We start from the raw sequence: 57,671 nt of genomic DNA on the forward strand, positions 1-57,671 counted from the left end.
AATGGCATTATCAAGAGAGAAATCTATTTTGATTAATAAATTTATAGTTTCTTCTCCCCAGTTTTCTACCTCGGATTTGTTAGTGGCATCTTTATTTGTGAATGAGTAAGCGAATAAATCAATGAGTTCTTCTCGCCAAATTAGAAGGGCTTGATCACTCTGTTGTGAACTGTGTGTATCTAATTTTACAATTTCTTTGGGTGGCATAGCACCTTTTAGTGCCAGTATTCTTTCTGAAATATTCAGGATATTGGAGTCGTTTGTTTTAATACTCATAAAAATACCCCCTTTTTACTTTCTTAAGTATTATAACATGTAAATTTCTACTTTTATATTCCATAAGGAACAGTCTTTTACAATATTTTCATAAAGCAAACAAGACAGTTGCAGATATTCCTTCAATTTCTCTAATCCCCCACTTAAAGGATGCTACAGTTATTGTCATCCGTTATTTCCCTTCATCTTATATATTAACTAAATAGAAGGAAATTCTTTGTGTCTAATTTGTGAATAATAAAAAAGCTCTTCTTATTGAGAGGGGCTTCTATAAGTCTTCCTCTGTAATTACATAAAATTTGGCTGATTTCTGCAAATTCTTAATGCTAGCTTACTTCTTTCACAAAAACCTAAAGTATACTTGCTAATTCCTATCGCCTCAGCTGCCGCCTTTTTCCTTAACATTTGTAAGTTAGTTCCAATGCTACCGATCATATTCATTATGGAATCGGTATCTAAATAAAAAAGCCCTATCCTAGGAAAGGGCCTATCTAGTCATAGCAACTTCAAAGTTGCAAATTTATTATAGGACATAAAAATTAAAACGGCAATCATCTTTAATTTTTGGCCGAATCTTTTATCATCTTCAGTAATATCATTTTCCTCATTCCAGGCGACTTTTTCTATAAAATATCCCTGAAGCTTGGCTCCCTGATTTGTTTCTTGATCCGCTCATAAGCCAAAACAGCCTCAGTAAAATTGGGATCATCATTAAAATCTGGGTGTGATGAGAGTAAAAAGTTATACGGCCAGTTGAATGAATCAGACTCTGAAAAGTTGTTTAAAATTCTAACAGGTAAACAGTTATGAGTTTATTATAAGGAAAGATTGAGAATAATTACACTTAAGCTAAACGGGTGCGTTGATCCAGGAGGTTGATGTCTTTTTTGTTGAATTCCTAATTAGACAAACGGGGTAGTTTAGTTGTACAAGGAAATTTTAAAGTAACATGTATTAGTTGTGGTAAAATATGTTATTAGTACAAGTTAGAAATTATTAGGAGGTTTTTTTATGAAAGGAAAATTAGTTTTAACCCTTGGTTTTACCGGAGTTTTAGTATTATCAATCGGTTTTGCGAAAGACTTTCAAAAGACAGAAGTATCAGCAGAAGTTTCCTCAAAACAAACAGATACATACAAACTAGTTACCAGAGAGGAACAAGACCTTAGAGAAGGTAAGTTAGCTGAAGGAGAAGATGTTACCACAGTTATAACAGTAGAAGACAAAATATGGTTGAGAATAGTTTAGCTCAACAAGGGTTTGTTCCACAAGAAAATGGGACAGGTTTCTATTTTACTAAAGAAAAATGAAAATAAATTTATCACTCACTACTTATCACTAACGGGTTCAAGAGTTCAAGATTCGACTGCCATTTCTGGCCGTCTTTTTCTTATCGTGCTGAATTGGCAGGTTATTTGAAAAAATAATGAAGCTTTTTATTGTGAATTTTAGACAAATATACAGATTACTATTTGGGGGAAGGTATAATGATTCAGCAATGGTTGGGTAAACAATAAAAACAACCTAAAGGACTGCTGTAAAAATGGATTGGAATATATATGCAAAGAGGTAACGATACGATTAATGGCTGGACTATTGATTTATTGAAAATAGAAGAGAATGATGTACTTTTAGAAGTCGGCATCAGTAATGGGTCTACTTTAAATCGTATTGTTAATAATACAAGGGTGGGAAAAATTTGGGGGTTAGATTTGTCTAATGAAATGATTAAGGAAGCAAAAAAAAAAAATAAGAAGTATATAGAAGATGGATTTGTTGAACTACATAAAGGAAACATCATTTCCCTGCCTTACACGGATTCTGTCTTTGATAAGGTTCTTTCAGTTCATACTCTTTACTTTTGGACTGACATTAATCAAGGATTTTCAGAGATTCACAGAGTTTTAAAACCAGGTGGAAAACTATTTTTATCTATTACGATAAATCACAAATGGAAAAAATGCGAAGGACAGAAAGCTTTAATTTACTACACGCAGACGAGATAGAAGAAATGTTAGTTAATCATATGTTTCATTCAATTAAACGACATCAAAAAGGAGTGTTTTGGTGTATAGAAGCAACAAATAATAATGGAGAGTGTAAATAAAATGGATTGGAGTATTAGAAAAGCCTCACTCAGCGATGTTGATACTATTACTGAATTAAGAATAGAGCTCCTAACACTGGCAGGTGATGTAAATGAAGGAAATAGATCAAAAGTATTTAGTGTAAACCAAAGTTACTTCAAGGAGAAATTGTTTAATGGCGGTTTTTCCGCTTGGGTTGCTGAAGTAAAAGGAACTGTTGCTGCTATAAGTGGTTTAGTTTTTTTTGAAAGACCTCCTCAAGATAAAAATGTAAGCGGATTAGAAGCATACATAATGAATATGTACACTAAACCAGAATATAGAGGATTTGGTATAGCTCGCTCACTTTTAGAGGAATGTATTACTTATTTTAAGAGTTTGGGTGTGGGGCGTATATGGCTGCATTCTTCCCAAGACGGCTATCAACTTTATAAAAAAATGGTCTCTACCAACGATAATGGTAGGGCTCGAGATGAACGTATTGCATCTGTCCTTAACGCTGCATTTGACGAATATGGTTTAATCAGCTCTCAAGTAGGTGGTACAGATTCAATAATGATTGAAATGGACGAAGCAAATAGTGAGCAGGAACTAATGGAATATACAGAGAAAAGTAAATCTAAAGCAGATTTAGACCCTACAATATAAAAATTTCGAAAAAAAACTTACAAGTAGTACAGAAAGAATATACTATTCTGTTGCTTTAAGGTATTGCGATGGATTACATAAAGGAAAAAAATTATAATGATGTTCAAGTTTATTATCCTATTGGTAAACCAGAACCAGTATTAAAATAATTATTAATGAGACAAGTAAAAAATCCATTGAAGATTTAAAAACTGAGTTAGAAAATTTTTTAGCTACTAAGGATACTGAACTGCCAATACCACTAAGAGATATCCCTTATGAAGTTCAGGTTATAAAATATGAGTGATATTCCACAGGAAAGCCGCTTTACTTATTCAACTATTAGGTGGGTTCTAATCAACTGCCATTTCAGGCGGTTTTTTATTATTTAACACACGGGGCAGGTTTGTTTAAGAAGATTTTACTATCATAGATATAAGGAGGAGAAAAAATGATTCCGACATTAGAGACAAAAAGATTGTTATTAAGAGAAATCTCAAAAGATGATGCTGACGGCATATTCTCTTGCTTTTCCAATGAAAATGTGACTCGATATTATGGCCAAGAAACATTGGATAATATTGAACAAGCTAAAGGATTTGTTGATTTTTTTGCAAATAGTTACAAGGAGAAAAGAGGAGTACGTTGGGGAATTGAATTAAAGGGAAATCAAGGGATTATTGGGACTATTGGCTTTAATGCTTGGTCTCCCAAACACAAACCGAGCAGAAATAGGATATGAAATACATCCTGAACACTGGAGAAAGGGCTATACCTTCGAAGCTGTATCTAAAGTTATCCAATATGGATTTGATGAACTTGGTCTTACTCGTATAGGGGCAGTTGTGTTTATGAATAATGAAGCATCTATTAAATTGCTAACTAAAGCTGGATTTGAAAAAGAGGGTATTCTGAGGAATTATATGTATCAAAATGGAGAGGCATACGATACATATGTATTTTCAATCCTTAATGATAATAGATAGCACTTGCAGGTTGAAATGAGATTACCCGGAAATAGAGGTAACTCGAAACACTATCCCGTTATCAACTAAAGAAACAGCAGGGTTAGGGAGACTCTAATTCCTGCCGTTATTACTGTCTCCAATTTGAACAATAAAACAATCTTTACAACTATCCTTAATACCAGTACAAGTTACTGAGTACTCACTATCTCCATCAGCACTACCTTTAAAACTTACTTCCTGATTAACAAAGCTATCAATCTGAGGGCGATAAGTGACAAATCTTTTTAAATAATAACCTTCCATTTAGCCCAACCTTTACTATTACCTATTGAAAGGGGGATAAACTTAATATATAGACCTTTTACCCTACTTTAAACTTTAAGAAGCATTTTTAACATAAAAGTCGTAAAAATTTTTATAGAAATTTTCTCAGTTCAATTTTGTATCCCTTCTGTCAAAGGCTGTACAGTAAATGAATAAGGTGATTATCCATTTAAGGAAAATTAATTGCATCAAAGAGGCCCTCAGCAAATCTAAGATCAGAATGTTTCTAAGTAACCCTATTAATAACCGTTTTCTACCATAAGAAGGGGGGCTCATAACCCCACAAAGGTTGCAAGAGTTAAAGATCGTGCTGCCAATCCAGGCAGCATTTTTGATATTGAACAAACGGGGCAGGTTAGCGGAAGAAGACTTGATGAACTGTTTATTCGAACTTTTTATTTATCTAACCCTCTCGCTCCTCTTAGAGGTTGATGAATCATTACTTCACTATTAGAAAGGGATTAACGTTTACCTTTTCTCATCTAGCAAGAAAAAAGCCCTGCTACTGGTTATTTATGACGATGGATACTGTTAAAGATTTATCTGATATGCTGTGAATACAACAGAAGTTATCTTCGGTGGAGTTCGAATTAAATAAAACTTTAAAAAATTTCTTATTGTTGAAATAAACCTATAACCTAATCGTCTATGGTAAGCAGGGGCTAAGGGGGATGATTATGAACAGAAAAAAGCTTATACAAGAGTGGTATTCACTGTATGCAGATGATATATATTACTTTCTAATAGTTCGGGAGACTATAAATACGAATTAGTTACCCAAGATATTTCTATTAATGTCAAACACTTATTAAAATCCTTTAAAAAGAGTGCGGTTAACCAATAAAGGCAATATCAATTTGTGAAAAATAAACAATTAGCATGCGTATTGGGTGTATTGTCCTTTTACGAGATAATTTAGAAATTAATTCTTATTCTTAAGGAATATGGCAACGTTTCTGTATTAAACAGGAACGCTTTTTTGCTACTACAAATACTAAAAATGATATTAATATCCTTAAAAGTACAAGGGAGGAATTAAAATGGACATTGATGGTTTGATTGAAAAGGTTATGGCCGGAAGAAGTTGTTGCACCTAGAAACATTAGTTGACATTGGCGGTCAATCAATACCTTTAATAAATGGAGCAATGAATTGGTATAAATTTAAGAAGATTAATAAAGAATTAACCAACTTAACAGAACAGATAAACACTATAATGGAGAAATTAGAAGTTAGTGAGAAAAAGATATTTATTAAGCAGGAGGTCTTTCCTATTATTTTTAGTAAGATACTAAACGATGAGCAGATAGAAAGGATAAGTGTTATGTTGAATGGCTTTGAGCATATCATCGATGAAGAAATAAGTACGAAGAAGTCTTTATAAAAGAATACGGGAATCCTAGGGAAGCAAGGCGAGAAATTCGCAACTACTTTTAATCTTGACATTTCCTTATTGCGGGTTGTGATAGCTTCGCTGGTACTGCCCCTAGACGCTTCTTGATCTTTTGAAGCAGGCACTTAACGCCAGGACTCAGGGTTCCGTCCTTTTTCGATAGATGGTTCAGTTTTCCCGTCACCATTCTGAATGTACTTTAAGAGGGAATCCATGTGGTTTGCATGCTGAGCATTGCCAAAGGTCTACTATACCCGCTGAAATGCAACCAATCTATTATCTAATAAGCTTTTGAAAAGCATTATCTAAAAAACTTGATTACAGAAGCTGTACAGGAACCGGTGATACCTTCTATCCCAATTTTTTGTGTTGCAATAGATGCTTTCAGGGATATGCTTTTTATCTATACAACCCTTTCAGCTATCTTAAAAGTAGAATTACCCATGTAACAAAAAACATGCCAAGGTACCAAGTTGATAAAGAAGACCGTTTGATTAAGAACATGAGGAGAGCAGGCAGGGCTAAAACCTTGGAAATGACAATTTTTGGATAAACGTCATTTTACGGTGTCTCACTCTTTCTTAAATTAGAGCCTGGTCCCAAAGCACAACATAAAAAATACCGCACTTTGGTGCGGCAGTCATTAATTATTAAAGTCATTCACAGTAGATGGTTCTATTTCAACTTCTTCATGAAAAGCTTCAGGAGAGGTAGATTCACTGCAATTCCAACAATAGCTTCTAATGCTTTCCCATTTGGTCAGCGGTTCACCACAATAAATGCATTCATTTGGATCAAATTGATTCATAAACCGTTCCTCCTTCTGCATTTTTCAAAAGGCAAGAGAAATAGTGAATGTTTGCTGTAGTTAAGATATTGGGAACCTTCCCTATTTGTTTTTTCCCCGTTTCATTAACTCTAAACTTCACTTTTTTTCCACACATTCAATAAAAATTCTGGTCATAATTGATGAGCAGACACAAAAATAAACTAACATATTTAGGAAAAGGTAAAGAGAGGCTAAATTTACATTTATTTTTTGTGGCTAGTTGTATAATCAAATGCAACAAGCTAAAAGAACGAAAAAGTTCATGTAAGATTAAACACAATCAATACGAAGGGTATGGCTCATTTGAATGGAAGTAAATTATTGAGTTTGATAAAGCTGCTCTCAATTATGAGGGCAGCTTTCCTTGTAATAGTTTAAAATAAATGGTAGGAATGTGAACCATTACACTATAAACTATAGGGTGCTTTTGTTGAATAAGCTTATACTAATAAAGACCACATAACATGGATTATGTGGTCTTTTAATTAAAACTTATTAATGATATCAGAGTCCTTCTAAGAGTGAGCAGCATTATTTTTACGTAGCATTTTTCTTTGTAAGTATATCTGGGTAGTCTTGATGTCAGAATGACCAAGACTCTCTTTTATGGTCAACAAATCCGCGCCCTGGTCAGCACTAATAAGAGCAAAACCATGTCTGAAGCTATGAGGCGTAATTGGGTTTTTTCGCATTTTAATAAAGTCCAAATCAGCTTTGTTGATTTTCGTGATTAAATAATTCGATAGATATTTATATCCATATGCCTTTCCCTTAGAAGTAGTAAACAAAGGGGAGATATCTGAAGGATCGAGTTTAAAATCTAGCCTTCTTCTTTTACGAAACCCCTCTATTGCCGCAATGATCTCTGTAAGTAAAGGCTTTTTTATACGGTGATAACCAGCGTATAATATTGGATTTTAATGCTGCTGAATCTGACATTACCTATGAGTACATAGAGGATTTTAATAAAAAAATAGTAAAGGATAGCTATACTAATCCTTAAAATTAAACGGCTTTATTTAGTTTGGTTCAGGATAATGAACATCTCCCAATGGGATTTAGAAGTGATGGCAATTGGTATGTCCAGTAGTCGTGATGAAACTGATAGTTTTACAATTTTTAAAGAAATCTATGATGTTGAAGACTTGATACTATTTACTTCATTTATTAAAGCTTAATGAATAGATAAATCCTTCTTAGTTCTTCAGATAAGATTTTTTATTAAAAATGTTATACTAGAATTATGGATAGGAAGTATTATGTTTACTGGTATCGTGCTGAACGAGAGGCAATGTACTCTATTGTGGAAAGAAAATTAAAATAAAGAAAAACCAAGTTTATTATGTCGGAAAAGGTACAAGCAGCAGATCCTTTTTAAAACACCGGAACGAGGAAACCAATTTATTGATCCGGCTTTTTGGATGTAAGGTTGAAATAGTAAAAGAAGGCCTAACCAACCAGGAAACCCTTACGTTGAATTAGGGTAATTGGCTATTTCGGAAGTGAAGGCATTCCATTAACCAACCGGAATTTTTATAAGAATTCAAAACTTATGGATTACTTTGATAGCTGGGATGAATATTTAGACTGGATTTTATTTAATTATGGAAATTATTTTGAATAAAGAAAGAATAGATATTGTGGGTTACCCCAATACGTGCTGGAGATTTTTCGATTGCTAATTTGAGTAAATATAATCCAAAATTTACATTTTACACCAAATACTTCATATTGTATAATTAGGATAACTAGAGTGAAATAGCCAGGAGTAGGTTTCTTTTTTTGATTTTTTATCAACTTACATTTTATGGTAATTTTAATAAAGACTCTGAAACTTGTGGAGGTAATCCATGACGAAAATTGAGGATAAGCTTTATTTGTATTTGTCGCAGCAAGCCTATTATATTGACCACAAACGGTTGCCTAAATACATTGAATACAACAACAATCAGCAAACCCACAAATGGGAAGTGGTGAATAAAAAGGATTACGTTACAACTGACTCCGATACTGGGTTTGATTCGTTGGTTGTAAAGAAGGATGACCAGATTGTGGTTTCATTCCGCGGTACCCAGGGTGATGACATGCTGGGAGCTGGAATGGCTGATCTTGAAACTGATGTTCAATACATTGTGATGAAAGATAACGTACATCAGAAGCAATCTAATCCAAGGGGAGACCGGCTTGATGTTTATAACAATCCCGAGAAAAAGGAATGGTATAAGAAGGACCAGTTCCAGCAAGCAGAAAAATTAATCAGTGATATTAAAAAGGACAATCCTTCTGCTCAAATATCCGTCACTGGCCATTCATTGGGAGGAGCACTTGCCCAATACACCGCCGCAAAATTTAACTTGGGGGCAGTGACTTACAGTGCGCCAAGCGTCATTGATTTACTTCATGAACAAACAAGGGAAAAGGCTGTCGCTGGAGATTTTGATTCTTCCATTGTCAATTATGTTCACCCAAAGGATTCCATTGGAGCCGGTGGGCTTGAACCATATAAAAGACATATTGGTTCCACCTACTACATTGGTTCACGATTTAAATATGAAAATATGGATAACGAAGGCAGACCGATTAAGAGGCTACTAGAATCAGTCGCTAGTTATCATGGCATAGAGAATTATACTTTTGATAAATATGGAAACATCAATAACGCAATACTATACAATGTTTTAGTTGGTGTTGAAGTTTACAGGTCTCCACGATATGTAAGTGCAGAAGCTGGACTGATACACGTAACTCCCTCTCATTTGCTTGAAGTTGCCTAAAGCGTAGAGAAAGTCAACGAAAGTATTATGGATGAGTTACCTAATGCAAAAAACGATATCAGAAGCAAGCTGATCGATGATGGAGAGCGGCAAGAAACGATTGAGACTGGCTATGAAGTGCTTAATGAATTAACCAGAATGGAAAACTGGCTCAATGAAGAAACGTCAAAGTTCAGTCATTATTTAAGATTTGCAGCAAAAGAATTTAAAGAGGCGGATAAGCTGGTATGATGGATAATAAAAAGATATCTCAATACCTAAATGATATTCAAAATCTCAGTGCTGCTGAAAAAGAGCTTGATACTTGCATAGGCAAACTTAGAGAAGCTCAGCTTAAATACAGGGATAGTATGTCTCAATTGTATAGCTGGAAGGCGGGAGAAGCGAAAGAACGGGCAAGTCAATGGTCGGCAGATTTCTTCCTGGAACTCTCTAAAAAGATTCATCGTTTGGAAGACAAACGGTATGATATAATCCAGACAAGAAAGAGGCTGGATTCGCTCATGCGGGCTGAAATTAGTTCCGGTCCGAAGTGGTAGGAGGGATGGAGATGCTAAGGAGAATCCTGTTATTGGTTTTGGCAGCATTAATTTTGCAGGGGTGCAATGATATGTCTAAAGAAGAAAAAGAAGAGATCGTAGAGAAGTCCACAGAATCTGCAGTTCAGTATTTTAAAGAGCAAAAAGGGTGGAACGTTGTAATCAACGAGCATGAGTTCACAGATCGTACAGATGGTACAGAAATATTTCTTTTTGGTTATGAGAAGGGAAATAAGGACAACAAGGTTCATGCAATGGTCAATTTTGCTGAAGGAAAATATGAAGTTTCATTAATTGGGTTTGACGAAGATAAGTAAGCTCTTTCAACTAAAATATATTTTAACTGAAAGAGGGAACGTATATTCTTATTTTGCCCAACAATGAGAGATACATAAAATGTAGTTTCTAAACAAGAATTAGGTTTTCATAGACAGACAATCAACAGGAGGACATATTTGTGACTTAAAACAATTTACCTTTAAATAAAGAAGAAGTTCAGAAATATCCTGAATTTACTAATCACGAGGATGCAGCTGCATACTTAAATGAAATATATGGTTTAAGATTTTGCAGAATACCGCGAACCCTTTACAAAAGGAAAACATCTTGTATATTCTAATATTAGATCAAGATAAATACAAAGAGCTTCAAGAATATTCTCGAAATCATGGTGGTACCGAAATAGTTATACATTCACCAGAAACAAAAGGATTAACTAGTTCCAATCAAACTGTCTACATATTTGAAGTTGGTGAAATTCTTCCGGTATCAGTATCAGCATATTAGAACCCGGTTTTATCCGGTGTTCTTTTTTTATGTGTATGTCTTTCAACTAAATTGGAATTCTGTTGAAAGTGTGAAAGAGATAGGCTTAGAATTACCTTTACTAAATGTAAGGATTAATCACCAATTTTTATTAAAAAATACAAAGAGGAGAGAGGATTAGTGCAAGTAGAACAATTCGTATAATACTTATTACCTGCACTTTAATAAAAAAGATCCGACCAAATTAGCGTGGTCGGACAATTAATATATAAAAGGGGGTCAAAATGAAAAAACTCATTAATCATTTAGACAAATTAATTATAACCAAAATTTGTTAAAGGAATGTTTCGTAGATAATACAAAAATATATCAACCAATATTCCTGGTCTAATCAAACCGCTTTGCAGCTAATTTGTTCCTACCTGTTAGTTTTTATAGAAATTTAATTATAGATATAACAGGTGTTTATAATAATTTAGTAAAGAGATTTTTTTCATTAGTAAAAAGAAGGGGAGCTTATTAATTTCTACCTTATATTATAACTATTTGTATAATAACCGTATTACGAAACATGATGTACATGTATATTCCCTTCAAAATTTAAAATTGTTGAACTACTTCCTGCCTTTTTTCTTGTCCTTTATTTCTTTATAAAGTTTCAAGATAGTCTCATAGTATGGAGGGTATTTAGGATAGTTCTTTTGGGGAACAACAGCGTTTGGTGGTGGGAGTTTCCTAGTACATAACTTAACATTAAAAAGGTTAAAAAGAGGGACTAAAACCAATCCTAACCCCTTCATATAATCCTCAGGCTGACCTTAGCCCATTTTTTATATAGAGATACCAGTGATTCATAGGTTATAATCTTAAAAAAGGGGGCTAAGGAATTGGTAAATAAGAGTCATGATTTATTAAATGGATGGACATTAATAGCACATAAAGCTTATAAACTTTTTTCTAATAATAATTCATACGTTTTAATAGATGGGGATAATGAGGTGATTATGCAGTTTACAGTAGTAGAACAAGAATTTGAAGTTATTCAGTCAAACTGGAATTTAAACTTTAAATTAATTCCGGGTTTCAAGACAATCAAGGTTTTAAACGTCCCTGATGAAGAATAAAACGTATTGCTACCCTTACTGGCTTGATAGTATGGGTAGCTTTTTTAAAAAGTGAACTTACCTAACCTAAATGCCCAAGTCACCGGAAGTTTAGTCAAATTGTTTCCAAGCCAATTAAATTGATATACAGTTATCACTGATTCAACCTTTATCACAGCTTCGTTTCCTGATACTAGATCCACATACCAACTAGCTTAACCAAGTTTCGATAAACAAACAGAGGCGAACTGATGGTCAGTTTAAGCTTCATTATTAAGTCAAAATTGGCTGCTTTTTGCATGGATTTTAAACATATGACGATTCCTTTCCGTACGGGAAATCGATTTTTTTATGAGATCAGGTCCTTAGCGTACGATTTTTTTAAAATGCTGACGGGACCCCTAGTATTATTTCAATTGTCATTATGATTTAATTTTAATTTAGGTTTGGCTATACTTAAATTAGCCTTTTCCTGAATTAGATTGTATTGGTCTAGATGATGTTATTTGCTAAACTCACTCTTCCATTAATATTAAAAGGTTATTTATAAACTCATCATAATTGTTGGATTTTAATAACAGGTAAACATTTTCTGGTTCTGATATTATTTTGATAAAACTATCATAGATATCCCGAAAAATGCTTCGTTCGTCCTTATTTAGGGCAATTAGTGCGATAATTTGTACAGAACTATTTCCCCAATTAACAGGTTTGTCATTTAATACAATCGAAATAGCTGACTTTAATGCGTTCATTTGCATCGAGTGTGGTACTGCTACATTATTATTAAATGATGTTGAGGACATTTTTTCCCTTTCGATGATGTCATCAATGCCCCCTTTTTCGATAAATCCTAACTGTACCAATTTATCACCAAGAAACCTGATTATTTCAAATTCACTATTTAAGTAAATGTTATGTTGAAACAAATGGGGATCGAATAGGCTGATTAAAAGTTTCGGTGGAATGAAAGAGTCAAGTTCACAGTCAAGAGAACAAGGTCAGGCTGCAAAAGAGTTTTTTACAACAATGAAAACTATTACAATTACGCCTATTCCGTAATGGAAAAGGAAGTCCTATAGAAATAAATTTATGCTTTTTAAATGATAAACTAGATTTTATTATCTGAAAGAGACAGATTTTCATAAATTGAAATAAAATATGGAATAGATGTGGTTTGGGTGAAAATATTTGGCACTCACACAGTGCTAAAAAAGTGGCGCTAAATCTCTTGGCAAAAGTGATTGTTCTTCTAATATTAATACTTGGTGTAATGGAAAAAACAATAAATTTAGGATATAGGTGGTTCTACGCCAGGAATGAAAAAGTATAATTGGCAAGATAGGGGGGAATAATATCCTTCCTATTTTTTGTGCAACTTACTTTTCAAATAATAACTCACTATTACAAATTATATCGATCTTTAGAATATACAATTTGTTAAATATATGAAGAAAAGGAAAAATAAAATTTGATATTAAACAAAAGAGAATTTTCATCCTCTGCCTATTATTTTATAACATTATGGATTTGTTAAATGTTCATAAAATCACTAGAGTGAATTCTTTTAATGGTGCCAATTTCAGAAAGGAATCGTCTATGGTTGGTCGTTAGTATGAGTCACATTCTTCCTGGATGGCAGTTATCCAAACATGGAAATCATCCTCACCCTCACCCTTTTCATAGCGGTGTAAAGGCTCAGAAACCTCTTAAGTTGAGGCAATTTGCTCAGCTGTTTTATTACTACATCCACTTAAATCCACCAAGACCTCTCCAATAGGTCTATGTTCGCGAAGAATGGTTTCTACACTGTATCTTCCCTCTACAGTATTAACTGGTAACTTAAAGTAATGTGAGAAAATGGGACCTGGAAACTCGTTTAAAATTCAACAATTTCTTCTTGGGTATATTTTCTTATCGTTTTCCTTCTCTTAGTTCACTTTTGTAATCACTAGAAATTTCAAATTTAATATTGATAATTTTCTGTAAATTAAATATAATTTTATTATATATGAACCGGTGGTTCTAATATAGAGACACAATTAATTTCTAAAAGAGAGGTGGATTTTTAATGAGGGTTGCGACAGATATCGGGGGAACTTTTACAGATCTTGTCTACTCTGACAATAACGGTAACTTCGGAGTTGCAAAAACACATACTACCCCTTCTAAATTCGAAGAGGGAGTAATGAATGTTCTTCAAAAAAGTATGATTAATCCCCAAAGCATTGATATGTTTATTCATGGATCTACTGTCATAATAAATGCTTTGACAGAGCGGAAAGGAGTAAAAGTTGGCCTAATTTCTACTCAAGGAACAAGAGATGTTCTTGAAATTGCCAGAGGAAATAGGCCAGATTTATATAACTTTCGGTACCAGAAGCCATCACCGTTTGTCGAAAGGTATCTCCGTATGGAAGTTGAGGAGAGATTAAATTATAGGGGAGAAATTATATCACCCTTAAATGAAACACAAGTTCCAGCAATTCTTGAGTTTTTCAAAAAGGAAAATGTGGGAGCTATTGCAGTTTGTTATTTGCACTCTTATATCAATCCCATACATGAAAAGAAGACGGTAGACCTAATTAAGCAATTGTGGCCTGAAGTGGCGGTTACGGCATCATACGAAATTACAAAAGAATGGCGCGAATACGAAAGAACAAACACAACTGTTTTGAACTCTTATGTTAAACCGATTGCAGCCTCATATATAGATCAACTTAACAAAAACATGATGAATTATGGCGTAAACAGCAGGCCATATATAATGCAATCAAATGGTGGGGTTACTACTTTTGAAAGAGCAAAGCAAACGCCAATAAATATGGTTGAATCCGGGCCTGTGGCTGGTATTTATGGTGCTGCGGTGCTAGGTGAAGTATTGGGAGAGGAAAACATTATAGCCTTTGATATTGGTGGTACTACAGCAAAATGCTCTTTAATTACCAAAGGGAATGTAAAAATCACGACTGATTATTATATAGAAAAAAACGAAAAAACCGCTGGATATCCTGTTAAGGTACCTGTGGTTGATATTGTTGAAATAGGTAATGGTGGCGGATCTATAGCTTGGATTGATTCTACTGGTTCATTAAAAGTAGGTCCACAATCTGCGGGTGCTTTTCCTGGACCCGTCGCGTATGGAAAAGGAGGAGAGAATCCCACAACCACAGATGCCAATTTAATTACCGGACGCCTCACAAGAGATAACTTTGATTATGAAGTAGACCTTGAAAAAGTAAAGAACGCAATAGAGAAAAAGATTTCCTCCCACTATGATCTTTCAATGGAAGAAGGAGCTATGGGAATTATTGATATTGCAAATTCGAATATGCTTAACGCATTAAAAAGAATTTCAATCCGAAAAGGGCATGATCCAAAGGACTTTACCATGATTGCTTTTGGTGGTGGTGGATCCATGCATGCTGCCGCTCTTGCAGAAGAGTTAGGAGTGAAGAAGATCATTGTTCCCATTGCCTCTCCTGTTTTTTCTGCTTGGGGAATGTTAATGACAGATTTACGTCATGATTATATCCAAACACATATCAAACAATTAGATGGAATCGATTTAGCAGACATCAATTTGGCATGGGATAAAGTCACCAATCAAGCTTATAACCAATTTATAGAAGAAGGAATGAAAGAAAACCAGATTGTCTTTAGCCGTTTTGTGGACATGCGATATTTAGGTCAAGAACATACAGTAAAAGTACCAGTAACCAATATGGAATGGACGGAAGAAAATATTGCTGAAATTATCGGCCGTTTTCATGACCTTCATGAACAAAATTATACATTTAAACTTCCTGGGACCCCTACTGAAATAGTTAATTTACATTTAACTGGATTTGGAAAAGTAAAGAAACCAATCCTACCAAAATTAAAGATAGAAGGTAAAACAATTAATTCCGCTTTAAAAGAAAAGAGGCCTGTGTACTTTAAAGAATCCGGTTGGGTATCTACAGCTGTATATAACCGTGACGATATGGAACCAGGAATGAGAATTGAAGGGCCAGCTATTATCGAGGAGCAGTCTGCATCAACGGTAATCTATTCTAATCAGTCCCTTGAAATGGACTCTTACGGTAATTTGATTATTAATACAGGGGTGAAATAAATGCTGTCTTCACAAAAAATGAAAGTGAATCCCTTTACAATTGAGGTTATAAAAGATTCACTAATGTCTATTGGGGATGAAATGTTTTTTGCTCTTGCAAGAACTTCCATGAGTCCCATTATTTATGAAGTACTTGATTATGCGTGTGGTCTTACTAATTCTAAAGGACAATTAATAAGCCAAGGGAACGGAGTCACCAGTTTCATAGGAATGTTGAGTCCTATGGTTCAACATGTAATTGATAAGTTTGAAAAAGGTAAGGACTTAAAAGAAGGGGATATCATTATTATCAATGATCCATACGTTGGCGGGGGATCACACTTATCAGATGTAGGTTTGGTTATGCCGATATTCTATCAGGGAGAAATAGTAGGGTTCGCGGCAAACAAGGGGCATTGGACAGAAGTTGGTGGAAAGGATGCCGGTTCATTTACGAGTGACTCAACTGAGATTTATCAAGAGGGTCTTCAACTACCTGGAATTAAGCTCTTTGATGAAGGTAAGGTAAATCAAGCAGTAGTCGATATCATTTCATCAAACGTTCGCCTTCCAGATTTATCTTTAGGTGATATGTGGGCCCAAGTGGCTGCCCTGAAGACTGGAGCAAAACGATTTATAGAACTATGTAATAAGCATAATAAAGAGCTGGTAACTTCAGCAATTGATCATTTATTAAAACAAGGGGAGCAGTTAGCTAAAAAAGAATTAGTAGCTCTTCCAAAAGGAAACTTTTATGCTGAAGACTTTATTGAAGGAGATAGCTCAAAAGGCGGACCGTATCCGATAAACGTCAAAATAACGATTACTGAAGATGAGTTTATTTGCGATTTCCGGGGAAGTCATCCCCAGGTAAATAATCCTGTAAATTGTTCATACTTTGGTTTGCTTGCAAGTGTCAGAGTAATGTATTTAGCAATAATCAGACCAGAACAAAATATTAATGAAGGTGTTTTTACCCCATTAAGAATTTTAACGGATAAAGGTTCTATAGTATCGGCAGAACGGCCTGCCCCTGTATCAATGAACTTTGAAGGTCGAATAGGAGGAGCAGACCTAATTTGGAAGGCACTTGCACCACACTTGCCAGACCGATTAACCGCCGGGCATTTATTATCCGTTTGCTCTGTAATATTATCCGGTAATCATCAAGATACAAAAGCTCCATTCCTTATTGTGGAACCATCTGTAGGAGGATGGGGTGCAGGAGAGGGCCAAGATGGTCAGCGAGGTCAATTTTGTATGGGAGATGGTGAAACATATAATATCCCCATTGAGGTTGCTGAAAACAGATATGGGGTTCTGGTCAATGAATATAGCCTCCGCTGTGATGGAGCTGGAGCTGGAGAATTTATTGGGGGCTCAGGAGTTGTCCGTTCCTATCAGGCATTAACGGATAATCAAAAGCTTTCTGTAAGCTTTGGTCGACACGAATTTGCTCCATGGGGAATGGATGGTGGAGAAGAGGGCTCTTCAAACTATGTTGAAGTTATTAAACAGGATGGTGAATCCAAAGGTCCTTTTGGAGTATCCGCGAGGTACCCAGTAAATAAAGGGGATATTGTAAAACTTGTGACTGCAACAGGTGGCGGTTACGGTAATCCTTTAAAGCGTCCAGCTGAACAAGTAGTAAGCGATGTAAAGAATGGATATATTTCTGTTGTCCAAGCAAAAGAGAAATTTGGTGTTGTAATAGATTCTAATACCTGTACTATCCAAAAATTTACACTGGATAGATTAAATGCTAACAGTAATGAATGCTCGGATCAGGAATAGTAACCGGATCCTTCGTCATAAACCAAGTTTAATTTTTGGAAAATTCCTTATTGTTAGAATCCCGATCCTTACGGTATAATAACTAGCTGAAAGGAACGTTGGTTCTAAAAAAGAGACAATAAGGAGAGAATTTTATGTCACTCAAAACTTTAGATAACTCATTGGAGCTTTTACAATACTTTACCAGAGAAAATCCTTCGTGGGGAGTAAGAGAACTTGCAAAAGAAATAGGCATTAGCCATTCCATTGTTTACCGAATTTTATCATCGTTTGAAAAATACGGGTTTTTGGTGCAAGACCATATTACAAAGAAATACGAATTAGGCTTTCGCTTCTTAGAATTTGGTCAAATTGTTAAAGAAAATATGTACCTCTCTGATTTTGTCTATCCTATAATGAAGAACCTCGCTGAGAAGGTAGAAGAGTCTGTTTTCCTTACTTGGTTAGACAAAGTAGATGGTGTAACAGTGGAAATTGCAGAAAGCTCTCACAAAATTAAATATGAAGTCTCATTGGGAACAAGAACACCACTTTATGTAGGTGCGTCTTGTAAAGTTATCATGGCTTATCTCCCTAGAGATAAGCAAAAAGAGATTATTAGTAATGGACTACGTCCTTTTACAGAAAACACTATTTTAGATGAAGAAAAATTATTAAAGGACTTGGATGAAATTAAAAATCAGGGATGGGGATATTCAGCTGGTGAATTTTCTGAATCAGTTTTTGGTTTAGGGGTACCCCTTTTCAATAGTGAAAATAAGATTATTGCTTCTTTGACCATTTCTGGTCCAGAATATCGTCTTCCCGAAAAGAACCTAGAAACAGTATTGGGAATTTTGCAAGAGGAAGCTAAAAAAATACAGCGGTACTTTAAGCAATATAACAATCATTACAGATAAACTCACCGAGAATAGACATCTTGCTATATTATATAAGGAGGATGTTTATGAATAAAAATAATACTGAATATAGGGAACATCCAACGATTTTTGAGCCTATTATTTTATCAATGATATTAGCAACAGCGGTAATGGGCGCAATTATCGGAGTTCAACTAATTACATCTCTAGGCATATCTGCTAATACTTCGATAATAGGTGCTATATTTGCAATGTTAATAGCAAGAATCCCTATTAATATGTTTTTAAAGTTTAAATCCATTCACCGGCAAAATTTAGTTCAAACTTCAATTTCAGCGGCCACTTTCGGAGCCGCTAGTAGTTTGATTTTGCCCATAGGGATTCCATATGTTTTAGGGATGACCGATTTAATTATTCCGTTATTTATTGGTGTTACTTTAGCAATGTTTGTAGATGCAATACTTTTGTATAAATTCTTTGATACAAAAGTTTTCCCGGCAAAGGAAGCATGGCCCCCAGGTATTGCCACAGCTGAGTCCATAAAGGCTGGAGACGAAGGAGGAAAGCGGGCAAAATTATTAAGCATTGGGATTGTAATTGGGATTATAGGTTCCATCATAAAAATTCCGATGTCAGCTTTTGGAGTAGCTTTCATAGGAAACATTTGGGCTTTAACGATGTTCGGTATTGGATTGTTGCTGAGCGGATATTCTACAGCTTTGTTTAGCATAGAGCTTAGTGATTATTATATTCCCCATGGTTTTATGATAGGTGCAGGGATAGTGGCACTCTTTCAGGTTGTTTTTCTTATTTTTCGAAAGAAAAATTCTGATTCGGCAGTTGGGAAAAGTAAGAAAGAGATAGCAGCAACTTTAGAAGAGGCTCCTTTTTCAAGAAATGAAAGAGATATAAAACAGGCATTCGGATACGGATTTATAGCTTACCTTGTAATTGCCCTGTGCTTAGCTTTAATGGGAGGCCTTTTAACTGATATGTCCCCCGGAATGCTAATTGGCTTTTTACTTTTTGCAACAATTTCAGCTTTTGCCCATGAACTTATTGTAGGGATTGCAGCTATGCATGCTGGCTGGTTCCCTGCATTTGCTGTAGCATTAATTACTTTGATTATTGGAATCATCATTGGCTTCCCAGCACCTGCACTTGCCCTTTTAGCAGGATTTAGTGCTTCCACAGGGGTTGCATTCGCCGATATGGGATACGATTTAAAAACTGGTTATATGCTCCGTGGAAATGGGAAAGATCTAGACTTTGAAAAAAAGGGGAGACGGCAACAGCTATATGCAGGCTTGCTTGCTTTTTCTGTTGCTTCAATCGTAGTGTTATTAACCTATGAAAATTATTTTTCTCAAGGTTTAATTCCTCCAGTTAACCACGTATATGCAGCCACAATTGAATCAGGTGTATCTAGTGATATAGCTACTCTGCTATTCCTTTGGGCTATTCCAGGAGCACTCTTACAAATAATAGGCGGTTCCAAAAGACAAATGGGTATTTTATTTTCCACTGGTTTGTTGTTAGTGAACCCTATTGCAGGATGGGCTGTATTAGTTGGAATTCTAATAAGATTCATAGTTTTAAAGAGAAAAGGCAAGGAAGCAGAACTGCCTATGACCATATTAGCTGCCGGTTTTATTGCCGGGGATGCTTTGTTCAGCTTTTTTAACTCTCTTTTTAAAGCAGGAAAATAAAATTCTTCTAAATATGCAGATCTATATAATCTAATAGGGGAACTGCCACTCATCGAATGCATTTTAGTAACTTTCAGAGATGTTTAAGGATTTTACTATGGCTATTGAACTCTTTACAGTTTAATAATAAAAGAGGATAGGAAAGTGTTCTCCTATCCTTTTTTGCTATATTTCAAACTCACTTACAATAATGTGCTCGATTCTTTTTATATCCTCTGCTAAGAGTCTACCCCATTTCTGCTTTACCTTGTTTTGGATTACCTCTAAATCTTCTTGTTCTTTTATAAAGTTTTTGGGTGAATTTATACGGGAAATTAGAAATAATGCTATCAGGTAAATTTGAAAAAAAGAAGTCTTTGGTAACTGGAAACCAGCCGTCTGAGAAGACAGCAATTTAAATTTTCCTATTTGAAAAGAAAAACTATTCGTTTCCATACGTCCCCCTAAAGTGTTGTTACTTTCAACGGAACAAGTTCAGGTACTATTGAGGAAATAAGTATTCGCTTTATGCAAATTCGTGAATGGTCGGGAAAACTCCTTACCATCCCACATGGAGAGATTAGAACTATACAAAATTTTAATAAAGGCTGGATGCGGGTTATTGAACGGATTACGGTAAGTTACCAGGAAGAGCCTACAAGAATAAAGGAATTGTTAGAAAAAGTAAGTGTAATTTGTAATGAAAAATTGGATCAAAGCCTATATAGGCTAGAGGACGAGGCTGTTGAACCATTTCAATATATTGGTATTACAGACTTAAATCCATACCTTAAAAATATTGGATATGAATTTTGTATTGAAGGCTTGGTTAAGCCTGAAGAGTATTTTGAAACTTCCAGGCAAGTAAGGTTTGAACTAATGTCTATATTCCATAAGAATCAAGTACAAATGGCAACAGCGAACATGTTCGTTCATTCTGAAAAATTGCAGGAGATTCTTGAAAGCCAGCCTTCACCAAGCACGTAAAGAAACGGTTCAAATTGTTTAGAATATGGGTTTGTAAACCGGGAGATTTCGATGAGCTCAAGGGTTTAAAAAATACCTCCTAAAAAAGTGACTTCCGCAATCGGGCGTTTTCCTGTAGGAAGGATTGCGCTTATATGTGTTTAGACCCAGATAGCTGAAGAAGGTATTTAGGTTAACGGTAAAGAAATAATTGAGTAAATTTTTATAATATTTTTTCAATAAAAATTAGGATAACTTACATATTTGTATAAATATTCACAATAGATAGAACATTTATTACTTTTCGGGTTTTTCCCTCTTATAATGGAATTAATCATTTAAAATTCAATAATAGAGGAGTTTCTCAATTGAAATCTTATATTAAAGTCAAGGATATTTTACAAAGGAAACATTTTGAAAATATTGAAGTTATCGCAGGAAATGAAGGGATTAGCCGTTTAGTTAAATGGGTTCATATTGTAGAAGCGCCGAATGTGCGCAATTTATTAAGTGGAGGTGAATTAATTTTATCGACGGGTGTTGCTTGGAAAGAAAAAGATCATTTTATTTCAATTTTAGAACAATTTATAGAAGCTCAAGCAGCAGGACTTTGTATTGAAATGGGAACATACACCTCTTCGATTCCGGAAGAGGTTATAAAGATTGCTAATCAATTCCAATTTCCTATCATTCTATTTCATAAAGAAGTGGCTTTTGTGGAAATTACACAAGATATTCATACATTCATCATTAATCACCAATATAATATGATTTCAAACTTAGAAAGCTATTCTCAAAGCTTAAATAAAAAACTATTAACAGTTGAGCATTATAGTGATATCCCTAAATTTATCCAGCATTTCTTGCAAGTACAGGTGATTATTGTCATTAGTAATAAAGAAATACAGTTTACCCCAAATGTAACGGAAAATGAGAGAATTAAGCTTCTAAAAATGATCGAAGGAAAGGGCTCCACCACTGGATCAACTTACTCGATTGCTAGAATACCGATTAATCTATTGGGTGATCAGTATGCAGAACTTATTATCACTTCTAAAGAAAGAGAACTAACTGACTTTGATCAATTGATATTGGACAGAACGGCAACTGCTCTCGCTCAATTTTTTTTACGAGAACTTTATGTTGAAGAGCAACGCAGATTAGAAGAAACTGAATGGATGACAAGTTGGTTAGACGGCGAACAAAGTGAAGATTCTATATCTGAGTTTCTATCTTATCAAGTACCTTCTAGTAAGCAGAAGGGAGGAACCGTTTGTCTCTGTAAAATAGATTCATTTGGGCAGTATTCCAATGTCGATTTGACATATTTTAAACTTAATTTTAGAACCATTTTTGAGCAGAGAGGTTTTACGACCTTATCAATAGAAAAGAGAAATATGATAATTTTTATTATGCTTAATGAAAGAAGTGTAGGTACGTGGAAAAAAAGAATGGAGGAAGGGATAGAAAGATTACTAGGGACAAAATTGAACGTTGGAAAGCTATTTATTGGGGTTGGCAAATATGTTGAAAAACTTACTTGTATTACCGTAAGTTACCAAACTTCTCTTGAAACGTTGCGTATTAAAGAACGTTTATCCAAACAGTCCCATAGTTATTTTTATGATGATTTACATGTTTTTCGATTAATTTCTTTATTAAATCACCATTTAGACTTAAGTGAATATGTTCTGGAATATTTAGGACCAATTATTAAATATGACAAAATGACCAATGGTAAACTTCTTGAAACTCTTAGAGCCTATTTGGCTTGTAATGGTTCCAAACAAGAGACGGCAAAGCAATTATACATTGTCAGACAAACACTTTATCACCGATTAGAAAAAATAGAGGAGATACTTGGTCATGATTTTATGAATCATGAGAAAAGACTAGTGATTGAAATTATGATTATGTCATACGATTTTCTTCTATCCTCAAAACCAGTAGATGTACAGGGGGTGGGCGAGATGTAGGGGAAGTCTACAATTGACTACCCTCTTTTTTGTGCCTTTTACCATCTGCAATTTGTCAAAATATATAGATGATTTATTTTACAAAACGTCCAATGATTCGTATTCGAATATAAGAGATAATAAGTTTAATGAATTTTCAAATAATTACGAAAGGGGTAAGAGTAAATGGCAAAAACGAAAGAGGAATTAGATTTTTTAACAAAAGATAAAGAGTATGTATGGCACTCAATGAAGCCATATAGCCCTAATTCTACCATTATTGCAGAAAAAGCAAAAGGTTCTTGGATTACAGATCATAATGGGAATCGATACTTAGATGCTTTGGCGGGATTATGGTGTGTGAACGTAGGGCATGGAAGAACGGAATTAGCTGAAGCTGCCTATGAACAATTAAAAGAAATGGCGTATTTTCCACTTAGTCAAAGTCATAAACCAGCAATCCAGCTTGCACAAAAAATAAATGAGTTACTTGGAGAACAATATGTCATTTTTTTCTCGAATAGTGGCTCGGAGGCAAATGAAACCGCATTCAAAATCGTAAGACAGTATCATCAGCAAAAAGGGGATTATGGCCGTTACAAGATTATCTCCAGATACCGTGCTTACCATGGGAATTCAGCGGGATCACTTGCTGCAACTGGGCAAGCACAGCGTAAATATAAATATGAGCCATTAGCTCCAGGATTTCTACATGTCCCACCTCCTGACCTTTATCGTTCTTCTGATAAAAAGGATGCGATACCACAAGATTTAGAGTCAGTCAAAGACATTGACAATGTCATGACATGGGAATTAAGTGAAACAATTGCGGCTGTTATTATGGAACCGATTATAACGGGCGGTGGGGTGATCGTTCCACCAGATAACTATATGGTGGGTGTCAAAGAGGTTTGTGAAAAGCATGGTGCCTTATTGATTGTCGATGAAGTGATATGTGGATTCGGTCGAACAGGAGAACCTTTCGGGTTCATGAATTACGGAGTTAAACCAGATATTATCACAATGGCCAAGGGAATTACAAGTGCCTATTTACCATTATCCGCAACGGCGGTAAGAAAAGAAATTTATGATGCTTTTAAAGGTGATAACGATTACGATTATTTTCGCCATGTAAATACATTTGGTGGAAATCCAGCCGCATGTGCGCTTGCGCTAAAAAATATTGAAATTCTAGAAACAGAAAATTTATTTCAACGTTCCAAACAATTAGGAGAGCAGCTATTACAAAGACTCAGCAATAAACTATCTGGTCACCCATATGTTGGGGATATCAGAGGCAAAGGGCTAATGGTCGGAATTGAGCTTGTAAAAGACAAAGGAACAAAGGAACCGCTTGAATCGGAACTCGTTAATCAAGTGATTACGGGCTGTAAAAAGAAAGGTCTAATTCTAGGGAAAAACGGAGCCACCGTTGCAGGATTTAATAACGTTTTACAATTAGCACCACCATTAAATATTCCGGAAGATGACATTGAATTTATTATTCAGACTTTAACAAATCAGATAAAAGAACTTTGAGGTCGATGGAGGAACTTTTCTTCTAACTACTTATTGGCGAAAATACAAAAAAAGTAGAGTTTAAGCTAGTTAGGGAGGTGATCTTCTGTTTAACTTACCTGCAGAAACATTTTGGTTGATAGTTCCATGGCCATTTATTTGGGTGGGGTTGGGTATCATTTTGTATTTCAAATTAAAGAAAGAAGATGATGCAGAAGAAAGAGAAAATAATAGTTAAGGGGGGGGGTACCATTGAGCATTGATGGGGTTATTTTTGTTATTTATTTAGCTACACTATTAGGTATAGGCCTTTGGTTTTCTCGTAAGTCCTCACAATCTACAGAACTATATTTACTAGGGGGGCGCTCTCTTGGTCCAGCTGTCACAGCGATGACAATGCAAACGACTGCTATGAGTGGATACATGTTTATGGGAGCACCCGCACTTGCTTTTCAATATGGCTGGTATGCGGTTTGGTATGCCATTGGTGATGCAGGTGGCTCGATTATTAATCTTTCCGTTTTAGGCAAACGGATGAGAAGATTGTCCGAATTATTAGGAGCACTTTCACCAATTGAATATTTAGAAAAAAGATTTGAGAGTAGCGCGGTACGTATTGTGGGCTCCATAATTGCGATAGTTTTCCTCTTTACCTATGTTTTTGTTCAATTTATTGCTGCAGGAAAAGCGATGGCAACACTAACTGGGTTTTCTTATGAGATATCGTTAATTATCGGTGTTAGTGTAATTGTTATATATACAGTAGCAGGTGGTTACTTGGCTGTCGCATATACCTCTTTTGTACAAGGTGTCATCATGGTTTTAGGCATAGTTGGTATTGGTTGCCTTGCTTTTTTCCATGTAGGCGGTCTGACAGGATTAAATATTGCTTTACAACAAATTGATCCTACCTATTTAAGTATATGGGGGAAAGACTTAGCCTTTTATGGTCAATGGGGTGTTGTTTTAGGAGCAATTCTTATTTTTTCCATTGGTTATATGGGTCTCCCTCATGTGGTTGTAAGGCATATGTCTATGAAAAGTACGAAGACAGTAAAAGGTGCGATCCTCATCAGTGCTGTATGGAATCAATTCTTTATATTTGTCCCCTATATCTTAGGCCTAATTGCGATTATTCTATTACCGAATATAGAGGATCCAGAAATGGCCATTACTGAATTAGCTTATACATTGTTTCCTGGTTTCTTTGCTGCCCTTCTTTTATCGGCTGTCATGTCGGCCGTCATGTCTACTGCTGACTCATTACTGATGCAGGCAGGTACGATTCTTTCTCGTGATGTCTACCAGCGGTTTATCCATAAAAATGCGAATATGAAAAATACAGTACTTGTATCTAGGCTGTGTATTCTCGGGGGTGGAATTGTTGGAATTATTGTTGCTATCTATCAACCACCATCCATTTTTGGCCTAGCCGTCTTTGCTTTTGGAACATTAGGTAATAGTTTTCTCGTTCCTTATGTAGCTTCTGTTTACTCCAAAAAAGCAAATTATGTTGGCTGTTTATGCGCCATGATTGGTGGAGCAACAACGAATATAGTTTGGACTTCAATGAATTTTGAAGCTGTCACTGGGCTTCATCCATTTTTAGCAGGTTTACTCATTTCTATTTTAGGAATGGTTGTGGGCAGTTGTTTTGGGCGCAAACCTTCACAACCTATTATAGATATATTTGAACAGTCAAAAAATAAGCGTTTCTTTTCAAAGAAATTTGAACAAAATATCGCTCGTAATTTAGCTCCGGAATCCAAAAATATTTCTAAGTTTCTAAAAAATGAAATGAAAAGCGTGAGGAATAGTTACTCATGAGTACAGTATTAATGCAAGAACTTGAATATCTAGAACAAGATGTTTTTGATGGATTTAAGCAATACGATCGGATGGCAAATGTCTATATACGCCGATTAATATATTATCCATACTACTTTTTTGAATTTGAACTAAGTGCAAAGAGTTTAATTAATTTAAATGGTAAAATCGCTTGTTCGATTGATGGAATAAGCGGTCATGGAGCCATCATTGATGTAAAACCAGCATTTTCATACCGCGAAATCGAAACAGAAGGGAAACTTCCTATACAAATAGGAAAAGATGAAGCAAGAAAAGCAGCTGAGAGGTTTACCTTTCAAACAATCTCGCAAAAAACAAAGTTTATCACAATTCCCAATTTACAAGTTTCGAATAGTTCTTTATTTTACCGTCCGTACTGGCTCGCAGAATATAGCATGAATGGGATAGGAGAACAACAACTAATTGTTGATGCTATAAGCGGTAGCTACCATCCAATATAAACAACGTTTAACGAAGGGAGATTTGGTTGACATGAATACTAAAGAACAAGTAACTGTTGAAAAACTATATCACTTTATTGGTGGAAAAAAGAGAAAAGGAAGAAGCGAACGTTTTGGAAAAGTCTATAAACCATCGACCGGTGATATCCTGGCGTTAGTTCCGTATGCTACAGTGGAAGAAGTTAATGAAACCGTTGAAGTTGCAAAAAAAGCCGCTTTAGATTGGAAGCGAACTTCTGTAGGTAAAAGAATAGAAGTACTTCATCGGTTTAGAAGTTTAATAGTAGAGGAGACAGACAAAATTGCCCATTTAATTGGTCTTGAAAGTGGTAAGACCATTTCTGATGCAAAAGGTGAAATAGCAAGAGGCATAGAGTCAGTTGACTTGGCTATTAACGCCCCACATTTATTAAAAGGGGAATATTCTGTTAATGTAGGTGGACAAATAAATTCTTATTCTATTAAACAGCCGCTTGGAGTGGTTGCTGCGATAGCACCATTCAATTTTCCATTCATGGTTCCAGTGGCAATGACCTCTATGGCGGTTGCTTGCGGGAATGCGGTGATTTTAAAACCATCTGAACGTGTCCCCAATACCGCGCTCTATTTCTCTGAATTATGGAAGAAGGCTGGCTTACCTGATGGGGTTTGGAACATTATTAATGGTGATAAAGAAGCAGTTGATGCCATCTTATCCCATCCTGATATACCTGCTGTTTCATTTGTCGGCTCTACACGTGTGGCGCAATATATCTATGAGGAAGGCTGCAGGAATCATAAGAGGGTCGCTGCTTTTGGCGGTGGAAAAAATCATATGATCATTATGCCAGATGCGGATCTAGACTTAGCCGTGAATTCTTTTATTGGCGCAGCCTATGGTGCAGCTTCACAACGTTGTATGGCCATTTCAGCAGCAGTTCCAGTCGGTGAAAAAACAGCTGAAGACTTTGTTGCAAAATTAAAAACGAAAGTAGAAGAACTAAAGGTTGGTTCATTTAATGACGAGAACGTTGACTTTGGGGCACTTATCACACAAGAAGCAAAGGATACGGTCATTAAGTATATTGAAGAAAGTATTGAAGAAGGTGCCTATTTATGTGTGGATGGACGGAACCCAAAGGTAAAAAATGAGAAGGGTTTTTATCTTGGAGCAACACTATTAGATCATGTAAAGCCACATATGCATATATATCGTGAAGAGGTATTTGGACCAGCACGGATCGTTGTTCGTGTAAATAGCTTGGAGGAGGCCATAGATTTGATTAATAACCATGAATATGGGAATGGGGTCACTATTTTCACAGCAAATGGCTCAGCTGCACGGAAGTTTACGGAAAATATTGAAGTAGGTATGGTTGGGGTGAATGTGCCGATTCCTATACCAGTCGGTTATCATAACTTTGGTGGCTGGAAACGCTCAAAATTTGGTGAAGGTCATATGTTCGGCCCAGATACAGCCCGCTTCTTTACAAAATCAAAAACCATATCTGAAAGATGGCCTGAAACAAAAATAAATGATGAGAAAGTGGTATTTGATTTTCCCAGTAACCGCTAGTGTGACTAAAGCCGATTACATATGAACAGAGAATATAGACAATTAAATGTTTCTTACTTTATTAGTGGATCTTTAATATGTCGGAAAATTCACAAATTGTTCACAATAATCGAGTCTTAAGAGCGGTTATATAGTGTATTATTATAATATTGAATATTCAAACAAATATATTGAAAGTGGGCTGTATTAAGGTGCGTAAAGATATTAAATCATTAAAAGAGCTTATCGAAGAAAATAAACAGGATCTTTTAAATGATAAAAAGGCTTTGGAGAGAATTGAAAAACGAATAGAAGAACGATATTCATTAAAAAGACTAGCCTAATTTTTTCTATATCAAAATTTAAGCCGTTATAAGCTTTTCACATTATTAATTTGTTGAGAATGTTGATGTTGGTACTAAGTAAAATTGGTAAAGATAGCCTAACCTAATATGGAAAATATAACCCTTGAGCAACGGCAGCAGTGGGAGAAAATCTTTAGTGATTCCTCCCTTTTCACCGGCAAAAGGAATTTTGGTATCAAGCCTCTTCGTAAATCCATGACACAAAACATTAATTCCCTGAATAAAGGGTAGCAGCCGGACTCGGCTGCTTTTTATTTTGTTTTTCCACCCTTTTGCTCCCCGAATCATACAAGTACGAAATCCGACTTAGCTTCCAACAGGCCGAATCCCCTAGGCTTACGCCCTCAACCCTTTTGTAATAATCTAATTTTTAACTATTCAAATGACTAAAAGGTTTTTTTTGGTAACTGTTGAATTTATTAAGAGATTGTATGAAAGGGGGAGTTTCTTTGTTTAATAACGAAGTTTTGTCTCGTACTTTTTTGACTTTTGCCGAAAAGGAATGTAAGGGGTCTAGCTTATTATACGAACATTTGTCCATAAAAATTTCTAGGGATGATAATCTTCTAGAAATATGTAGTAACGCACGAGAGGGGCAACCTATTCCAAACCTGCTATTTGGTGCAGTACACTATCTTTTACTAAAAGGTAAGGACCATCCATTAAAAGAATATTACCCGAGTATCGTAAGTAATCCAAAATCATATAAGAAATCGTTTGAATTCTTTAAAGGTTTTTGCTTCAAATATCGAAATGAAATTGAGTCGATTCTCAAAGCTAGGCTTGTTCAAACAAATGAAGTACGAAGATGTGCGTACCTTTATCCTGCTTTTTGTACTATTTACGAGAAGGCAAAGAAACCATTAGCTCTTATAGAAATCGGAACGAGTGCAGGGTTACAGCTTCTTTGGGATAAATATTCATATTCATACGGGCATAGTGACATTTATGGTAATAAAGATTCTAAGCTTAAGATTACAGCAGAAATAAAAGGCGAAAATACTCCAATTCTCCACTCGACACCACCGCCAGTTTCAACCAGGTTTGGCTTAGATTTAAATACAATTGATTTAAATGATGAGGAAGAGACATTATGGCTTAAATCCTTAATATGGCCCGAACATAAAGAGAGGTTGTTTATGTTTGAAGAAGCTGCAAGTTATATTAAGGAGGGTCAAGTGAGTTTGGTTGATGGTGATGGGATAAGTTTATTAACTAAATATGTTGACAATATTCCAGAGGACAGTGTGATTTGCATTTTTCATACTCACGTTGCAAACCAAATGCCATTAGAAATGAAAAAACACCTGTTACAAACTGTTGAAGCTATTGGTGAGAAAAGAGATGTATTCCATATTTACAATAACATTCAAGATAGATACTTACATCTAGATTATTATTTGGATGGTATTGAGAGTCAAAATACTATTGCAGAAATCGATGGACACGGTAGATGGTTTAAATGGTTTTGAAAAGTGAAATACCAATTATTCATATGTACTTCGGTGAAGATGCTACTATATGGAAGCTTCAAATATATGGGATTATTATAAAGGCTTTTTACTTATTGATTTAGAGGTGTTATCTAAGTAAGAACTATTGTAAGTAATCTTCCATTAAAGGGTGCTATCCTTAAATCTGGTAGTGATTTTTCCTTTTTAGGGCCAAAAAAAGGATATCAAATATTACCTCTTGAATTTAAAGTTATACCATTATATTACAGGAGGGGTTTGAATGGATTTTACAATTCGTAAAATGCAACCCAAAGATACAAAGCAAGTACAAGACGTGGCAAAAACAAGTTGGAATGCTATTTATGAAGGAATAATTCCTTTGGAGGTGCAAGAAAATTTCTTAAAAACTGCCTACAATGATGAAAGGATGAAACAACGTTTAGAACGTTCTTTTCTCTTTGTAGCAGAAATAGCAGGTGAAGTTGTTGGTTTTGCTAACTTTTCTCCAGTACGAGAAAGTGGTAAAGCTGAATTAGGTGCTATTTATTTATCCGGAACAACAAGGTAAAGGAATAGGTTCAGCGTTGTTACAAAAAGGAATCGATGATTTATACGGTATAAAAGAGATTTATATCAACGTAGAAAAGGATAATAAAATAGGGAAGACCTTTTATGAAGCAAAAGGTTTTGAAGTTGTTAAAGAGTTTGATGATGAATTTGATGGACATACTTTAAAAACAGTACGAATGGTTTTAAAAGTCTAAATATTATTAAGCTAAATGGGTGCTAAATTCGAGTTTGGCTGAGCCACTTTATTGCTTTTTAACAAGTAGTGAGGAAAGGTTGATTTCCACTCCAGGTGCTCAGCGAAACGCGGAGCAGGCGGTGCCTCCTAGGCACGCAGCACCTGTAGGGTCTCACCTGTCCTGCTATTCCTGCAGGACTTTGAATAAGTAGCCTCGAATAATCACCCCACATGGAAATGCGAATGTATTTTCGAGGATCTCGCACCTTACGCTGCAATCAACCAACCTTTTTTATCAGTTTCTATTCACCATAACCTATTTAAAAACAACAACCTTTTAGAAGAGCCAAATAAAAACACAAATATGCAAAAAAACTCCTGGAGGATTAACCAGGAGATTTTTGTATGTTAGTAAAAAACTAAGGGGTTTCTTATTAACCTCATTTTTACTCTAAGAATCAACCTGCTCTGGGCTGCCGACTGGTTCTTTAATATCAGATTTCTGGCTGTTAAATGTAACAAGTCCCATGATTGCAAAACTAGTGGCAATTCCGTAGAGAATAGGATTGGTAGAAGTAATGCCCTCAATAGCGAGACCTATCAGAATGGTTATAGTACTGGCAATAATGGAGTAAAAGGCAGCTTTGGCTGTAGATCTTTTCCAAAAGAATCCGAGAATAATTGGAACAAAAACAGCTCCAGATAATACAGCATACGCTACATCTAGTGCTACAAGCACATCTTGAATCCAAAGAGCGAAAACAATGGTGGCAATCCCTATTATGGACGTAACTAGTCTTGAAAGTATGAGAAACTGTCTTTCATTAATGTTTTTGCAAAAATAGCTTTTAATTATATCGTTGGTTATGAGTGTTGATGAGGCTAGTAATGTTCCTGATGCCGTTGACATTAAGGCTGATATGACACCGGCCAGCACAAAACCAAGAACTCCAGGTGGAAGTGTTTCAAGAGCCATGCTTGCAAAAGCATTTTGTGTACTTTGGAGATTTGGAAGAACGACAAAGGCGCTCATTCCGATTAAGCTGACAGCCAATCCATAAAATAAGCTGTAAACCCCGGCAAACACTGTTCCAGTACGAGCGATTTTGATGGTTTTAGCGGTAAAGACACGCTGCCAAATGTCCTGGGCCACTACCATTCCAAGCCCAAATAATAAAAAGTAGTGAAAAACTTTCGATAAGCCAATTCCGGAAAAACTGAAATAGGCTTCAGGCAGCTGAAGTGAAAGCTGACTCCAGCCCCCTGCACTCGAGATACTCATTGGAAGCATGATGAAGAAAACCCCCAATGTCATAACAATAAATTGAATGATGTCGGTCATAGTCACCGACCACATGCCTCCAAGAATGGTATAGAATAAAACAATGCCTCCGCCAACAAGCATGGATGGAGTCAAGCTCCAGCCAAGCAGTACATTTAAAATAGTGCCTATTCCAATGACTTGTGTAACAGTTACCATCATGGCATAAATAGAAGCAACAAGGGCACTAATTAATTGCGTTTGAAAATTGAACCGTTGTCCCAAATATTCACTAATCGTCATTACTTTAAATGCTGTTATTCTCTTAATTAGGAATATACCCAGGAGCATAATGCCAAACCCCAGCATGAATACGAGCCACATGCCGGATATTCCATATTCATAGCCAAGCTGAGTTGTACCAATGGTGGAAGCCCCTCCGAGAATGACGGCTGCAAGACAGCCGAAGTACATAAAAAACCCGAGATTTCTTCCTGCAAGAATGTAGTCTTCCGAACTCTTCGCCCTTCTGGAGCCAATTACACCGACAAGAATAAGTACAGCAAAATATCCCAATATAATAAAAATGTCAATTACATTCACTAAATGACCTCCATTTAATAGATTCTTAGTAACTTACAAGCAAGCTGCATTGATTGATCTTAGTTATGGAAATTTGGAAGGGAAGGCAACTTCTAGGCGATTGTCCTTCCCTTCCTGAAAAGCTATATTTGTTTAACCATATCTATTGCTACAGCTCTAACAGGTGAGCCGTTCGATAAATCAACGATTTTTCTAATATTCATTTTTTTCCTCTCCTTGCCGATAAACATCAGGCCTGCGGTCTGACAGCATCGTAAAAAATGTTTCTTTGATATGATTGCGCCAGCTGTAATCTAATGCAGCGGTGATAATATGTTCTTTTTTTTCCTTGCAAATCGCCAAATTTGTTCCATCCGGTGCGAAAATGGCGGACTTTCCAAAGAAAGATAAGTCCTTAGAGATTCCCGTATGGTTACAGGCAGCAACATAGACGGTGTTATCGATCGCCCTTGATGCAGCAAACTGGTAAAATGGGGCTTCATATGGAGACTCCCATGCGCTAGGGGCTAGAAGGAGGTCTGCTCCTTTTAAAGCTAATGTTCTGGCCAATTCCGGGAAAGCAAGATCCCAGCAAATCAACAAACCGATGTTTCCAAGCTCTGTTTCAACCATTACCGGTTCAGAGCCGGGGGTAAACAGTTCTTTTTCACCCGGCGTTAAATGAATCTTCCTGTAGTTTGCAACACTTTCTCCCCTGGGATTAATTAGCTGAATGGAGTTATACACCTTTCCTTCACGATCCTTCTCTGGGTATCCGTAAAGTATCCACATTTTATGGTGCTGCGCTATTTCACTCATTTTTGCAAAGCTGCTGCCTTTTTGGAATTCTGCCAGCTCTTTCAGGCCCGGTGAGAGAAAATAGCCTGATACCGATAGTTCTGGAAAAATAAGCAGGCTTGCATCAGGGGTCTGTTCCCTGCACTCCCGGGCCAGTTTATTCATCTTGCTGATATTATAAGAGAGATCCCCATTTCTAAAATCGCTCTGTGCAATTGCAATGTTTGGTTTTGCCAGCATAAATTAGGCCTCCAATTTGGGCGGTCCATCCAATTTTGTTTCAGTCTCGAAGACCTGATTCGGTATTAACTGCTTCGTAACAGCCATTAGTCCATAATATAGCGAACCTGAAAGAATAAAAGTCAGAATGGTTGCACCGATGCTAAGCGGGTGATTATACGTAAAATAGTAGGCAAATACAGCCCCCAGAATATACGTTAAGCACGCGGAAATATTGAATCCCTGCTGATATTGGTATGAACCTTTTATATCAAGAACAATTTCTTCGGCATCATAATAGCCTTTTTTTACGATAAAATAGTCTACAAGGACAATGGCGAAGACCGGAATGAACAGTGTGGCAATCAACAGAATAAAACTGAAAAAGTTTGTCATAAGTGTTTCTTTTAAAAGGGATCCAAGCACACATAAGATCCCTAATGTTATTGTCGGCTTCCAGAAACCGGATTTAGGAAAAACGTTCATAAATGACATTGTTGCACTGTATAGAGCCATAACGTTTGTGGAAAGGACTGACAAAAATACTACAATGGAAGCAACAAATCCAAAGCCATAAGATGCAAGAAGAACAGTTGGATCATAGGTTTGCTCCATATTTGATAAAATGCTGAATCCGCTTACAACGGTTCCTAATCCCATGGCAATTAATGAAGCTAACAGATACCCAAAATAAGTTCCCCACATTCCGCTCTTCTCGGATTTACAGTAGCGGTTAAAATCACAAACAGTGGACATCCATGAAAAGGCTGTTGCAATAACAATATCAAAAGCAATAATGCCTGAAATTGCAGGGTTTTCGCTTGCCTTCATCTGGATGAGAGTAGACATCTCATACGTAACAAAAATTTTGTAGAAAACTAATACCGACATAATCAGCATCGCTACAGAAACCCACTTCTCAATGCTTTCTACACCACGGTGGCCATAAATGGTGATTGCCACAACAAGCACCTCTGTCAGAATGACAAAAAGGTTAATATTGGTGTAGCCAGTAGCATGGCTTACAGCATAGTTCAAGCTCAGCCCTGCCATATAGGCCTGGATCCAGCTCCAGCCAACTAGAATAATTGTATTTACAATAGCAGGTAAAATTGCTCCCTTTTGGCCAAAAGCTGCTCTTGTGATAACCATTGTGGAAAGACCGGTTCTTGTACCGATTCTCCCTGTTAATGCTAAGGGGATGGCTCCAAGTGCAGATCCAATCAATATGGCTAGGATTGCATCTTTAAAAGAAACATCGGGAACAAACATCATGCCGGTCATGACAGATGTGATCACCACATTGGCTGCAAGCCAGAGTGTAAAAGTTGAAAAGAAATTCATGCTTCGTTCACTTCTTGGAGTTGGGCTTATATTATCGTGACCAAAACGTTCGGTTAGCTGACTCATAATTCTACCCCTTCCATTAATTTGAATATTCTGAATTGAATTAGCAAATAGAGAGTTCCGTGGCTCTTGACACGGAACCTGCTCTCACTTATACCAGTCGGGTTTCGCTAGATTCTGAGTGATATTTAAATGCTTGGTTTCTGTAAAGCGGGATAGTCCTTGAGGACCGAGTTCGCGACCGATTCCGCTTTGCTTATAGCCCCCCCATGGCGCATCTACATACGGAGTATGATAGCTATTGATCCAAATTGTGCCTGCCTTTAAACGGGAAGCCAAGTGTTCAGCTCTGTGTAAGTCGCCGGATAAAATTCCGGCTGCCAGGCCATATCTTGTTCCATTTGCGAGTTGAATAGCTTCATCGTCGTTTTTAAATGTCTGAATCGTCACGACTGGCCCGAATATTCTTCCTGTACAATTCGCATATCCTGTGAAACATCTGTAAAAACAGCAGGTGAAATGTAGTAGCCTTTTTGGGGAAGTCGTTCCCCGCCAAGTCTAAGCACAGCACCTTCTTCTTTTCCAATGTTAATATATTTTTAAATTTTGCTGAGATGGGCTTCGCTAATAATTGGCCCCATCTCCGTATCTTCACTTAAAGGGTCCCCGATTGTCAGATTCTGCAGTTTTTCAAGCAGGGCGTTAGTGAAATTTTCATGGATATCTTCGTGAACAAGAATTCTGGAGGATGCCACACAAACTTCTCCCTGATTAAAAAATGAACCGAAGATAGTCCATCCGACAGCTGCATCAATATCAGCATCTTCCATCACTAAGATGGGAGACTTGCCCCCAAGTTCCAGGGAGACGCGCTTAAATGATCCGGCGCATAACTGATTGATTAGTTTCCCCGATTTTGAACCTCCGGTAAATGAAACCTTATCTGTCTCAGGGTGGGTGACAAATGTCTCACCGACCGGAAGGCCTGCGCCTAATACAAGATTGAAGACACCAGGAGGAAAATCACATTGGCCGATCAGCTCTGTAAACTGAATGGCAGATAAAGCTGTTAACTCGGATGGTTTGAACACCACTGTATTGCCGGCAGCCAGAGCAGGGGAGATTTTCCACATTCCCAGCAAAAGGGGAAAATTCCAGGGAATTTTCAAATGCTGAACGTGCTGCAAAAACTGCATCTGAAGCTTGTTTCTTTGAAGCTTCCTGAACTGATAAAAATCTTGCTTTCATTGGCTGGGTTAAGGATGGCTCTTTCTGTTCCTTCACCCGCTATCCATTCTCCATTAATAAATAGGTGATGGCTCTCTCTCATCGGGTTACTCCTTAAATGTCTAATGTACCTTCATGTCCTACTGGGTGGAGGAGAAGCTTCTTTTTCTTCAAAGCTGTTAAAGTAATCATCTCATATATAATAGAAGAGGATAGAGCAGCTGTAATTTCGTTGTGGTCATAAGTTGGAAGAACCTCGACTAAATCAAATCCAACTAAATTCAATCCATCTAATCCTCTTACATATTCCAGTGCTTCAAAGCTTGTTGGTCCTCCAACTTCCGGTGTACCAGTTCCTGGAGCATAAGCAGGATCAACAAAGTCGATATCATAGGAGACAAATACCGGACAGCTGCCGACGCGCTGATGGATGCGTTTCATCACTTCTTTTAAGCCGATCTCCCGGGCTTCTTTCATTGGAATTACCTCAAACCCAAGATCTCTTGCATCCTCGATATCATCAGGACTGTAGAGAGGCCCCCTCATGCCAACCTGGATGGAATGGCTCATATCTAGCAAGCCTTCTTCTGCTGCACGCCGGAAAGGTGTGCCATGCATATATTTTTCTCCATAATAGTTATCCCAGGTATCGCCATGTGAATCAAAGTGTACAAGTGCAATTGGACCATACTTTTTATGGAATGCGCGTAAGTTGCCAAGTGAAATGGAATGGTCGCCGCCCATAATGATGGGGGTCACATTTTTCTCCAGAAGAGGTGTTAACTCTGCAACCATATTGTCATAGGTACGATGGATATTCCCTGGAATAACATCGATATCTCCATAGTCAACGCCCGAACAATAATCAAAGATATTAATATCCATGTCAGGATTGTATGGCCGGAGCAGAACGGAAAAATTTCGAATATGCTGAGGACCGAGCCTTTGTCCTGTTCGGTTAGATGCAGCTGTATCAAAGGGAACACCAAGAACTGCAAAATCAATCTGGTCTGTCGTTTTAATTTGTTCTAACCTCATAAATGTCCGAACACCGCAAAAGCGGGGGGATTTAGATGAATCTTTTGGCTTATACATAGAGGACCTCCTAAAATGAAATTTGATTTTGTTAAATATACTCGCAAGTTTCATGCCAAACGGAAAAGCAGGTAATTAGGAGGTTTTGCATCTTTCTTGATGCAATTTTGCATCAATCAATTGATTATTAATTCATTTATGGGTTTTAATTCATTTTTGCATTAATATTGTATTTTTTTAGCTTTCTTACTACAGTTGACTGACTTAAACCCAGGTATTCGGCCATTTCATAGGTGGTTTTATATTGCTTAAAGGCACGCTTTAACCAGCGTTTTTCCACATAATCTAGGGCTTCCTGGAGTGATGAATGGTTTTCTTCCAAAGGCTCATTTTTTTGTTTTGCGAAAAGCTGTTCTGCTGTTTCTCTTTCAGCATAGAAAGGGAGGGAATTTGGATAAATCGTTCTAGATTCAGCTGTAATGACCAGTCGTTCTATCATGTTTTGCAGTTCACGCACGTTCCCAGGCCAAGGATACCGCATAAACTCCTCCATGGTTTCATGATGAAAAAACTTATTCGTTTCATATTTTTCATTAAATTCTTTAAGAAAAAAGTGAGATAAAATCAAAATATCTTCTTTCCTTTCACGCAAAGGAGGGACTGTAATCGGAAGCACATTGAGCCGGTAAAACAGGTCTTCTCTAAAAGAACCTTTTTTTACCATATCCTCAAGGTTTTGATTAGTGGAGGCAATCAGACGAAAATCGATATTTTTCGTTTTTACTCCTCCGACTCTCGTAACCTTCTTTTCTTGCAGGGCTTTAAGTAGCTTTGCCTGGACAGCCAGGGGAAGCTCTCCAATTTCATCTAAAAAGAGCGTTCCTTTGTCAGAAAGCTCAATCAGTCCAGCTTTTCCTTTCTTATTCGCTCCTGTAAAGGATCCGGCTTCATAACCAAACATTTCCGATTCGAAAAGGGACTCGGGAATAGCCCCGCAATTGACCTCTATAAAACTTTCATTTTTTCTTTTGCTTCCATGATGCAAGGCGCGGGCAAAAACATTTTTTCCAACGCCTGATTCTCCCAGGAAAACAACAGTGGCATCAGACTTTGCAACCCGCTGGATAAACTGCCAAATTTGCTGTGTGGCTTTGCTTTTAACAACAAAATCGGCTGGATCAAGGTGATTTTCCCTTAACTCCTGAATCTCTGTCTGGTACCGCTCCATTTTGGCCTGAAGTTCCTCGTAATCTTCTTTTAAATCCTGAATTTCAGTTAAATCATGAGAGAAGCTGATCACACGAATAATTGAACCATTCTCATCAAAAACCGGCAGCCCTGTTGCCATCACCATTCGGCCTGTGGGCGTATGCTGCATAACCTGCATATGTTTTTTCTCTTTCAGAACTACCTTGGTGATGGAGGGAGAAAAGATTGATTCAGATTCAAGCTCGTCTACTGTCTTTCCAATTAAATAAGACGCTTTTTTTCCATATACAGACTCACAATTGGGACTTACCCTTAAAACTGTTCCGTACCCGTCTGTTATGACAATATTATCTTTAGAAGCCCTTAAGATGGCTTCTATTTCTCTCATTAATAAACTGTAATTGTCCATGGAAATGCCTCCGTAAAAATTGTCGAATTTATCATAATTTTATCATAATTATTTTTACTTGTTTATAAGGCTCTTTTTAAAGCTGGCATGGAAATTGCATTGTTAAAGTCAGAATAAATTTTTAGGAGGCCAAAAGATGAAAACAGTACAAAATAAAAAATTTATTGACTTAAAAACCAGCATTCCAGGTCCAAAAGCAATGGCGTTATTAGCTGAGAAGGAACAGCATGTTCATAGGGGACCTTTTAATACAATGCCTACTTTTACTGAAAAAGGAGAAGGGGCACTCTAACTACCTGTTATTTAATAATCCAAAAGCATGGATTATTACAGGAGCTATTCTTCTTTCAGTATTTATAGGAAAAGCATCTGCTCCTATAATTATTAGCAAGTTTTATAGATATTCAAAGACAGAACAGAATGTAATGATTGGTCTAACAATACCGCAAGCAGCTGCAACGCTTGCTTCTACCTTATACTTTTCAACGAAATATGGACCTACTATACATGTTAATAAGGTCATAATAATGACTGCATTAACAGTGGCTTGATCCAATAGTCCAACTTCATAACCTACCAGAGACTTATGAAAAATATATAAAGAAAATTAAGCCCGATCCTCCTACTGAGATAAGAAAATTAAAAAGTTGGCCATCCTTACAAGAGTATTACGTATCTATGTTAAAAGAGGACGATATTGTAGTCATAATAAGTGCAAGAAAAGGGACAATTGCTTGGCATCCTGAACTTGAGGAATTACCAAAAAGGTTGGCAAAAGTAAAACCGGAAAGTTTTATCGTTTATTATCCAGCAGAAGTAGAGGAAGTTGATATTAGAGGATCTAGGGGTATAGATGTTCCAAAGGAGGTCCTGCGCAAAAAAAATTATGAGGAGTATGATTAAATGAATGTTCATAAACAATGAAAAGCGGATAGAGAACATGGAAAGAATCACCATGGGTATATGTTGTCAAATTAGTGATTGCTTTTTTTAACGATAAGTTTTAAACACCTACTTTGATGTATCACCAAGAATCTTTATTTATCGGAAATGAAAAAAACCACTCCTTTCGATTAAGAGATTTAGATCCTAGACGAATGAAATCCTGCGAATAAGCGAGTATTCGTGAGATAATCGTATTAAACCGAGGGAGTTAAAGAAGGAAAAGAGTAATTAGACTATTTTCTAAACTAATATGATGTGAATTTTTGTATAAAAAATCTAGCTGCAAGTCCAGTAACTATATAAAAAACAAATGAATAAATGTATTCCCACTTTAAATATGTAACAACTCCAAGCCAAACAGAAAAAGGCTCCCCAACAAATGCAAAAATGGTAGCTTGACTAAGAAGAGCAATACTAAATGTTTTCCATGCTTTAAAATATTGATATATCAACATATACGCCACTGGAATTATTGAATAGTCAAATGGAAATGCAAGAAGACCAACAGGAACAAATTTTATAGGATAAATCCAGGCACTTAATTCACTGCCTAAGTCGTCAGTAAAAGTTGTAATAATGATTATTATTAGTCCAAAATTCCAAATTTGAAGAGCCCGATCTCTATCAAGATATTTAATGAAAATTAACCATGGAAATATAAACATGAATACAAGAAACCACCATTTCCAAGTTAATACCGCCCCCGATAACCAATTTTCAATAGCTAAAGTGGCGTATCTTTCTTGTAAAGTAATTAACTCCTTTTCAATCTCATCCATATAGAACCATCTCCATTTTTTCTAACTAGTATTTCTATTTTATTTGTTTTAATTCAACGTTTGGATATTGGGTATATAATTATTAATACAGTAAATGTCTTTTGAGTTTTATATATTATTTGGATGAGCGTTTCTGAACCAAACCACCTTTTATGTGACGCTGAGAGAATGGCTGAATACCAATACCAAAGGACTGGATTAAGAATTCGGGGTTTGACAATCATTAACTACCTAACCTAAGGGTTTTTCTTTTTTTCAATATTCTCAATGGTTTCACCGTTAGCGATATTATATAATCTGCTCTTTGGTTCATATATTTTTTGAGATGGCCATAGTCCATGGTGTCCTGAAAATATATAGCTAACCAGACAAGCAACAAAAAAATACTCTACTCCCTTTCCATTAAACATTTCCATTGCCAATAGGAAAGCTGCTATAGGAGTATTAGCAGCGCCACTAAACGTAGCAATCAGCCCTAGTGCAGCGAGAAATGACAAAGGTAAATCTATGAATGAGTGAAGGGTATTACCTAATGTTGCTCCCATAAAAAATATAGGTATGGCTTCTCCGCCAACAAAGCCAGTTCCAAGAGTAACTGCGGTAAATACTAGCTTGGCTAGGAAGGCAAAGGGAGGAACCTCTTCTTTAAAAGATTGTTCTAACATGTCTAAGCCTCGACCATTGTAATCTTGTGAACCAACAATTAAAGTTAATACTACAATGATAATTCCCCCAACAAAAGCTCTTTTCATATGGTTTTTCTTAAAAAATTTTTCAGTTGCATTCTGTATACCATGCCTCAATTGACAGTATGAGATACTTAATAGACTGAAAATAACGGATAGAAGAATAACTTTTATAAATGTAATAAAAGATATTTCTGGTACGGTTTGTATAATGAATTCTTCGTGTTTATGTCCCCAAGCTGCTGTGGTCATAAAGTGACCAACAAAACTGGCTACAAGACAAGGGACAAGCCCTTCAAATTTCAGCTTTCCTAAAGCAGCCATTTCCATCCCAAAAACAGCACCTGTTATGGGTGTTCCAAAGGCAGCACCAAACCCAGCACTTATACCACACATGATTAAAATTTTAATGTCGAATATGTTTACCTTGAAGAACTTGTTAACTATTTCAGCTACACTCCCGCCCATTTGGACAGCTGCTCCCTCTCTTCCGGTAGAACCACCAAAAATGACTGTTATGAAGGTTGCCAAATAGACGATAGGTCCCATTCGCCGTAGAACCTTTTTCTTTCCATGAACCCCCTCTATTACTAGATTATTTAGTTCGGAAGCGTCATGTAAAGTATTATTTAAAAGTACTTTTCCGTAATTCATATATATGTATCCAATAACAATTCCTCCAAGCGGGAGAAGGAATATAAGCCATCCACTTTTTTCTCGTACTTCTCCTAGATAGTCGTTTGTCTCTAAAAGGAAAGCCGTTGTCGAACCAACAATTATACCAATTATGGTTCCAAAAAATATCCATTGACCAAGAACTGAAAAAAAGTTCTTATACTTTAGCATTGTATTCACTCAGCTTTTACCTCATTTCAAATGTTCTGAAGGCTCTTCTTTATGCTTTTTATTTTTAACTTCCTTGAAAATGTTATCTGATCCACTTGTTTGAGTAACTGCTGTCTCAATGGGTGGGTTAGACTGATTCGCTTCAATCAGAGATTTCAGCATTTGAATATCATCTTTGGTAGCGTATTGCTTATTGGGTTTTAACATATATCCTAACTGACCGTTCGATTCTATTGTAGCCCATTGCAAATCACTAATCTTTTGAATGTTTTGCTGTCTCAATCGTACTTCAAGCATATCAATAGTTAATCGCAACCTTTTTAGATTGCTTTCATTAATTTGTCCATTTTCTACCACCAAAACAGATTTTCCGTAAATAAAAGTCTCTATAGCATCAGATTTCAAAACGATATACTCAATAAAAATAAGGGTAATAACCATTAAAAATGTAATCAACATAGTAATCCAAATGTTTCTGTCACTTACCGGTTGAATTATTAATGAACCTACAGCTATCATCATGACAGTTTGAGCAACCGTAAGTTGGGAAATTGACTTTCTTCCAGCTAACCGCAAAATAAGTACTCCTCCAATGACAATGACAATAGCTTTCCATATGAAATGTAAATTCAAAAACATTCCCCCTTTCTAGCAATCAATATGTATGTTGCTAAAAATGTTAAAAATTATTCCCATTAGGACAATATGGTTTTTTTTATAACAATTTTATAAGACCAGCTTCTGGAACAACACATATAAGGGGGGAAGAAGTGTTAAAGTGTGGAAGAGCTTGTGACGTCTTTAACTTAATAGGGTGCTTTAGTTCAAAAGGACCTTAATAGGTCCTTGTTTTTTGGGCGTTGGAATATATGAAGAGTTACTTTTGGGGAATGTTTAATAAGAAACAAAAAATATATTTTTATTAGGCTTTGTTCGTTACACTCTTTTTAATTTATTCCGGGTTTTATAAATAGAAACCCTCTTCGATGTTTTACCCTAAAACATCGAAAAAATCTCGGTGCAAAGTTAGGTGCCATTTTTAAAAATTTAATGTTACAACAAAATACTTTAAATAACAGAAACCTTATTGTATAGGACTTAAAGGAACTTTGTGATACTAGAAATTACATACCATCTATCAAAACCGCTTGTGACCTGCGTGCAGGTCAGCTGGGTTCGATTCCCAGGCGGTTTCGCCAAATATACATATTTTTGCCGCACAGTGGTGAATCCTGTGCGGTTTTTTAATTGGGATCTGTTCTTTATCCAGCCCTAATAATGAAGTTGTAACATTAAATAAGAAACTTATCGAATATAGTCTCATATTTTCACGAATGATCAATATTATCTGAATGTTATGTTACAATAAATTTAGTATTGCTAAGAATGTACTTATGGATTTCATCCAATTAAACGTGGCATGAAGTAATAACAATCTGAAAGTCCATAAAAAAGGATACTGGTATTCTGTCGATAGCTAAAAAAAGCAGTTACTTCTCCTAAAATAATTTTATATTGGAAAAGGACCTAATCCATGGTGCCTTTTACTTTTTTAAAAGCTATTTTATCACTGTATTTTTAATCCCCATAATGGAGGAGGCAAGTTGTCATTCTTTTCAATTGGTTCCTTTGGTTTATAGACAACTGGCCGTGTTTTCCTTACATAAAACCCACGTTTTTTCCATTCAAATTATGAATCATAGCCTTTCTTTATTGGACATCAATCTGATATATCAATTGAAGTGAAGTTTTATTTTATTGTTGCTTGTGATTGATATCTATCTTGGGAAGGTTAAGTTTTCTCTGTGTTTTTCTCGATCAAATCACGGAATGTTTCATTCTGTAATAAATAGGGAAAAGATTGTTTGTTTATGAAAAAGGAAATGCCTATAACAAGAAATCCACCGTTCTAATTTAAAAGCAATATTTAGTTTATCTCTGTAATGCTGGGATAAGTAAGACGTATCGACTTGATGCCAATATACATCCCGAAATTATACGTTCATATACCCCCGCTTTATTTAATGCGAGGATGTTGTTGGTTTTCTGTGGCTATATCTTCAGTCATATACGTTTTTACTTTCTGGTGTTAGAGTAGAAATTAAGTACTGGAGGTTATTAAATGAATAATGGAATAAAAGGAACGAGTAGAGAAAGATTAATAGATTACAAAATTTTTATACCATCTGTATTAATTATTCTTGGAATTAGTATTCCATTTTCAATGAACGAGGCTAAATCCATAGCCTTGTTAAATGATATGTTTAATAGGATTGTGGAAATGTTTACTTGGGGATATTTATGGTATGCAGTTTTAATGGTTGTAGCCGGTTTGTTTTTCTCTTTTTCTAAGTATGGGCGGGTTGTTTTAGGTGATCCAAACGAGAAACCGAAGTATACAATGTTTGAATATGCTTCTATTTTAATTGCAATGGGCCTGGGATCGACAATCATGCGGACAGGTATGGTTCAATGGACGGATGTTGCCCTGAACCCCCCTTTTGGTGCGGAAGCAAAATCGGCAGAAGCCTTATTGTGGGGGAATTCGTATAGTATGTTTTTGTGGAGTTTTCAAGTTTTTGCTATCTTTGTAATGGCAGCACCTGCAATGGGATATATATTACATGTTCGTAAAAAACCATTTATGCGAATCTCCGAAGCGTGTCGTTGTATTTTTGGTGATACATTTACAAATGGTGTAGGGGGGAAAATCCTCGATATTATCTTCTTAGTTAGTATAATATCCGGGGCAGCCGTTACCTTAGGATTGGGAACACCCATCATAACATATAATTTATCAAAACTTGCAAATATCGAGGTTACATTTGGTTTAACGTTACTTGTGACCATTATCTGGGTCATATTATTTTCCGTTAGTGCTTATTTAGGCATAGAAAAAGGGATTAAACGATTAAGTACTTTAAATATGTATTTAGCCGGTGTCTTTGCTTTATTCATCATGATTGCCGGACCTGGACTATTCATTCTTAATTATTTTACCGATAGTATTCGGTTTTTAATTTCTAATTATCTTGATATGTCTCTCTATACAAATTCATTAGGTCAGCAAGGAAACTCGTATATGGAAAGCAATACCGTCTTTTGGTTTGCTTATTGTGCTACATGGGCAATGTTGCATAGTATATTTGCTGCAAAGATATCACGTGGCAGAACGATAAAAGAAATGATTTTAACTTATTTGTTAGCTCCTACACTTATTTCGTGGGTAGCTACTGGGATCCTTGGGGGTCTTGGTGTGCATAGATATATTACGGGAGAAGTTCCTGTATTAAAAATTGTCCAGGAACAAAATTCAATGACAGTCATCCCTGAAATACTTGCTTCTTTACCTTTTTCTACGATTGCAATGATCGTTTTTGTGGTTGTTACAACGATTTTCCTAACGACCACACTAGACTCAACTACTTATACGATTGCATCTTACACGGGCACAAAAAACATGAGTAAATTTGAGCCTTCAAAAGGTTTACGCTTAATTGTGGCTGCACTTGTGACTGCCATAGCTCTTGTATTGATGAGAATAGGTGGACTCGCACCTTTGGAAGTTCTTTCCGGTCTAATGGGAATACCAATCATTTTTATTCAATTCTTGACTATTTATGCTGCCAAGAAAATGATGGATGAAGACCGGGCATGGGAAAAGAATGTAAGAAGAAAAGATGTTGTAGAAGAAGGTAAGGTACGTAAAGTTAGTAATTTCTAATACTAAGTAAATATGAGCTCATTCATTTGATTCATATTTTTTGACGAATATAAAAAGTAAAGGTGCCTGATCCCTCGTTAATACGTTAATGAGTGAGGGGGCAGGCACTTTTTTATAAGACTTATTTGATTGGTAAACATCCTCATTAAACAGGTAAAGTATACTTATAAGGGAAAAAATATAATTTATCAATCGAAGGTAATTTCACTTGAAAAGCGGGATTGGTATAGTTTGAAAAAGAAGGTTGAAAAAATAACCTGTGAGGAGATCTATCAAACTCCTTGACAATAAAGATAAATTTAATTATCCTTTTAAAAAACCTAATGGAATACTCAAATTCGTATAACTCCAATAATATGGTTTGGAGGTCTCTACCAGGAACCAATAATTCCTGATTACGAAGAAGATACAAGCATTTTATTTGTATTTTCTTCGTAATCAGGAATTTTTTTTTATAAAAATCGAGGAGGTCCAACGATGAATTTTTCTATAATGCCTAAAATTGAACTTCACTGCCATTTGGATGGGAGTGTTAGACCTGAGTCCATCATTGATATTGCAAAGAGAGAAGGAATCAGTATACCTTCCTTTGATAAAGAAGAGATTAAAGAAGAACTAATTGCTCCACTAGATTGCCAATCCTTAGATGAATATTTAAAAAGATTCTCCATCCCTAATTTAGTGATGCAGTCAAAGGAAAATTTAAAAAGAATTACCTTTGAGCTTTTTGAAGATGCAGCAAAGGAAAATGTAAAATATATGGAGGTTCGTTTTGCCCCATTACTTCATACGAAAATGGGGTTATCTGTAGAAGAAATCATTCAAAGTGTGATAGAGGGAATGAAAGAGGCAGAAGAACAATTTGATATTAAAGGAAATATCATTTTGTCATGTATGAGATCGATGGCGGTGGAAAGTGCTTTTGAGGTCGTCGAAAAGGGTAAGATATTCCTTGGAAAAGGGGTTGTCGCGATCGATTTGTGTGCTTCCGAAGAGGAAGGGTTTTGCGAAAAATTCATTGAACCAATCGCGTTGGCTAGAGAATATGGCTACAGAGTCACGATCCACGCCGGTGAAACGGGAATCGGAAAAAATGTGCTTGAGGCAGTAGAATGGTTAGGGGCTGAAAGAATTGGACACGGTGTATTTATTAAAGACTGTGCAGAAGCTTATAACATTGTAAAGGAAAAACAGGTAGTGCTTGAGATGTGTCCAACAAGTAATGTCCAAACCAAAGCAGTAAACCAATTTAGTGAGCATCCAATCTACGACTTTCATAGGGATGGAATAAAAGTAACCGTTAATACGGACAACAGAACGGTATCAGATACAACGATGGCGAAGGAATGCGATTTAGTTTGTAATGAATATGCTATGAGTGATGAAGATTATAAAGAAATTTACATGAATAGTGTGCAAGCCTCTTTTGCAGATGAAAAAACTAAGGAAAAACTAAAGAAGTACCTGCTAGACATATAAAATTAAAATTTATATTTTTAAAAAAAAAGATTCTTTGACTGTTGAACAGAAAGCGAAAATAAAAGTGCCTGACCAGCTGCTTTTTAGCGTTAGTATTGATGATTGGGGCCAGGCACCTTTTTTTTCTGAAACCTATTGATTATCCTGCCAGATTCTATGAGCATCCATATGCTTATCAACAAGGGCTTTGAAGTCTTCAATGGCCTCTCTATTGCTATATAGTGGAGTCTTATTTGTAATCATATAAATAGCCCTATGGGGAGGATTTTCATTAAACGGAACAATATAAATATCCCTAAATTTTTCTTTAAGAGAGTGGGCGGCACTTAAGGGAACGATTAACCATGAATCCTGATCCAGTAGATCGAAAGATAGTAAAGTGGAGTCCGTAACTAATTTAGGGTTTAACTCTTGTTGAAAATACTTATTGTGCCATTTTAAGTATTGATCACCCCAATTTAAAAAAATCTGCTTTTCTGGATTTAATTTTTGGGGGTCAACTGATTTTGAATTCCCCAAATGAGTGCATTTGGTTACTAAGACCATTTTTTCATCCAAAATTTGTTTACATTCGATTTGATTTATAGGGATATGATGTAAAACAAACCCTACATCAATAATTCTAGCAGCTATTTGCTCATAAATTTCATCTGTGTGCTGGGTTTTTATGGTTAATTGAACATAGGGATTGTTAAAAATCTCCTTATAAATATTGCTGAACAGGTAATTGTTTACACTGTCTACCACTCCAATAGAGACTGTTTTTAATGAGGAGAAGGAACTGAAGTTTTTAATTTTATCATTTATGTTTTCCCAGTCGAGGGCAATGGACATAAAAGCCTTCCCATGAGCAGTTAATTTAATATTTTTAAATCCCCGATCCCTTTCCACCAACATTACCCCAAGTTCATCTTCGAGTGCTTTCAATCGATAGCTGACAGTAGACTGGCTCAGATAAAGCTTTTCTGCTGTTTTAGTTACATTTAATGTCTTTGTTAAAACGGCAAATGTTTCTAGCAATTTATAATTCATGAAAAATCACCCTCTTTAATTAAATATAATTAAGCATTTGATTATAATAGTTATAATAATCTAAATTATTGATAATTAACATAAAAAACATTCGTTTTTAAAATATGTAAGCGTTTGCTACTCTTATATTAGATTTCCGGAAGTCAATAAAATAATATGAGGAGTTAAAATGAAAAATTTTAGTAGCAGTTTTGAAAGACCGAGCAGTACTTGGATTAATAAGTTTTCTCAGATTCCAACTCCTGTCATTGGAGACGTAATGGGAAGACAAAACATTATGGATGCTAGAATCAGGCCGACATGGGCTGGTGCTCGATTCGTTGGACCAGCATTAACAGTTATGACTTATCCATCCGATAACTTTATGATTCATGTTGGGGTCACACTGGCTCAAGAAGGTGATATCCTAATTGTTGATGCAGGGAATTATCAAAACGCTGGCTTATGGGGAGAGATTTTAACAATCAATGCAATGCAGCGTAAAGTGAAAGGAATTGTAATAGACGGAGCAGTGAGAGATGTCAAAGAAATTGAAGATTTGGAGTTTCCGATGTTTGCGTCAGGCATAAACGCTAGGGGCGGATATAAGAGTAATCCTGGTATTGTCAACAAGCCTGTGTCATGTGGGGGAGTTGCTGTATGCCCAGGAGATTTAATTATTGCTGATGAAAATGGAGTTGCGGTTATTCCAAGATTAGATATTGAAAGCATTTATGAAGAATGTGAAAAAAAAATTAATTCTGAAAAACAGATAATTGAACAGTTAAAACAAGGAAAAGATACTTTTGAGATTATGAATATGCAAGACACATTAGATAAACTTGGAATCAAAATTTATGAATAGTGTGGTGGTATAATGTCTATCTCTTTAGACCTAACGCAGTCACTTGCACTGGCGGTGGTTGTTTTACTAATTGGGAGTGTGCTAAAGAAAAAAATTGGTTTTTTAAGGAGATATTTTATTCCCACTCCTGTGATAGGGGGATTACTCTTTGCAATCATCATGTTAGTCGGTAATCAAACGGAGTCATGGAGTGTGGAACTTGATCAATCGTTAAGCGGAATACTGCTGATTGCGTTTTTTACAGCAACTGGTTTCTCATTCAGTGTGAAAGATTTAAAGAAAACTGGAATAATTGGTTTGAAATTAGCCGTGTTAATTATCATATTAGTAATATTGCAAAACGCACTCGTTCCTCTCATTTCCCCCCTTGCAGGAATAGATCCCTTATTGGGACTAACAATGGCATCAATGGCCTTGGCAGGAGGCCCTGGAACGTCAGCTGCATTTGGGCCAACAATAGAGAGTATGGGAATAGAAAATGCCACGCTGGTTGCTCTTTCTGCTGCTACATTTGGTTTAGTGATGGGAAGTATTATAGGTGGACCAGTTGCGAAATATCTAATCAAAAAAAATAAACTATCATCAAAGGACACTGGTAATACAATTGAACTTGACCTTACTAATGTATCTAATGAGATTAATGATAAGACATTGATGAATAGCTCATTCATAATCCTTATTTCAATGGGGCTTGGAACATTGTTGGTCATGTTATTAAATCTTACTGGATTTATTTGGCCAGACTATGTTGGCGGACTATTTATAGCTGCTATTTTGAGAAATATCATTGATTCAAGGAATATACCAATTAGTTTAAAATCCATAAATATTATTGGAGCTATTGCATTAAACTTATTTCTTGCCCTCACAATAATGGACCTGGAAATATGGAATCTATTAAATCTTGCTATCCCAATGATTATTTGTTTACTGATTCAGACGATTTTCATGATGTTGTTTGCTATTTTTATCATCTATAGGGTTATGGGGAAAAACTATGACGCTGCAGTAATGACCTCTGGTATGAGCGGTGTTGGTTTAGGTTCTACTCCGAATGCTGTGGCAAACATGGAGGCTGTCATAGAAGAGAATGGTCCATCACCGAATTCTATGATCATTTTACCTGTCGTTGTAGCCGTCTTTTTAAGTATGCTGAACCCCATTATCATAACTTTATTCATCAATATTTTATGAGGTGATCCCTATTAAAACATTCATTTTTGACCCGATTGATCCAGTGGCTTTGGAATATGCCCGAAAGAGACTCGATATAGTGGAATGGACAAATAAAGAAATTGAAAACTACTCTATTGCAGAAGCAGTAATTGTACGGACGTTTAAGATGACAAGAAAGATAATTGATCAAATGCCTAATTTGAAAATAATCGCTAAGCATGGAGTAGGAGTAGACAATATAGATTTGGATTATGCAAAGAGCAGGGGGATTATAGTGACAAACACTCCTCATGCAAATATGAATTCAGTTGCTGAATTAGTTATTGCTCTCGCATTAAATTGTGCGAGGAAAGTAACCTTTGCACACACTATGGTAAAAAAGGGAGTTGAAAAAAACTCTCCTTTTGAACTAGCTGGGTTTGAGCTGCAAAATAAAACAGTTGGATTAATTGGACTTGGCCGTATAGGCACACTAGTAGGCTGGAAACTAAAAGCTGCCTTTAATACAAAGGTGCTTGTATATGATCCTTATACAACTGAATCAATCTGTAAAAAAGAGGGATTTATTAAGTGCGAAGATTTAGATCAAGTACTAAAAGAAAGTGATATAGTTAGTATCTCAGTTCCTTTTACAAAGGATACAGAGAATTTGATTTCCGCACGTGAGTTGTCCCTTATGAAAAAGAATGCAATTCTTATTAATACATCTAGAGGAAAAATAATCAATGAAAAGGATCTTTATCATGCGTTACAGCAAAACAAATTATTTGGTGCAGCCATCGATGCATTTGCCGAAGAACCTGTTTCAAAAGATCACCCATTGTTAACATGTAATAACTTTATTGGCACACCGCATAATGGGGCAAATACAAAGGATGCACTTATTCGAATGGGAACAGAGGCAGTAGATGAAATAGTAAGGCTGATGAATAATGAGGAGACCTTATCTAAGATCATTTAATGACATTAATAAGCTGAAAGAGTGCCTGACCCACTGCTTTGCATAGATGTATTTCATTTAGGTCAATAATTTACTAATAATTTGGAAAATGAGGACAAGGTTTAACCTTGTCCTCATTTTTCAATACTTCTTTCTTGACCAAGGCATCTGATCTAATTAAGGGGGTATGGTTGTTTCAGGTAAGGGTGTATTTAGCATCCTATAACCAACAGTATAACTTAGGGCATTATAACAGCAAATGGAATACCCTTTTCATGATTGGTAATTCTCCCAATGATTCACTAAGGAGATATCCTTGTAAACCTGTTAGCCTTATAAATGGCCTGTTTTTATCCTTAAAACTACAAACAGGAGGTTTACAATGAAAAATCTATTTGCTTTTGTTGTTACAATTTCACTCATAATGGGTTCATATAGCATTTTTCCTGCGAATCATTTTGATGCTAAGTCAGTAGATCAAAAGGCAGCAGAAACATTGACATATAAAAAAGTCGAGGTCGACACGAAAGAGTATTCTGTAACCGATCATCGTTTTATTAAAGAGGAAGAGAAAAAGCTGCTTGCCCGTCTCGTGCAGGCTGAAGCAGAAGGCGAACCGTTCGAAGGGAAGGTTGCCGTTGCTGACGTTGTATTGAATCGTGTTGAGCATGAACAATTTCCAGATACAGTCAAGGATGTTATTTATCAGAGGAATGCTTTTGAACCAGTTCAAAATGGTTCAATTAATGAACCTGCTAGTAATGAAGCAATCAAGGCCGTTGAAAAAGCTCTTATTGATCAAGAGAAAAATGAAGAGCTCCTTTACTTTTACAATCCTGAAACAGCTACAAGTGATTGGATCTTTTCTCGTGAAGTTATAAAAAAAATCGGAAATCACTCATTTGCAATTTAAAAAGTGCGTACAGCATAAAAGCTGCGCGCTTTTTTTGTTAGGAAAAATAGGACAGGTAAGCGTCTCCGTCACACATGAATGACTATAGAAGAGGACCCTAATCATTCACCACTTCCATAATTAGAGATAATGGCTATGCCTTTTTATTAAGAGGAATTCACTTACCAAGCATTACGCAATTCGTTATAATGAAGGATGTCGAATGTTGGATAAAGGAGTCTATTCGGCAGTTTAGATTTAAGAAGGTGAAACAATATCGATATCATTGAAACAAGGGTGAGAAGTTTTATTTCAGATATTCAACACCCTAAACAGAAAAAAAAAATAAGCATCAACGATTTAGAAACTCAGCTGCGTAAGCTATTAAATGATTATTTCGAGATGGACGGTTATTCATTGTTTTATCAAGCCATCCAAAAACTGGAGGATGAAGGTCAGCTTAACCCTATACATAACAATCAATACAATGGCAGAACACCATCTCTGCCATTATATTACTGGGTTAATATAAAAGTTCAGGCAGATAAATGGGATCGTCTCGAGATGATGAAATTAAATGATCTGTTTAATTTTTCCTTTTATGAAAGGCATCCGGAGTGGCAAACGAAAGAGGAATGGAATAGGATCCAGAATTTATATGCTTTTCTCCAATCCAGTGAGGAACGGGAAATCGTGTCACTGGAGGAAAGAAGCCTGGAGCTGTTTGGCCATGAAAAATTCTTGCTGGATGGGATTAGTTTTCCTGATGGAAAAGGCTTTTTAGTTAGAATTGGTGTATCAGAAGAGCAGCTTAAAGTGGTGAAATACGGGGAGCCTTTTGTATTTTGGATAAAGCAGGGGAAAGAAATCAAAGATATTCAGAGAGTGCTGATTGTAGAGAATCTATCTTTCTTCCATACTTCGATTCAATTATTGGAAGCGGATCAGCTGGATTATGAGCCAGAACTCATCATTTATGGGGAAGGCACTAAAATTGAACGGAGCTTTTCATTTTTCTTTAAAATTTTCCCGCCAAAATCGTATCTTTTCTATTACGCAGGAGATCTCGATGCGGCAGGATACGGGATCATCACTCGGATGATAGAAAAATATCCAGATTGCTGCATTCAGCCTGCATTAAAGATTTATCGTAAAATGCTCGAATGTCTTGATCAAAGAAATGATCAGAAATCCGGTCAAATTCTAAATCTCAAATACCGCGATTCGTTCTTTGAGTGGTTTACTGAAGAAGAGCAGGAAGTATTAATGAAATTATGGATGGAAAATAAACGGGTTCCTCAGGAAGTCTTAACAATTGAAACATGGAGGAGATGGATGTGAACGAATCATGGGAAGGATTCGCCCAGCGGATGCAGCGATTAAATCCATTGTTTGAGCTTGGGAGAGGAATGGAAGTCGGAGAGTTAAAGCCCCATATCCAAACGATTCTCATGCAGGTGCTCCTCACCATCTTTTATCGGGAACTAAATGATGATGATCATCGGCGGAAATCGGATATCAAGTATATGGTGGAAGATTCGATTAAACAAATGAAGCTTTTGGCTGATGATAAGCAAATTGAACGGATTACGAGCGGGCTTTTATATCAGGGAAAAGAAGAGTACAGTAAACCGTTTGAAGCTTTATATTACGATGAAATGAGACAATCATGGGAGACTCAGGTCTTCCGCTATGTCACGATGGATGAATTATATACAAACCTGGAGATGGGCGGATCCATTGTTTACAAACTCACCGATGTCTCTCAGGAAATGATTTTTATGAGCAGGGAAATGGCTGAGGAATTCTCGATCACGATTGAACAGCTCTATAGCATGCAGCTGATTAAAAACGGTAATTTTCGCAAGGCTACTCGAAACCTCGATCACCTCATTTCACGAGTAAACCGCTTAATGGCAAAAGAATTCTCCTTTCAAAAAGAAATGATCAACAATCCCAAAATCTTATTGATGGAAGAAGAAATGCAAAGGGCCGACAATCGTGCGGAAATCGAAAAGCAATTCGAAGAAGAAAAAAATCACTTTCGCACCATTAGCAGCATGATTGAAAAAACGAAACGAAGAAATGAAGAAGATGATCTTATTCAAAGAGAATTGATGCTTCTCCAGGAAAAAATTGGCCATACAAGGCAATTGCATGACCGTTTTGCCAAGCTGGTTATTCAAAATATCTCCTATGAGTTGAAATTAAAAGCTGAAAACCCATCTCTGTTTTGGGAAACGAGCCTTGTTTCATTCCGGGAAAATATTTATGAAAACTGGTTTATGAAGGAAGGTATCCATTCTTTCGAAACGGTCGAAAAGGTATTATCGCCTTTATTCTCACCAAAGAATGAATTTATTTTGCCGCTGGATTGGATTTGGGGCGAACAGGAATTTGATGAAAATCAGCTAACGGAGACAGCAGTGGAAGAAGAGGAAGAAGAAAGCATTACTCATCAGCGGGTAACGAATTGGGATTCTGTTATTAAGGCATGGAGCTATGTTTTTCAATATTTGCAAACGTACGGAGAGTTTTCACTGGCAGACTTATCGACACTGCCGCTGGAAGTTCAGGATTTATGGTTTGAAGAATCTGAAACGATTGATTTATGGATGATGTTTGATAAAAAGCCACTGAAGGTTCAGGTGCTGCATCGAAATGAAGAAACATTAAGCGATGAACGTGAAATTCTTCTTTATAAACTCATACAGGAGTATCCACAATTTCAAGTGTTTGAAGGCCTGAAAATTTATACCGAGTTTGATCATCGAGCGGAACCTTTCCTCTGGTATCAAATGAAAATAACCCCCTTTAAGATCTGTGTACAGGAGGAGAAATGATGAGTGCAGAAACGATCAAAAAAGCATCAGCTGTTTATTTTACTTTATTAAGAGAGAAAGTCATCGACGAAAACAGCGAACACTTCCAGGCGTATTTTGTTCCGGAAGTAAGACAGACTGTTCTTTTACTGGCAGACGAATCTGGTACATATATTATTGAATCGCCTAAACGGATTCAATTGGTAGTACAGCCGACAGGCTCCGTCTTTGCGACGAATTTTACACATATGAAAGAGAAGCATAAGCAAATTGAAACAAAGAAACACTTTCATCTGATTAGCGTTGTCATTATGGCTTTTTTAGCGAGCATCGACCGAAATCAGGCTGCTAAAATCCGCACGAAGCGAGAAGGAATCAGCTACTACGCATTGGAACGTCAAGTCAATGATGTCATCATGAATTGGGATGCCATTCTTAAAGCGAAACCGGCCTTCGGAGAAGAAGAAAAAATTGATATGAAAGATGTAGTGACAACATGGAAATACATGGAGGTCGACACCGACGATTACGGAGCTAAAAAAGCGAATCGACGAACCCGAATCGGTTTAATCGCCAGTGCCATGCGCGTATTAGAGACGGAAGAGTTAATCGCCATCCTCGACCGGGATGATATTCCAAAGGCGATTCCGAAACAGGAGCTTTTTGAGCGGATTGAATATCTCTATCACGATTATGACCGTTATGAAATGCTTAAGGAACTAATGAAGAATGAGGAGGGTGAGCATGCCGAAAATCCATCGAATTAGAATTGCCGGCCTGAAGTATGATGGCATGCAAAAACAATACAAGGATACGACTTTTAACTTCCATAATGACGAGACATCCACAAATGGTCTCATTTCCATGATGAATGGGGGAGGTAAAGGTGTGTTCCTTCAAACCATCTTCCAAATCCTCAAACCTGGAACAGCGTGGGGAAAACAAAACAATCGCTATTATCAGCAATTCTTTTTTAACAATAAAGAGCAATTTATTCCTTATACCTTTCATGTTCTTATTCAATGGGAGCTGGACGGTGCTGACGGCCGGCATTTAGTTACAGGTGGAATGTTTTCAGCTGAACAGCGGATTTCCCTCAGTGAAGAAAGCGGAAATGAAAGTAAATCGCTGGAACAGGAAGCAAAAATTCTTCCTAATATTACTTTCTATACAAGGGAATTTGAACGGAAAGAAGAAGCATCGCTTGAGCATATTCCACTCCATGAAAATGGTGAAGCTGCTGAAACGGAAAGCTTGAAAGACTACTTAAAATGGAATGGCTACGACGTTTACCGAGATACGAAAAAGCATTATCGCATCCTTGATACATACGGAATTAACCGAAAAGACTGGGATATTATGAAAGAAATTAATAAGGATGAAGGCGGCGTTGGTAAATACTTTGAAGGCGCTGAGGATGATCATTCCCTGTTCCAAAAACGAATTATTCCTACTGTTAGTCAAGTTTTGCATCGAACGGAACATCAAAAGAACGATCTTGTTGAGATTTTTAAGAGTCAGGCAAGTATTGCGAAGGACCTGCCTGTTCTTTTAAAGAGAGAGCAAGCGCACAAAGAGTTCTTAGAAGATATTGTTCCTTTTGAAGCGAACCTGGCAAAAGGAGTCGAGCATAAAGAAATTGTTCAGGACAGTATCAAAGTTGGAAGACAACTTCTTGGTGCTTTAGAACATTTGAAGCAAACGGAAGAGGAAACGCTGCTAGAGTTGGAGAAGGAAATCGAAAAATTAACATCCAAGCAAGTGGATCTGCGCTTTCAGAAAGACAACCTCGAGTATGCAAAAACGCATAGAGAAGTGCTGGATTGGGATAAGAAATTAGCTGAAGAACAGAAAAAGCATACGATCCTGAAGGAAGCTGTAAAGGAAAAGCAGGAGAGAAAAGACGAGCTGGCTTTTCAGCTATTATTGAAAGAATGGCATGAAGGGGAACAAAGCATTCGCTCGCTTTCACAGCAGATTGCAAAATTAGAGCAAAATAGCGGCTTGGAGCAAGTGAACCAAAGAATGGATGAAATCAAAAAAGAAGCGGCTCAGAAATGGGAGCAATCTTCCGGGGCCATTCAGGAAGCAGTACAGCATTATTTTGGATATCAAAAGTTCCTGAAGAAAAAATCAAACGATCTGTCAAAACAAGATAAGCAAAAGACAAAAGAGATTGCGAAGCTTCATACGGAAATTGATTTTCTATATACGCAAATTCATGAATTTGAGTCGAAAGAAGAAAAACTTATCAAAGAATTTGGCGATCGCTTAACCTATGATTTACAGGGCTTTATCGAAAATCTGTCAAAACAGATTGAAACCAAAAAAGCTAGTCTGGAAGATCTGCAGGCAAAAGATAAACAATCGAATGAAAAGCAGAATCAGCTTGCGGCTTCACATGGTATCCTAGCACAATCGATTCAGTATTCAGAAGAAAAATGTGAAGA

At 36.4% G+C, this 57,671-nt stretch carries 48 protein-coding genes, 5 pseudogenes and 1 riboswitch (1 of these 54 running past the window's edge); of the genes and pseudogenes, 36 read left to right on the forward strand and 17 right to left on the reverse strand.

The annotated features are described in order from the left end of the window. Positions 1–276, reverse strand: a 276-nt coding sequence (locus tag DFO73_RS16430; protein WP_142669532.1) for a hypothetical protein, incomplete at its 3' end; no start/stop codon positions are given. A gap of 1,011 nt (positions 277–1,287) precedes the next feature. Here DFO73_RS16430 and DFO73_RS16435 point away from each other — a divergent pair. The 4 genes and pseudogenes from DFO73_RS16435 (at position 1,288) to DFO73_RS16450 (ending at position 3,976) form a co-directional block, all read left to right on the forward strand. Further along, positions 1,288–1,524 carry a hypothetical protein gene (locus tag DFO73_RS16435; protein WP_110065815.1) on the forward strand — a complete coding sequence of 79 codons (237 nt, stop codon included), beginning with the start codon at positions 1,288–1,290 and terminating at the stop codon, positions 1,522–1,524. A gap of 311 nt (positions 1,525–1,835) precedes the next feature. Further along, the gene (locus DFO73_RS16440; protein WP_110065816.1) at positions 1,836–2,282 is read left to right on the forward strand and encodes a class I SAM-dependent methyltransferase; all 447 of its coding nucleotides are present in this window, start codon (positions 1,836–1,838) and stop codon (positions 2,280–2,282) included. Positions 2,283–2,384: 102 nt separating this feature from the next. Then, entirely contained in the window at positions 2,385–3,011 is a 627-nt protein-coding gene (locus DFO73_RS16445) for a GNAT family N-acetyltransferase (protein ID WP_110066021.1), read from the forward strand. A 430-nt stretch (positions 3,012–3,441) separates the two neighbouring features. Then, positions 3,442–3,976, forward strand: a pseudogene (locus DFO73_RS16450) (GNAT family N-acetyltransferase). Between the two features lie 93 nt (positions 3,977–4,069). On the opposite strand, the gene DFO73_RS16455 reads toward DFO73_RS16450, so the two are convergent. Continuing rightward, entirely contained in the window at positions 4,070–4,261 is a 192-nt protein-coding gene (locus tag DFO73_RS16455) for a hypothetical protein (protein ID WP_110065817.1), read from the reverse strand. Between the two features lie 1,108 nt (positions 4,262–5,369). On the opposite strand from DFO73_RS16455, the gene DFO73_RS16460 reads away from it, so the two are divergent. Continuing rightward, the gene (locus tag DFO73_RS16460; protein WP_110065818.1) at positions 5,370–5,666 is read left to right on the forward strand and encodes a hypothetical protein; all 297 of its coding nucleotides are present in this window, start codon (positions 5,370–5,372) and stop codon (positions 5,664–5,666) included. Positions 5,667–6,318: 652 nt separating this feature from the next. Here the strand turns inward: DFO73_RS16460 and DFO73_RS28745 are convergent. Beyond that, on the reverse strand, positions 6,319–6,483 hold the full coding sequence (locus DFO73_RS28745; protein WP_181396037.1) for a hypothetical protein: 165 nt from the start codon (positions 6,481–6,483) through the stop codon (positions 6,319–6,321). Between the two features lie 536 nt (positions 6,484–7,019). After that, positions 7,020–7,292, reverse strand: a complete 273-nt coding sequence (locus DFO73_RS16465; RefSeq protein ID WP_258309516.1) for a tyrosine-type recombinase/integrase — start codon at positions 7,290–7,292, stop codon at positions 7,020–7,022. 1,062 nt (positions 7,293–8,354) lie between these two features. On the opposite strand from DFO73_RS16465, the gene DFO73_RS16470 reads away from it, so the two are divergent. The 5 genes from DFO73_RS16470 to DFO73_RS16490 all read left to right on the forward strand — a co-directional run bounded on the left by DFO73_RS16470 (position 8,355) and on the right by DFO73_RS16490 (position 11,706). Next, positions 8,355–9,278, forward strand: a complete 924-nt coding sequence (locus DFO73_RS16470) for a lipase family protein (RefSeq protein WP_110065819.1) — start codon at positions 8,355–8,357, stop codon at positions 9,276–9,278. 27 nt (positions 9,279–9,305) lie between these two features. Further along, the gene (locus tag DFO73_RS16475; protein ID WP_110065820.1) at positions 9,306–9,509 is read left to right on the forward strand and encodes a hypothetical protein; all 204 of its coding nucleotides are present in this window, start codon (positions 9,306–9,308) and stop codon (positions 9,507–9,509) included. Next, a complete protein-coding gene (locus DFO73_RS16480) occupies positions 9,506–9,817 on the forward strand; it encodes a hypothetical protein (RefSeq protein WP_110065821.1) in 312 nt (103 codons plus the stop codon). The genes DFO73_RS16475 and DFO73_RS16480 overlap by 4 nt, the downstream gene beginning before the upstream one ends. Before the next feature lie 11 nt (positions 9,818–9,828). Then, the gene (locus DFO73_RS16485; protein ID WP_110065822.1) at positions 9,829–10,134 is read left to right on the forward strand and encodes a hypothetical protein; all 306 of its coding nucleotides are present in this window, start codon (positions 9,829–9,831) and stop codon (positions 10,132–10,134) included. A gap of 1,335 nt (positions 10,135–11,469) precedes the next feature. After that, complete coding sequence (locus DFO73_RS16490) at positions 11,470–11,706, forward strand: hypothetical protein (protein ID WP_110065823.1); 237 nt, start codon at positions 11,470–11,472, stop codon at positions 11,704–11,706. Between the two features lie 494 nt (positions 11,707–12,200). Here the strand turns inward: DFO73_RS16490 and DFO73_RS16495 are convergent, their stop codons facing one another. Then, positions 12,201–12,653 (reverse strand): PTS sugar transporter subunit IIA, encoded by a 453-nt coding sequence (locus tag DFO73_RS16495; protein WP_110065824.1) that lies wholly within the window; start codon positions 12,651–12,653, stop codon positions 12,201–12,203. Here DFO73_RS16495 and DFO73_RS29385 point away from each other — a divergent pair. The 5 genes and pseudogenes from DFO73_RS29385 to DFO73_RS16515 form a co-directional block, all read left to right on the forward strand. Then, a pseudogene (locus DFO73_RS29385) lies at positions 12,643–12,747 on the forward strand (hypothetical protein); the annotation flags it as partial. The gene DFO73_RS16495 and the pseudogene DFO73_RS29385 sit on opposite strands and share 11 nt — an antisense overlap. Before the next feature lie 1,009 nt (positions 12,748–13,756). Then, entirely contained in the window at positions 13,757–15,802 is a 2,046-nt protein-coding gene (locus DFO73_RS16500; protein ID WP_110065825.1) for a hydantoinase/oxoprolinase family protein, read from the forward strand. After that, positions 15,803–17,575 (forward strand): hydantoinase B/oxoprolinase family protein, encoded by a 1,773-nt coding sequence (locus DFO73_RS16505; RefSeq protein ID WP_375137329.1) that lies wholly within the window; start codon positions 15,803–15,805, stop codon positions 17,573–17,575. Positions 17,576–17,709: 134 nt separating this feature from the next. Further along, complete coding sequence (locus DFO73_RS16510; RefSeq protein ID WP_110065826.1) at positions 17,710–18,474, forward strand: IclR family transcriptional regulator; 765 nt, start codon at positions 17,710–17,712, stop codon at positions 18,472–18,474. A gap of 47 nt (positions 18,475–18,521) precedes the next feature. After that, complete coding sequence (locus DFO73_RS16515) at positions 18,522–20,144, forward strand: OPT/YSL family transporter (RefSeq protein ID WP_258309517.1); 1,623 nt, start codon at positions 18,522–18,524, stop codon at positions 20,142–20,144. A gap of 165 nt (positions 20,145–20,309) precedes the next feature. On the opposite strand, the gene DFO73_RS16520 is transcribed toward DFO73_RS16515, so the two are convergent. Beyond that, the gene (locus DFO73_RS16520; RefSeq protein WP_110065827.1) at positions 20,310–20,579 is read right to left on the reverse strand and encodes a hypothetical protein; all 270 of its coding nucleotides are present in this window, start codon (positions 20,577–20,579) and stop codon (positions 20,310–20,312) included. Between the two features lie 18 nt (positions 20,580–20,597). On the opposite strand from DFO73_RS16520, the pseudogene DFO73_RS16525 reads away from it, so the two are divergent. From DFO73_RS16525 to DFO73_RS16570, 9 genes and pseudogenes are all read left to right on the forward strand, one after another. After that, a pseudogene (locus DFO73_RS16525) lies at positions 20,598–21,132 on the forward strand (mechanosensitive ion channel family protein); the annotation flags it as partial. Between the two features lie 325 nt (positions 21,133–21,457). After that, positions 21,458–23,065 (forward strand): PucR family transcriptional regulator, encoded by a 1,608-nt coding sequence (locus tag DFO73_RS16530; protein WP_110065828.1) that lies wholly within the window; start codon positions 21,458–21,460, stop codon positions 23,063–23,065. Between the two features lie 165 nt (positions 23,066–23,230). Next, positions 23,231–24,583: an aspartate aminotransferase family protein gene (locus tag DFO73_RS16535; protein ID WP_110065829.1), complete on the forward strand. Its 1,353-nt coding sequence runs from the start codon at positions 23,231–23,233 to the stop codon at positions 24,581–24,583. 231 nt (positions 24,584–24,814) lie between these two features. Continuing rightward, on the forward strand, positions 24,815–26,389 hold the full coding sequence (locus tag DFO73_RS16540; protein WP_110065830.1) for a sodium/proline symporter: 1,575 nt from the start codon (positions 24,815–24,817) through the stop codon (positions 26,387–26,389). Beyond that, positions 26,386–26,871, forward strand: a complete 486-nt coding sequence (locus DFO73_RS16545; protein ID WP_110065831.1) for a hypothetical protein — start codon at positions 26,386–26,388, stop codon at positions 26,869–26,871. Before DFO73_RS16540 ends, DFO73_RS16545 begins: the two co-directional genes overlap by 4 nt. Before the next feature lie 31 nt (positions 26,872–26,902). Continuing rightward, positions 26,903–28,426 carry a CoA-acylating methylmalonate-semialdehyde dehydrogenase gene (locus DFO73_RS16550; RefSeq protein WP_110065832.1) on the forward strand — a complete coding sequence of 508 codons (1,524 nt, stop codon included), beginning with the start codon at positions 26,903–26,905 and terminating at the stop codon, positions 28,424–28,426. A gap of 191 nt (positions 28,427–28,617) precedes the next feature. Next, the gene (locus DFO73_RS16555) at positions 28,618–28,749 is read left to right on the forward strand and encodes an FbpB family small basic protein (protein WP_110065833.1); all 132 of its coding nucleotides are present in this window, start codon (positions 28,618–28,620) and stop codon (positions 28,747–28,749) included. Positions 28,750–29,219: 470 nt separating this feature from the next. After that, positions 29,220–30,242 carry a DUF2332 domain-containing protein gene (locus tag DFO73_RS16565; RefSeq protein WP_375137330.1) on the forward strand — a complete coding sequence of 341 codons (1,023 nt, stop codon included), beginning with the start codon at positions 29,220–29,222 and terminating at the stop codon, positions 30,240–30,242. Positions 30,243–30,504: 262 nt separating this feature from the next. Then, a pseudogene (locus tag DFO73_RS16570) lies at positions 30,505–30,988 on the forward strand (GNAT family N-acetyltransferase). A 432-nt stretch (positions 30,989–31,420) separates the two neighbouring features. Here the strand turns inward: DFO73_RS16570 and DFO73_RS16575 are convergent. From DFO73_RS16575 to DFO73_RS16600, 7 genes and pseudogenes are all read right to left on the reverse strand, one after another. Further along, complete coding sequence (locus tag DFO73_RS16575) at positions 31,421–32,833, reverse strand: sodium:solute symporter (RefSeq protein ID WP_110065836.1); 1,413 nt, start codon at positions 32,831–32,833, stop codon at positions 31,421–31,423. Positions 32,834–33,025: 192 nt separating this feature from the next. Beyond that, positions 33,026–33,850, reverse strand: coding sequence for a carbon-nitrogen hydrolase family protein (locus DFO73_RS16580; protein ID WP_110065837.1), 825 nt, complete (start codon positions 33,848–33,850; stop codon positions 33,026–33,028). Between the two features lie 3 nt (positions 33,851–33,853). Continuing rightward, on the reverse strand, positions 33,854–35,239 hold the full coding sequence (locus DFO73_RS16585) for a purine-cytosine permease family protein (RefSeq protein WP_110065838.1): 1,386 nt from the start codon (positions 35,237–35,239) through the stop codon (positions 33,854–33,856). A gap of 84 nt (positions 35,240–35,323) precedes the next feature. Then, positions 35,324–36,372, reverse strand: a pseudogene (locus DFO73_RS29860) (aldehyde dehydrogenase family protein). Beyond that, positions 36,342–36,506 carry a hypothetical protein gene (locus DFO73_RS28750; protein ID WP_181396039.1) on the reverse strand — a complete coding sequence of 55 codons (165 nt, stop codon included), beginning with the start codon at positions 36,504–36,506 and terminating at the stop codon, positions 36,342–36,344. Before DFO73_RS28750 ends, DFO73_RS29860 begins: the two are co-directional and overlap by 31 nt. Before the next feature lie 11 nt (positions 36,507–36,517). Next, positions 36,518–37,498, reverse strand: coding sequence for an agmatinase (speB, locus tag DFO73_RS16595; RefSeq protein ID WP_110065839.1), 981 nt, complete (start codon positions 37,496–37,498; stop codon positions 36,518–36,520). 145 nt (positions 37,499–37,643) lie between these two features. Beyond that, entirely contained in the window at positions 37,644–39,056 is a 1,413-nt protein-coding gene (locus DFO73_RS16600; protein WP_110065840.1) for a sigma-54 interaction domain-containing protein, read from the reverse strand. Positions 39,057–39,192: 136 nt separating this feature from the next. Here DFO73_RS16600 and DFO73_RS16605 point away from each other — a divergent pair, with 136 nt between their 5' ends. Together DFO73_RS16605 and DFO73_RS16610 are read left to right on the forward strand one after the other, a co-directional pair. Beyond that, positions 39,193–39,348, forward strand: a complete 156-nt coding sequence (locus DFO73_RS16605; RefSeq protein ID WP_258309521.1) for a hypothetical protein — start codon at positions 39,193–39,195, stop codon at positions 39,346–39,348. Positions 39,349–39,734: 386 nt separating this feature from the next. Further along, complete coding sequence (locus tag DFO73_RS16610; RefSeq protein ID WP_110065841.1) at positions 39,735–39,959, forward strand: hypothetical protein; 225 nt, start codon at positions 39,735–39,737, stop codon at positions 39,957–39,959. A gap of 287 nt (positions 39,960–40,246) precedes the next feature. Here DFO73_RS16610 and DFO73_RS16615 read toward each other — a convergent pair whose 3' ends face one another. From DFO73_RS16615 to DFO73_RS16625, 3 genes are all read right to left on the reverse strand, one after another. Further along, positions 40,247–40,780, reverse strand: a complete 534-nt coding sequence (locus DFO73_RS16615; protein ID WP_110065842.1) for a CBO0543 family protein — start codon at positions 40,778–40,780, stop codon at positions 40,247–40,249. A 236-nt stretch (positions 40,781–41,016) separates the two neighbouring features. Continuing rightward, positions 41,017–42,312: a chloride channel protein gene (locus DFO73_RS16620; protein ID WP_110066024.1), complete on the reverse strand. Its 1,296-nt coding sequence runs from the start codon at positions 42,310–42,312 to the stop codon at positions 41,017–41,019. Positions 42,313–42,333: 21 nt separating this feature from the next. Next, entirely contained in the window at positions 42,334–42,945 is a 612-nt protein-coding gene (locus tag DFO73_RS16625) for a DUF421 domain-containing protein (protein ID WP_110065843.1), read from the reverse strand. Positions 42,946–44,434: 1,489 nt separating this feature from the next. Between DFO73_RS16625 and DFO73_RS16630 the strand changes: the two genes are divergently transcribed. Next, complete coding sequence (locus tag DFO73_RS16630; RefSeq protein ID WP_110065844.1) at positions 44,435–46,036, forward strand: BCCT family transporter; 1,602 nt, start codon at positions 44,435–44,437, stop codon at positions 46,034–46,036. Between the two features lie 318 nt (positions 46,037–46,354). Next, positions 46,355–46,454, forward strand: a riboswitch (purine riboswitch). Positions 46,455–46,513: 59 nt separating this feature from the next. Continuing rightward, the gene (gene add, locus DFO73_RS16635) at positions 46,514–47,515 is read left to right on the forward strand and encodes an adenosine deaminase (protein WP_110065845.1); all 1,002 of its coding nucleotides are present in this window, start codon (positions 46,514–46,516) and stop codon (positions 47,513–47,515) included. A gap of 132 nt (positions 47,516–47,647) precedes the next feature. On the opposite strand, the gene DFO73_RS16640 is transcribed toward add, so the two are convergent. Then, positions 47,648–48,547, reverse strand: coding sequence for a LysR family transcriptional regulator (locus tag DFO73_RS16640; RefSeq protein ID WP_110065846.1), 900 nt, complete (start codon positions 48,545–48,547; stop codon positions 47,648–47,650). 169 nt (positions 48,548–48,716) lie between these two features. Between DFO73_RS16640 and DFO73_RS16645 the strand changes: the two genes are divergently transcribed. The 8 genes from DFO73_RS16645 to DFO73_RS16685 form a co-directional block, all read left to right on the forward strand. Next, on the forward strand, positions 48,717–49,391 hold the full coding sequence (locus DFO73_RS16645; protein WP_110065847.1) for a 4-carboxy-4-hydroxy-2-oxoadipate aldolase/oxaloacetate decarboxylase: 675 nt from the start codon (positions 48,717–48,719) through the stop codon (positions 49,389–49,391). 12 nt (positions 49,392–49,403) lie between these two features. Further along, positions 49,404–50,585 (forward strand): sodium/glutamate symporter, encoded by a 1,182-nt coding sequence (gene gltS, locus DFO73_RS16650; protein ID WP_110065848.1) that lies wholly within the window; start codon positions 49,404–49,406, stop codon positions 50,583–50,585. Position 50,586: 1 nt separating this feature from the next. Next, the gene (locus DFO73_RS16655) at positions 50,587–51,528 is read left to right on the forward strand and encodes a hydroxyacid dehydrogenase (protein ID WP_181396040.1); all 942 of its coding nucleotides are present in this window, start codon (positions 50,587–50,589) and stop codon (positions 51,526–51,528) included. A 361-nt stretch (positions 51,529–51,889) separates the two neighbouring features. Continuing rightward, positions 51,890–52,420: a cell wall hydrolase gene (locus DFO73_RS16665; RefSeq protein ID WP_110065851.1), complete on the forward strand. Its 531-nt coding sequence runs from the start codon at positions 51,890–51,892 to the stop codon at positions 52,418–52,420. Positions 52,421–52,801: 381 nt separating this feature from the next. Beyond that, positions 52,802–53,740 (forward strand): DUF2220 domain-containing protein, encoded by a 939-nt coding sequence (locus tag DFO73_RS16670; protein ID WP_258309522.1) that lies wholly within the window; start codon positions 52,802–52,804, stop codon positions 53,738–53,740. Then, the gene (locus DFO73_RS16675) at positions 53,731–55,242 is read left to right on the forward strand and encodes a hypothetical protein (protein WP_258309524.1); all 1,512 of its coding nucleotides are present in this window, start codon (positions 53,731–53,733) and stop codon (positions 55,240–55,242) included. Before DFO73_RS16670 ends, DFO73_RS16675 begins: the two co-directional genes overlap by 10 nt. Then, the gene (locus DFO73_RS16680; RefSeq protein WP_110065854.1) at positions 55,242–55,988 is read left to right on the forward strand and encodes a DUF6063 family protein; all 747 of its coding nucleotides are present in this window, start codon (positions 55,242–55,244) and stop codon (positions 55,986–55,988) included. Before DFO73_RS16675 ends, DFO73_RS16680 begins: the two co-directional genes overlap by 1 nt. Beyond that, a protein-coding gene (locus DFO73_RS16685; protein WP_110065855.1) for a hypothetical protein crosses the window boundary here: on the forward strand, positions 55,966–57,671 show its 5' portion. It continues 2,758 nt past the right edge of the window; only the first 1,706 of its 4,464 coding nucleotides appear in the window; it begins with the start codon at positions 55,966–55,968; its stop codon lies beyond the right edge, outside the window. The genes DFO73_RS16680 and DFO73_RS16685 overlap by 23 nt, the downstream gene beginning before the upstream one ends.

Source organism: Cytobacillus oceanisediminis, from assembly GCF_003182355.1.
GTDB classification, from domain to species: domain Bacteria; phylum Bacillota; class Bacilli; order Bacillales; family Cytobacillaceae; genus Cytobacillus; species Cytobacillus oceanisediminis_A.

Bases quoted from the DNA above. Each gene is read 5' to 3' on its own strand.
- DFO73_RS16435 (WP_110065815.1), top strand. From the start codon at position 1,288: ATGAAAGGAAAATTAGTTTTAACCCTTGGTTTTACCGGAGTTTTAGTA.
- DFO73_RS16440 (WP_110065816.1), top strand. From the start codon at position 1,836: ATGCAAAGAGGTAACGATACGATTAATGGCTGGACTATTGATTTATTG.
- DFO73_RS16445 (WP_110066021.1), top strand. From the start codon at position 2,385: ATGGATTGGAGTATTAGAAAAGCCTCACTCAGCGATGTTGATACTATT.
- DFO73_RS16455 (WP_110065817.1), bottom strand. From the start codon at position 4,261: ATGGAAGGTTATTATTTAAAAAGATTTGTCACTTATCGCCCTCAGATT.
- DFO73_RS28745 (WP_181396037.1), bottom strand. From the start codon at position 6,483: ATGAATCAATTTGATCCAAATGAATGCATTTATTGTGGTGAACCGCTG.
- DFO73_RS16470 (WP_110065819.1), top strand. From the start codon at position 8,355: ATGACGAAAATTGAGGATAAGCTTTATTTGTATTTGTCGCAGCAAGCC.
- DFO73_RS16475 (WP_110065820.1), top strand. From the start codon at position 9,306: ATGGATGAGTTACCTAATGCAAAAAACGATATCAGAAGCAAGCTGATC.
- DFO73_RS16480 (WP_110065821.1), top strand. From the start codon at position 9,506: ATGATGGATAATAAAAAGATATCTCAATACCTAAATGATATTCAAAAT.
- DFO73_RS16485 (WP_110065822.1), top strand. From the start codon at position 9,829: ATGCTAAGGAGAATCCTGTTATTGGTTTTGGCAGCATTAATTTTGCAG.
- DFO73_RS16500 (WP_110065825.1), top strand. From the start codon at position 13,757: ATGAGGGTTGCGACAGATATCGGGGGAACTTTTACAGATCTTGTCTAC.
- DFO73_RS16505 (WP_375137329.1), top strand. From the start codon at position 15,803: ATGCTGTCTTCACAAAAAATGAAAGTGAATCCCTTTACAATTGAGGTT.
- DFO73_RS16510 (WP_110065826.1), top strand. From the start codon at position 17,710: ATGTCACTCAAAACTTTAGATAACTCATTGGAGCTTTTACAATACTTT.
- DFO73_RS16515 (WP_258309517.1), top strand. From the start codon at position 18,522: ATGAATAAAAATAATACTGAATATAGGGAACATCCAACGATTTTTGAG.
- DFO73_RS16520 (WP_110065827.1), bottom strand. From the start codon at position 20,579: ATGGAAACGAATAGTTTTTCTTTTCAAATAGGAAAATTTAAATTGCTG.
- DFO73_RS16535 (WP_110065829.1), top strand. From the start codon at position 23,231: ATGGCAAAAACGAAAGAGGAATTAGATTTTTTAACAAAAGATAAAGAG.
- DFO73_RS16545 (WP_110065831.1), top strand. From the start codon at position 26,386: ATGAGTACAGTATTAATGCAAGAACTTGAATATCTAGAACAAGATGTT.
- DFO73_RS16550 (WP_110065832.1), top strand. From the start codon at position 26,903: ATGAATACTAAAGAACAAGTAACTGTTGAAAAACTATATCACTTTATT.
- DFO73_RS16580 (WP_110065837.1), bottom strand. From the start codon at position 33,850: ATGCTGGCAAAACCAAACATTGCAATTGCACAGAGCGATTTTAGAAAT.
- DFO73_RS16585 (WP_110065838.1), bottom strand. From the start codon at position 35,239: ATGAGTCAGCTAACCGAACGTTTTGGTCACGATAATATAAGCCCAACT.
- DFO73_RS28750 (WP_181396039.1), bottom strand. From the start codon at position 36,506: ATGAGAGAGAGCCATCACCTATTTATTAATGGAGAATGGATAGCGGGT.
- speB (WP_110065839.1), bottom strand. From the start codon at position 37,498: ATGTATAAGCCAAAAGATTCATCTAAATCCCCCCGCTTTTGCGGTGTT.
- DFO73_RS16600 (WP_110065840.1), bottom strand. From the start codon at position 39,056: ATGGACAATTACAGTTTATTAATGAGAGAAATAGAAGCCATCTTAAGG.
- DFO73_RS16605 (WP_258309521.1), top strand. From the start codon at position 39,193: ATGAAAACAGTACAAAATAAAAAATTTATTGACTTAAAAACCAGCATT.
- DFO73_RS16610 (WP_110065841.1), top strand. From the start codon at position 39,735: ATGTTAAAAGAGGACGATATTGTAGTCATAATAAGTGCAAGAAAAGGG.
- DFO73_RS16615 (WP_110065842.1), bottom strand. From the start codon at position 40,780: ATGGATGAGATTGAAAAGGAGTTAATTACTTTACAAGAAAGATACGCC.
- DFO73_RS16620 (WP_110066024.1), bottom strand. From the start codon at position 42,312: ATGCTAAAGTATAAGAACTTTTTTTCAGTTCTTGGTCAATGGATATTT.
- DFO73_RS16630 (WP_110065844.1), top strand. From the start codon at position 44,435: ATGAATAATGGAATAAAAGGAACGAGTAGAGAAAGATTAATAGATTAC.
- add (WP_110065845.1), top strand. From the start codon at position 46,514: ATGAATTTTTCTATAATGCCTAAAATTGAACTTCACTGCCATTTGGAT.
- DFO73_RS16640 (WP_110065846.1), bottom strand. From the start codon at position 48,547: ATGAATTATAAATTGCTAGAAACATTTGCCGTTTTAACAAAGACATTA.
- DFO73_RS16645 (WP_110065847.1), top strand. From the start codon at position 48,717: ATGAAAAATTTTAGTAGCAGTTTTGAAAGACCGAGCAGTACTTGGATT.
- gltS (WP_110065848.1), top strand. From the start codon at position 49,404: ATGTCTATCTCTTTAGACCTAACGCAGTCACTTGCACTGGCGGTGGTT.
- DFO73_RS16665 (WP_110065851.1), top strand. From the start codon at position 51,890: ATGAAAAATCTATTTGCTTTTGTTGTTACAATTTCACTCATAATGGGT.
- DFO73_RS16670 (WP_258309522.1), top strand. From the start codon at position 52,802: ATGGACGGTTATTCATTGTTTTATCAAGCCATCCAAAAACTGGAGGAT.
- DFO73_RS16675 (WP_258309524.1), top strand. From the start codon at position 53,731: ATGGATGTGAACGAATCATGGGAAGGATTCGCCCAGCGGATGCAGCGA.
- DFO73_RS16680 (WP_110065854.1), top strand. From the start codon at position 55,242: ATGAGTGCAGAAACGATCAAAAAAGCATCAGCTGTTTATTTTACTTTA.